Source organism: Mesotoga infera, assembly GCF_900157305.1.
Classification (GTDB): domain Bacteria; phylum Thermotogota; class Thermotogae; order Petrotogales; family Kosmotogaceae; genus Mesotoga; species Mesotoga infera.
Window position 1 is genome coordinate 400,734 of sequence record NZ_LS974202.1, and the last position, 57,671, is coordinate 458,404.

Sequence of the window (57,671 nt, forward strand, 5' to 3'; positions counted from 1 at the left end):
TTATCGAGAAAGAGGAGCTGAAGGGCGCCCATTCTGAGAGCGTTCAACACCGACACCGGTAAACGGCCGGGCTTGCTCAGGTACTTCGAAAGTTCGTAGTCTATTCTGATCCGCTTTCTCAGCGTCTCGAAAATCAGATTGGAACAGAAGGCACGATCCTTGAATGAAAGAGTGGAGATAGCCATCTCCACTTTTTTCGAAGAAATGTACCCGTTGCTGTCAAAAAAGGAAAGCACTTCGAGAGCTATCGAACGTGATGTCTGCATCAATCCCTGCTTCCATAAGCCCCTGCGATCAGAAGCATTCTCAACAGCTGGAGAATGGCGGTCGCAGTGGAGGCTACATAAGTCATGGCAGCCGCTCCCAGAACCGAGCCTACGGCCTTCAGCTCAGTCGAAGGCATTCCCATGGAAGCCAGAAGCTTTTTAGCTCTGGAACTGGCGTTGAATTCTACCGGTAACGTTACTAGCGTGAAAAACACGAAAGCCGAAAAGACGAGTATCCCCACCCTTATAAGCAGCGGGGAGACAATCAGGAGACCGATGACAAAGAGAATCCAGGACAGACTCGATCCGAGCTGGGCCACCGGCACGACGGCGTTTCTCACAACCAGAGGGGCGTACTTCTCTTTATCCTGGATCGCGTGGCCTATTTCATGTGCGACAACACCCAGAGCGGCGATTGAGCTGCTGTCGTGAGTCGCCTGAGAGAGTCTCACCACTCTCTTTCTGGAGTCGTAATGATCGGTGAGGTTCCCCCTGACTCTCTCTATATGTATATCGTAAAGTCCCGCGTTGTCCAGCAATCTCCTGGCCAGCTGAGAACCGGTATAGCCGAAGGTCGACCTGACTTTCGAGTACTGAGAGAAGCGAGAACTCACCAGAAACTGGGCGTAAGCCGCTAGAATAATCGCCGGAATCAGTACTATGAACGTCGGATCCCAAAACATCCAATCACCTCCATATAAAATTATATATCCGTTGTATTTGACGGTCAAATGCCGATATCGTTTCGATGCTATACTCTTCTGAAGGGTCTAGAGGATGCCGCTGGATCGAGAGCGACTATTGTGTGGTGGGCGGTGAGCAATGGTGAGATGGCGGATCAAGTCCGGCATGACGGAAAGGAGGAAAGAACGCGAAAATGGTGACTGACGGGCTCCTGACGTCTGTCCCATTTTTCGCGAAGACCGAGATCCTGACTTGGAGCACGTCAGGATGACGTGAGCGGACTGTCATCCCGGGCTCCGACCCGGGATCCACTCCTTAGAAAACCGTGATTCTGAGTCAAGCTCAGAATGACGTCAAGTGGGTCCGGCATGATGGGAAGAAAGAAGGACTGTCATCCCGTAATGCTTTTATACGGGATCTCGTTCTTTTCGCTCCTAACGAAGAACCTGGACGCGCAGCGTCGGAACGTCGAACGGTTCTTTTGCTCTTTCCAAGAACGGGTGCATGCTCCGGACGAAGGACGGCTCTTTCTGCTCTTCCAATAGACTAAAGAGGAGGTATGAAAATGTTTTACGTAACCAAGGAGTTCATTTTCGATGCGGCTCATAACCTCGTGAGTTATCACGGCAAGTGTGAAAAACTACACGGGCATACATATAAAGTACAAATAACTGTGGTAGGAGAACCCGCCGAGGAGGGAATGGTGATTGATTTTCTAGAACTAAAGGCCATTGCCCGCTCGAAGGCCATCGATCTGCTCGATCACTCGTATATAAACGAGATCATATCCCAGCCAACGGCCGAGAATATCGCCAGATGGATCTTCGAAAGAGTGTCGCCCGAACTGGAAAGGGAGAACTGCCGGGTATATGAAGTCACCGTTTGGGAGACCCCGACGAGTTCTGCAAAATACAGGGTGGGAGAGATTTGATAACGGTCCCGACCGGCCGATATATCTCGACCGGTTCTTCGATCCACGCCATCGACCCTTCGGCCAAGATAGTTTCCTTCATCTTGCTGGCCTTTTCTTCGCTCTTTCTCAAAGAACCGGTCGACTTTCTCGTCTACGGAGCTCTCTGGACGGCGATCTATATTCTGTCGGCCGTTGCCCTAGGGGAGTACCTATCGACCCTTTGGGGCATCAGGTTTCTTCTCTTGCTGGTCTTAGTCTTTCAATCGTTCTTCACTCCCGGGAGGGTGCTGCTCGACCTGGGAGTTGTAAGGATTACCGTTGAAGGGCTGTTAAACGGTCTCACACAGTCGGGAAGATTGATTTTCGCGGTTCTCTTCGGTACAACGCTCTCACTCACCACCTCGCCGGTCGAGATTTCGACTGGTTTCGAAAGGATACTCAAAAGACTGGGGCTTGGTGAGTCCAGGGGCTCCAAAATCGGTCTGGCCGCCTCTCTCACGCTTACTTTCATTCCTCTGATATCTTTGCAGACCGAAAGGATCATAATGGCCCAGAAGGTTCGAGGTGTCGAGTTCGACAAAGGAGGCCTCTTCAAGAAGGTGAAGAACGCGCTCTCGGTCGTGATACCCGTGATAGTCACCTCGCTGAAAAAGGCGCAGGACACTGCAGCGGCCCTTCAGATACATTTCCGATCGTCCAATCGCACGGGGATTCACTTACGAGTATCGAGATGGAAATTGCCAGAAAACCTTCTGACAGCCACGGCCTTCATGGCCCTGCTGGGCGTTATCCTTCTGTGAAACCGAAAAGCTCTCCCAGCCTCGATGGATTTATCCTCGCCATAGCCCTGGAGGCGGCAAGTCTCAACCTGCCGTCGTTGGAGAGATCGATAATCACCGATTCTAGATCGCCGGCCAGATCCTCGAGCTTGAGAAAACCGCTTACTGAAGCTGCCAGCATTCTGACGGCCGCCTCTTCCTTCTTGTTTTTCAAGAGTCTAGAGATCAGGCCGCTGCAGTTGAAAAGTCTGAGCTTCTTGACTGCCCTTAAAGAGGCTTTTTTCAGTCGGGACGAAGTCGATCTTAGCGACTCCTCAACCACTGTTTCAATAGATTGATCCTTAAGATTGCCCAGCGCTTCCAGAGAGAGAGCCCTGACCCTATCGGAAGGATCTTCAAGTCCCTGATGAAGGATCTCAACCGAAGAGGGCTCCTGTAAACCCTTCAGGTACTGCGCCCCGTAGAACCGACATTCTTCGTCCTCAGAATTCATAAATCTCTCGGCCAATCCGAGAAGCTGTGAATCGTAGCCCTTTATCTTGCGGAAAACCTTCAACGAAGGCAGGGAGATATACTTGTCATCGGAATCGAGCAGTCTTTTCAGGGCCGGGACGGCTATCTCCTCCGGGAAGACCGATATAAGGTCGATTATACTCTCCTTTATCGAAGCCGAACGATACTTCGAAAGGCTTTCCAGAAGAGCGCTCATTGCCTGCGAATTCCGCTGGGTCATCCTCGAGGCGAAGGCCATCTTTTGGAGTTTTTTGGGTAGGGCAGAGAGCCTCTCCTCGTCGAGTTCCAGCTCGCCACGGTAGGCCGATAGTATAGTCTGAATCTCGTTGATGGGATCGTTCTCGAATTCCTTCAGAAGCTCTGTATCTCCCGATTCGAGGAGGGAAAGCACGAAGGTCTTCCTGACTTTTTTCGACGGGTCGGAAGCGACCCTTCGCGCCAGGTCTAGGTCTTCGTAACCGAACTCTATCAGTTCCTTGACTGCGGCGCTTCTCACTGTGTCGGAAGGGTCTTCAAGAGAGAGGAGTATCTTATCCTGTCCGATACCGCTCCTGGACATCGAGGTTATCACGCTTCTCCGCACTTCGGGCGAGGGATCCTCCAGAAAGGCTTCAAGGTCCTCGATGATTATCTCCCTGTCGGAGGCAGACTTTATCGCGCGTGCCCTGACGTATGATGAAGGCGAGCTCAGCATGTCTTTCAAGTTCATCTCGGTTCTGGAGATTATTTCCTCCTCTATCGCCTGAAGAAGTTTCCTTATATCTTTCGGCATCATAGAAAATCACCTTCCACTCTGAAAAGTAGTTCTCGACCATCTATCGTGAGCCTTATCGAATTGCCCTCGTTTGTAAAAAAGGCGCTCTCGTCGAACTCCATGACCTCGTTGTAGGAATTGCCCGATCTTCTCATGATCTTCTGCTTGCTTACGTAGTATCTTATCCTTCTTATCTTTCCATCGACCAAAGCGTCGAAAGACACGAAATCGGTAGAACAGGAGAAGTTGCCCGTTGCGAGTTTCAGATCTCTCTCGAGCATATCCAGAGTCCTGAAGATCGCCAGAGAGTCCCGGACTTCTTTCGAGATGCGAAACACGAAAGAATTGACGATACCGAAGACCTTCAGCATAGATATCAGCAGGAGAGCGGAGATCACAAGAGAGACCAAGAGCTCAACTAGAGAAATCCCCTTCTTCATACTCGATAAGCTCCAGAAGGTTCTCCAGACGATTCAGAACTCTGTCCCTTCCGAGTATGGATATAGTCTCGAAAAGGCCGGGTGTTACCAGTCTTCCGGTGACTCCACCCCTCAAGAGCTGGAACGTGTTTTTCTTTGAAGTTATCTTTTCCTCGGCAAGATCTCTGATAACCCTTTCGACTCCCTCAACCGACCAGTCGTCGGAGCTCTCGAATCTCCTTATGGCAGCGGCGATCAGATCCTTGCTCCAATCGTTCTCGAGGTATTTGACCACGTATTCTTCCTGGTAGTCTATCTCCTCGCTGAAAAAAGGTAGGGAGAAATCGTAGAGCTGCTCGATCGTGTTGATCTTCTCCCGACACATCGATATGACTTCCAGTGCGTAGAAGGGTTCGCTCTCGACGGAGGCGTAGTAGTCGAAGCGGCCCGTGTATTTAAGCCATAGCCCGAACTCTGCCAGAAGTCTTTCCGGTTCCATGAGACGCATATGTTTTCCATTTATCCACTCAAGCTTTTCGTAATCGAAGACGACGCCCTTATTGGATATGTCGGAGGGTACGAAATCCTTCACCTTTTCGTGGTAGTCGAAGATCTCCTGATCGACCGTCCAACCGAGAAGGGCCAGGTAATTCATAAGACCGACGCTGAGATAGCCTTCACTCCTGAAGTGATCCACACTCGTGTGGCCGTGTCTTTTGGAAAGAGGCGAGCGGTCACTGCCCAGGATCAGAGGAATGTGCATGAAGATGGGATGTTCCCAGCCCAGCGCCCTGTACATCATTATCTGGCGCGGCGTGTTCGTGAGATGATCTTCCCCTCTGAAGACATGAGTGATCTCCATGAGATGATCGTCGATGACCACGGCAAAATTGTAAGTCGGGTAGCCGTTCGACTTGATTATGACGAAGTCACCGAAGTTTTCATTCTCGAAGCTCATGTTGCCTTTAGAGAGATCAAAGAATTCAGTGATACCTTCGGGTATCTTGAATTTTATAGTGTAGGTCTCATCGGACGAGAGATCGGTCGGTTTTTCTTTAGAAGTTCTGAGTACATTTTCCGGATCGTCTTTGTGGTAAACGGCGTAGTAGGCCGATCCCTTCTCCACTAGTTCACGGGCGAACCTGTCGTATATGCCCAGTTCCACCCTTTCGCTCTGACGGTATGGACCGTACGGGCCGCCTATATCGGGACCCTCCGACCAGTCGAGTCCGCACCACTTCATAGAAGTAAGGATCTGATCCTCGAACTTTTTTTCCGAGCGCTCCGTATCGGTGTCCTCTATTCTCAAAACAAAGTTTCCAGATTGATTTTTCGCAAAAAGCCAGTTGAAAAGCGCCGTTCTCACTCCACCAACATGGAGATTGCCTGTCGGGCTAGGCGCAAACCTACACCTTACCATTTTCTGCCTCCTCCAAACACTTCAGCAATTGGGTCATGTCTTGTGCCTGTCTGATTTCTACGGTTCTGCGATTGTCCAGGTATCTGCCCTCAATCATAACCGGAAGTATCCTGTCTGTCCACCCACCGGTCCCTTTCATGAGTATAACAGGCTTTCCGTAAGAGTACGAGGAGAGTATCTCGAGCAAAGTGCCGGCCTCTCCGCCGATCGAGATCACAGCATCGGCCGATTTCGATATGATCAGCGACCTGAGGGCGAAATCCATGCCGGTTCTGATCTTTATCTGGTTGTAATCGTTTCCCTCGTCGTTTGACGGTAGAATGCCGAGCACTCTTCCGCCGTGTGAAGAGGCACTTTCGGAAACGAGTTCCATCACACCGTCCCTTCCACCAGTGATGATAACGTCTCCTCTTTCGGCCAGTATTTTTCCCACCTGATGACATATCTGAGAGAGCTCAAAGACGGGTGATCTGTCGGTTGGACCGGAATAGCCGATCACCGCGACCTGCAGCATCAATCATCACTCCCCAGATACTTCTCCACGACTGCACTGTCGGTCAGTACGACCGACGGATCTCCCGAGGAAATCACCTCTCCCTTGTACAGAACGTATAACCTATCGACTACACGGCTAATAGAGGTGACGTCGTGATCGGTCACGATAACTCCGATGCCTTTGTCCCTCAACTTCCTGATCATTTTCTGGATGTCTTTCACCGTCATGGGGTCTATTCCAACGAAGGGTTCGTCCAGCAGTATGAAGGAGGGTGAAAGGGTCAGCGTTCTGGCAAACTCTAGTCGTCTCTTTTCTCCGCCGGAGATCACCGAAGAGGGCTGGTCCTTTAGCGAGAGAATGTTGAACTCCTCAAGAAGCTTAATAGCGGTCTCCTCGTTGTTATCTCTCTCTCCTGTCAACTTCAAAACCATCTTGAGGTTCTCGATAACCGTCAAACCGCGAAATATAGAAGTTTCCTGTGGCAGATAGGCTATCCCTCTGCGCGCCCTTTCGTGTATCGGCAGGTGTGTAATCTTCTCCGCGTTGAGATAGATATCCCCGGAGTTGGGAATCACTATACCCAGTATCGACTTGAAGGCGGTGGTCTTTCCGGCGCCGTTGGGACCCAGAATTCCCACCACCTCAAGGGAAGATGCCTCTATCGAGACGTTATTCAAAACCTTCCTTCTTCCATAACGCTTCTCGAGATTGAGACATCTTAGGTATGAAACCTTGTTCACTTCTGGAATCCTTTCATGTATTCGATTATGGCGTCGGTGACATCGTAAGCCGGCGCGCCATAGACTACGACTTCGCTGGATATTACCATATCGATTCCTATAAATGTTGAGTAATCCCTTATTCTCTTGTTCACCTGTTCCATGATTACCTGAAGCTTCGCGTTGTAGGTGGTTTCTAGAGTCTGCTCGTACTGGCTTTTCTTCGTCAGTATCTCCTGCTGCTTAACGGCCAGCGACTCCTGGCTCGCTCCTGAAGCCACAAGATCCTGATACTCTTTGCTCAGACTGTCCAGCTGTGCCTGATAAAACTGCATATCCTTCTGGTAATCGGTGTTGAGCGTATTCCAGTCTTTCGTGGCCTCAAGGACTTTCTGCATGTCTGCGAAAGCGATCCTCGCGGGATCGGAAGGCCCTGCACCGCCTTCGGAAACGACAACGACTCCGACCACGGCGATTATAACTACCATAAAAACAACCTGCAGGGTTTTTTTCACAAAAACACCTCCTAAAATTTTTTATTTGAATCCAGAAGAATCGTAACCGGACCCTCGTTGATCAGTTCCACTTCCATGTGAGCTTGAAAGACTCCGGTCTCGACTCTCACAAAGTTAGACGCCAGTTTGAGAAAATCGTTGAAGAGGCCCTTCGCCTTTTCTGGGTCGGCCGCATCGGTGAATGACGGTCTCCGACCCTTTCTGGCATCTCCCATGACGGTGAACTGGGAAATGGCAAGCAGGGAGCCGCTCACATCGAGAAGTGAAAGATTCATTTTGTCGTTCGAATCTTCAAACACCCGTAGGTTTACTATCTTGTCCACTAACCACTCTACGTCACCTATCCCGTCTGAGGTTGCGATTCCGACCAGCGCAACCAATCCTTTATCTATACTACCGGTCGTTTGACCATCCACTCTAACGCTGGCCCTGATTACCCTCTGAATGACCGCTCTCACATCACTCCTCCAATCCTCTTGACGTTTTGCACGCCCTTCATTCCTCTCAAGTTTTCCATGACCGATGTCAATTGGGCCACGTCCTTCACCAGAATGTTCGCCATAAGGGTATCGTATCCCCACTTTCCCGTTTCCACCGAATACTTCTTGACCTTCGCGCTCTTGCTCTCGAGTCTCTCAAGAAACCTGTTAGCCATCGCTTTGTCGCTGCTGTCGAACTCGACCACTATCCACGCACTGAACTTTTCGCCTGTGATCATCGACCAGTGCGCTTCGACCAGTTTGTCCTGAGAGATCCCCTTCACGTTCCGGCAGCCGCGATTATGTATGGATATCCCCCTGCTGCTCATAACTGCGACAATATCGTCACCGGGAAGCGGAGTGCAGCACTTGGCGAAATAGACGGCTATTCCGGTCTCTCCGCCGACCACGACCTCGTTGCCTTTGGCCTGCTTCTGCTTAACGAGCTCGGTTTCTTCGGGAAGTACTTCGACCTCTTCTTTCGGAACCAGAGCGCTGAGAACTTCTCCCATGGTTATTGAACCATCTCCGAGTTTCGAAAAAAGGTCGTTTTCGTTGTGAGCGGCAAAACGTACCATGAGGTTCTTCACTTCTTCTCCTTCGAGGAGGTCGTCCATGGATACGGCAAGGCGTTTGCTTATCTTTCTAAAAATCTCCTTGCCCCTTTCTATAAGCTTGGCCGAGTATTCATTTTTGAAAAAACGCTTGATCTTCGCCTTCGTCGAGTTGGCTTTCACATATTTCAGCCAGTCAAGGCTTGGCCCTTCGCTGGCCTTGTTGACCATCACCTCGACACGGTCGCCTAGTTGAAGCTCGTAGTTGACCGGAACCAGTTTATCGTTGACTTTGGCGCCGGCGTAGTGATGGCCGATCTCAGTGTGAATGGCGTATGCGAAATCTATTGGAGTGGAGCCTTTGGGTAGATGTACCACCTCGCCTTTCGGGGTGAAGACATAAACCTCCTCCACCTCGAGCTCGCGTGAAATGGATTCCATGTCCTTGAAGCTTTCGATGAAATCCTTCTGCCAATCGACGAGCTGGCTGAACCAGGCCCTGTCTTTGACATCTATGCCTTCTTTGTAAATCCAGTGAGAGGCCACCCCGTATTCGGCTTCTTTGTGCATTCTTTCGCTTCTTATCTGTATCTCGAGGGGTTCTCCCCTGTGCGTTATAAGGGTAGTATGGAGAGATTTGTAGCCGTTCGACTTCGGGGCGGCGATGTAGTCCTTGAACCTTCCGGGCATAGGAGGCCAGAGCGAATGAACAACTCCCAGTACCTTGTAGCAGTTGACTTCGTCGCCTGTAATGATCCTCAGGGCTATGAGATCGAAGATCTCGTCGAAGGGTCTATCTTTCTTTATCATCTTCTGCCATATACTATATAGATGCTTTACGCGGCCCTCTATAATGGCGGCTATCCTGTTCTTTCTGAGTTCCCGGAGTACGATGTTTTTGTATTCGTCCATTATATCCTGGCGTTCTTTAAGCTTTTTATTGACCTTCATCTTGAGCTCTCTGAACTCTTCGGGATACTCGTATTTGAAGGAGAGATCTTCGAGTTCGGCCTGTATTTTGTGGATACCTATCCTGTGCGCGATTGGTGCGTAGATCTGGATCGTTTCGCGGGCCTTGTCTTCCCTCTTTTCGGGACTTTTCACGAACTCTAGCGTCCTCATGTTGTGCAGTCTATCGGCGAGCTTCACGATGATAATCCTCGGGTCCTTGGAGAGGGCCAGTAGCATCTTTCTGAGCGTTTCGACCTTCATTCTAGACTTTACTATCTTCGAGTCAAGCTTTTCGTTCAGCTTCAAATTGCTTATCTTGGTAACGCCATCGACTATAAGCGAGACGGTCTCCCCGAACTTCTCGGTTATCTCGCTGAGGGGCACGTTGCAATCTTCGACTATATCGTGTAGAAAACCGGCGACGATAGTGTCTGTGTCTGCGGAAAGCTGCGCCAGAATCTTCGAAACTTCGACGGGATGGCTTATGAAGGGCTCCCCAGAATCGCGCATCTGTTCCTGATGGTGAAAGCGAGCAAACTCGTAGGCGTCCAGAATTCTCTCTTTGTCACGTCTCTTGAGGCGGTATTGAAGTATGCTTTCCAGTTCGCCCAGCAGTATCTGGGCATCTAACTCTGTTCTTGCCACCATCTCACCTTCTATCTAGTTATTCTAGCATGAAGCCCCGGTCCGTTGCAGTAGAAAGGAGCCGTGGTGGGTTGTGGGTTGTTGGCGAAAAAATCACGAGAAAGAGTGTCGAGAGTATGCTTGGCTCACGAGAACCGGGGTGCGCGGCGTCGAAGAACCGCTCTTCCCGATCTTAGTGCTGAATAGCCTGTAAAAAGCTTATAATCACCTAGATACACCATTTAGCGGGTCAGGCAGATATGATAAACTTGTGGTTGAGGACAGATACAGGGGTGGTTTCTTTGCCTCTGAACTGGATAGATGTTCAGAACCTGGATTTTTATCATCTTTTGTTTCTGGAGAGACACCATTTGATGTGGTTCGCGAAAAGCCATTCGAAAGATAAGGTTCTGGCGATCGCCCTCAAAGCCCATCCGGAGGTCCTGTGGTATTTCAAGAGACTGCTTCCCGAAGCGGCCGAGGTTTTCGAGAATATGGCGGGTTCGGTGAGTCCCGACCTCTCGGGCGAGGAGATACGCCGGGCCGAGATCGAAGTGATGCGTTCGATAAACGACTGGATGGTCTATGTGGTCGATCCGGCTATCTACGACCGCCTGGAGTTCACCAGATGGGACGACAGTGAGCTGACCGACTTCGTAGATTTTTCCGGTAGGCGCGTCGTGGATATAGGCGCCGGTACGGGAAGGCTTTCCTTTGTGGCCGCCTCCAGGGGAGCTACCGTATACGCAGTCGAACCGGTCAGAACACTGAGAGACTATCTCAAGAGGAAGGCCGAAACGATTGGCTACAAAAGGTTCTATGTGGTTGACGGCTTGATTGAAGAAATACCCTTTGAAGATGATTTCGCCGATATAGTTATATCAGGCCATGTCTTCGGCGATTTTCCAGACCGTGAGTACGGCGAGATGGTCAGGGTGGTTAGGAACGGGGGCGATATCGTCCTCTTTCCGGGAAACAACGACACAGACAACGAGATTCATGACTTTCTAGCGGGAAAGGGTTTCGGCTGGGGAAGGTTCGAAGAACCGGGCACGGGTTTCGTTAGGAAGTACCGTCTGAAAGTCGAAAAGCGATCACTCTAGAGGGACAGCTCTTTTTTAATTCGAAGCGCATTAGTGGAGATGGGCTTGTTATTGTTTCAGGTTTATCTCATCAATTTTCTTTCGAGGTCGGAAAGTTCACCGGTAATATTTATTATGCTCTTTCAAAGAGTGAGATCACGCTCAACAAAGCTGGACGGCTCTTACCGCTCTCTCAAAAAGTCGTTGACTGGCCCGTTTCAGGAATGATATCATTGTTTTGTTAGTTAGGCATAAGTAATCAATCCGGGAGTTGCTCTATTGTGACCAGCGTGAAAGAAAAGCTTATAACTATCGTCGAAAGATTTTCCACGCTTATGGCCGAGCGCGAAGAAAGGGCGTTAAACAACGAAGGATCATCCAGGCTCACAGTACGGCAGATGTATTATCTGAACATCATTGCCAAGATGGATCGTCCCACTATCAGCCAGATGGCCGAACGTCTCAGCGTAACAAAGCCTACCGTGACGACCACGGTGAGGAAATTCATTGAGGAAGGCTACCTGAAAAGAATCCAATCCGAGGGAGACAGGAGAATTTTCTGGCTGGAGTTGACAAACAGGGGACGAAAGGTGATCCAGACTTACTACAAAATACACAAAGATTTTTCACACAAAATCTGCGAGGTTCTCGATACAAGGGAAGCGCAGGAGTTGATCAAAATCCTCGAAAAGATATTGAGGAAGATAGATTCGTAAACACTTTCAAACGAGGTACAAAATGCTTAAGACGTTAGTGATAGCAGCGACGCTGATTACAATGGGGTTCTATCTGGTCATAGCTTCGAAAAAGGGGGTTGACGAGACCTTCTGGTTGAACCACGACGGAATCGATAGAAAGACAATAGTTCACCTTCCCCCGAAAGTCGAAGACGACTCAAAACTGCCCCTGGTCTTCGTGTTTCACGGACTGTTAGGCAACGCCAACTACACCAAGAATACTTACGGAATAACCGAGATATCCGACAGAGAGGGTTTCATAGCGGCCTATCCCGAAGGTACCGGCCCGCTGAAAAGCGTTTTTCTGAGCTGGAACGGCGACTTTTGCTGTTCATACGCAAAGGAAAACGAAATAGACGACGCGCGATACATAGTCGAACTTTTGAAGGAACTCAAACGAAATTATCCAGTCGATGAGAACAGAGTGTATCTGGTGGGTCTGTCCAACGGAGGCATGTTGACCTATAAACTGGTGTCCGAGTACCCCGAGCTATTCGCGGCAGCGGCCATCGTTTCATCTTCGCCGGCAGGCGGAGCGAGCGAGGACGAAGTTTGCAGAATCGAGCCGCCGCCGAAACCGGTGCCGATGATCATCTTCCATGGGATGCTCGATCCGATAATACCTTATCATGGAGGTTACTCGTCCGCTTCGGAAGAGACTATCTTCTTTCCCTCCATACCGGAATCTATAGACCTGTGGATCGCCGGCATGAACGCCGTCGAACTGGAAGAGACGAGTCTGGAGGGCGGAAAAGTATTGCTAAAAAAGTACGGGAGACCGGGAGAGGACTTCGAGATCCACTTCTACACCATCGTGGATGGAGATCACACCTGGCCGGGAAGAGAGAAGGGGTTGGACGCCCTTCAAAGCAGCTCTAAATCGAGTGTCAAAGCGAGCGAACTCATATGGGATTTCTTTCGTGATCGCCGGCTGGAGTGATCGCTTTTCGACTTTCAGGTAGATAGCCGGATCGACCACATAGACCATCCAGTCGTTTATCGAACGCATCACTTCGATCTCGGCCCGGCGTATCTCCTCGCCCGAGAGGTCGGGACTCACCGAACCCGCCATATTCTCGAAAACCTCGGCCGCTTCGGGAAGCAGTCTCTTGAAATACCACAGGACCTCCGGATGGGTTTTGAGGGCGATCGCCAGAACCTTATCTTTCGAATGGCTTTTCGCGAACCACATCAAATGGTGTCTCTCCAGAAACAAAAGATGATAAAAATCCAGGTTCTGAACATCTATCCAGTTCAGAGACAAAGAAACCACCCCTGTATCTGTCCTCAACCACAAGTTTATCATATCTATCTGACACTACTAAATGGTGTTTCTGGCTACTTATAACCTTTATAGAAGCATCACGAGATGAGGAGAAATGTGTTATGATGTAGGTGGAGTTACTCCACCCGGGTGGAGTTACCACACCCGATTGTTCAAAGCGAGGCGAGCTTATGTTTTTCTCCATCAGCCCGAAGACAAAACGGAGCGAACTTTTTGACCGTGAAAGAGAAATGAATGAATTGAAAAGGGCCACAGATAATGATCGACTGATCGTGCTCGACGGCCTAAGACGCACTGGAAAAACTTCACTTCTAAAGGTCTTTTTGAATGATACCGAAAACTTCAAAGCCTTTATCGACTGCCGCCATTTCGTCAGAGGCAATGTTATCGATTCCGTTGAATTCAATAATGCCCTGATCGACTCTATCGAAAAGGAAACAAAGACTGGAAAGTTCAGGAAACTTCTGGAATCGATCTCTTCAATGACAATACGAGACGTGCAGTTGAGTTTCGAAAAGAGCCGTAGACAAAGGAACCTCGCTTCAGTGCTCAAGAAACTCGATACAACTCTAGAAAGAAAAAGCGTAAAATTTATCGTGGCGCTGGATGAAGCACAGAACCTGAGATTTTACGGCAAAGGCGGCAGGGATTTCCTCAACTTGCTCGCCTATACTTTCGATAATCTCAAGAACATTATCTTCATTCTTACAGGCTCGGAAGTGGGCTTGCTCTTTGACTTTCTCAAACTAGAAGACCCCGATGAACCCCTCTACGCACGCTACATCACTGAAATCACTCTTAAAAGGTTCTCTCGCGAAGAATCCATGCAATTCCTGATAGCCGGACTGGATGAGATCGGGGTCAACTTCAACAAAAGCGATCTTGAAAAAGTAATAACAACTCTCGATGGCGTAGTCGGCTACCTCGCAATTTTTGGATATGAAGTCTACAAGAACGGACCTGATTTCGAGACGGCTCTCGAAAGGGCCGGAGTTATGGCGAAAGGGCTGGTTAAAAAGGAAATCGACAGTTTGCTCGCCAGATCAATAAATTACGGCTATGCCCTGAAAGCGGTAGCGTTCGGTATGGAGAGGTATTCTCAAATAAAAAAATACATAGAAGCGAACTTCGGGCCTATTCACGACTCCACACTCAGCAATATTTTGAACGGACTCGTGAAGCAAAGTTTTCTGGAGATTTCCTTCTCAAAATCGATGAAGAGCTACTCTATACCCGATCCGATAACTAGCAGCTTCTGCGCTTCGATGAATCTGAAACAATAACAGGCCCATCTCCACTAATGCGCTTCGAATTAAAAAAGAGCTGTCCCTTGAGAGAGCCCGATTGGGGTCGGATAGAAAACGGCCGCTACCGGCGGCCGTGTAGGTTTATAACAAAAAGCCCGATTACTCAGAGAGGGTAATGACATCTCACGAAGTGTCCGGGTTTGTGCTCGCTCAGCTCGGGAGCCTGACTGGCGCATTTTTGATCGGCGTGGGGGCACCTGTTGTGAAACCTGCACCCGGAGGGCGGATTTATCGAGCTGGGGATCTCGCCTTTCAGCAACCTTTTTTCGCGTTGAAATTTTGGATCGGGTATCGGGTTGGAAGCCATCAGGAGATCGGTATAAGGATGCGATGGGTGGTTGAAAACGGTGTTTTTCTCGCCCATTTCGACGACTTCTCCCACATACATGACTGCTACCCTGTCGGCTATGTAATCGACCAGCGAGAGATTATGGGTTATGAACATATAAGTCAGGCCTTCCTGCGACCTTATGTCCTTCAACATCTTCAAAACCATCGCTTGCACGGAGACGTCCAGCGCCGAGGTGGGCTCATCCAGAACTATGAATTTCGGCTTCAGGACGATCGCCCTGGCGAAGGCTATTCGCTGGCGCTGTCCGCCGGAAAACTCGTGTGGATAGCGGAACATGTGTTCGTCTCTTAGGCCGACTTCCTTCAGCACGGCCGAGATCTTGTCCTTTATTTCGCTTTCCGTGATCTTGAAGTGTATCTTCATTCCCTCTCCTATGATGTTCTTTATGAGCTTTCTTGGATGCAAAGAATTGTATGGGTCCTGGAAGACTATCTGCATCTTTCTCCTTACATCCAGAAGATCCTTGCCCTTCAATTTGAGGATTTCCGAACCGTCGAAGAAGATTTTTCCCGAAGTCGGTTCTATAAGCCTCAAGACGCTTCTTGCAAGCGTGGTCTTTCCCGAGCCGGACTCGCCGACGACAGCGAATGTCGAGCCCCGGGGGATTTCCATCGTGACGTCATCCACGGCCCTCACAAAGAGTTTCTTCGAGAATATCGACTTTTTCACCGGGAAGTAGGTCTTCAGATTTTCTATCTTTATGAGAGTGTCAGGCATTTTCTTTCACCTCGCCTTTGTTGCCGTAGAGGTAACAGGCCACGAAATGTCCCGGTTCCACCTGAAGTAGTGGAGGTCTGTTTTCTTTGCAGATCTCCATAACGCGGGGACACCTTGGATGGAACCTGCAGCCGGAAGGCGGATCCACCAGATCGGGCACGGTCCCCTTTATCGCCTTGAGCTCGTCGGTTCTCCCCACTCTCGGCACCGCCAACAGTAGCCCCCCTGTGTAGGGATGGAGCGGCCTCTCGAAGAGCTCGAAAGTCGAGGCGTATTCGACGGAGTTGCCGGCGTACATAACCATGACTTTGTCGCAGAATTCTGCGACGACGCCCATGTCGTGGGTGATGAGCATCACGGCGTTTCCCATCTTCCTGGCCAGCTCGTCGAGGAGTTCCAGTATCTGCGCCTGTATCGTAACGTCCAGCGCCGAGGTTGGCTCGTCTGCAATGAGCAGCTTGGGATGAGTGGCCAGGCCCATTCCTATCATTACTCTCTGAGACATACCACCGCTCAGCTCGTGGGGATAGCTGTTCATTACCCTTTCAGGATCAAGGCCGACGAGTTTGAGTATCTCCCTGACTTCGGGATACGTTTTCTTTATGGGCATTTTCTTCGATTTCGCTATGGCCTCTCCGATCTGGTATCCAACTTTCATTACCGGGTTGAGCGACGATCTGGGTTCCTGGAAGATCATCGACATCTCTATGCCTCTCACACCGTTCATTTCTTCTTCGGAGAGTTCGAGGAGCGACTTGCCGTTGAAGATCACTTTGCCGGCCTGTATCTCGCCGGGCTGTTCGATCAACCTCATCACCGCCAGCGATGTGACGGACTTTCCGCAGCCGGTTTCGCCGACCACACCGAGACGTTCTCCGGAATCCATCCACAGCTCCACACCGTCGAGCGCCTTTATGACTCCCCTGTAAGTGTAGAAAGAGACTTTCAGTCCGGACACATCGAGCAGTTTACCTCTCAGTTCCATACGGTCACCTCCTCAACCTGGGATCCAGCATGTCTCTGATTCCGTCTCCCAGGAGGTTGAAACCGAGAACGACGAAGGCTATGAATATGCCCGGAAAGGTCGAGATCCACCACTGGTCGATCAAAAAGTTTCGGCCGTCGGAAACCATAGCTCCCCACTCCGGTGTGGGTGGCTGCACTCCCAGTCCCAAAAAACCCAGACTCGCGGCGGTAAGTATTATCGTTCCCATCCTGAGTGTCAGCTGAACGAGAACCGGCGAAATGCACATGGGAAGCACATGGAGGAACATTATGCGCAGGTTGCCCCCACCGGCGGCCTTTATAGCCTCGATGTACGGTTGCGACTTGACTTTTATCGCCTCGGCTCTCGACAGCCTCGCGTACGTGGTCCAGGAAACAATGGATATCGCTATGATCGTGTTGGTGAGGTTAGGCCCCAGCATGGCGGCGAAAGCCATTGCCAGCACGAGACTTGGGAAGGCCAGGAACATGTCGGTAATCCTCATGAGTACCTCGTCAACGATACCCCCGAAATATCCGGCCGTCACTCCGATGATTATACCGATCGAACCGCTTATTACCGAAACTAGAAATATGATCCAGAGAGCCGTCCTCGACCCTGAGATGACTCTGCTGAAAATGTCCCTCCCGAACTGATCCGTACCGAAGAGATGTTGCCAGCTTGGGGATTGGAGCTTTATCGAAAGGTTCTGTTCAATTGGATCGTACGGTGCTATTAGCGGGGCGAAGGCTGCAATCAGCAGGAATATCACTATTATTACCGACCCTATCATCGTCAGGCGGCTTCTTCTCCAGAGAAAAGCCGTGTGCTTCAGGTCGTCCATGAAGGGGCGGGATACTTTGGCTGTCTTTTCCATTCAGATCACATCCTCATCCTTGGATCGAGAAGAGCGTAAAGAATATCCACTATCAGGTTAGCCAGTGAATAGATGAATGCTATATACAGCGTTCCACCCATGACTGCTGGATAGTCTAGGAAGAGCATTCCGGTCGTTATGTATCTACCCAGCCCAGGCCAGGAGAAGACCGTTTCGGTCAAGACCGCTCCCTCCAGAAGGCCTCCGAAGACCAGCCCTATTATGGTTATGGTGGGTATCATGGAGTTTCTGAGGGCGTGGCGGTAGATAACGACGTTTCTATTCAAGCCTTTGGACTTGGCCGTCCTTATGAAATCCTGCTTCAGTACGTCCAGCATGCTCGCCCTGGTTATTCTCGCGATAGATGCCGTAGCGTTGTAGCCGAGGACGAAGGCGGGAAGGAGAATGTGGAGCAACGCTTCTTTGAAAGTGTCCCATTGACCGGCGAGGGCCGAGTCGAGAAGGTACATTCCGGTCACCCTGGGAGGCGGATATGTGAAGAAACCGAGTCGACCGCCCCCGGGAAGCCACCCAAGCTTGAAGTAGAAAACCAGCAACAGGAGCAGTCCTATCCAGAAGACCGGCATTGATACTCCGAGTATAGAGAAGATCCTCGAAAACTGATCTATCGCTTTGTTTCGATGAACGGCCGAAAGAACTCCCAGCGTTATTCCCAGAAAGATCGAGATTATTATCGCAACGATGGCGAGCTCCATCGTAGCTGGGAAATAGTTCATGATGTCTTTCATGACAGGGTTACTGGTTTTCAAAGACACTCCGAAGTTTCCCTGCAATGCACCGGCGATGAAATTTCCGAACCGTATGATCAGAGGTTGGTCGTATCCGAGTTTGGCCTTCAGTCTATCTACGGCTTCTGGAGGGGCGTTGCCACCGAGGATAGCTCCCACAGGATCGGCAGGTATTACATTGGCTATGAAGAAGACGATACAGGCAACCCCAAATAGAACTATGATCATCAAGAATAGTCTTCTCAGTAAGAATTGTCCGAAGTTCACAGAATTACCCCCAATAGAGATTTCAGATTTTTATGAAGGATAACGCCCCGCTCAGAGAGCGGGGCGGGGGATATTTACTTAGAAACCTTGGTGAAGTCGAACAGCATTCCGTAACCGAACGCCGCTTCTTCGAAATTCTTGACTTCCTTGCGGATACCCCAGAATTCGACTGTCTGGTAGAGCATGGCGAACGGCCCGTTGTGGAACCAGTATTCGGTCAGGTCCTTGTAAATCTGTTCACGCTTGTCCGGATTTGGCTCTATCTGACCCCACTCGCAAAGGGTGGCAGCATAGTCGTCGTACCAGGCGTTTCTCCAGGCAAGTTGATTGGCCCTGTAATTGGCGTGGGACATGGCCAGATTGTCCGGGTCGGGATAGTCGTTGCCCCAGCCGGCGATGATCATCTGGTGACCCTGCGCACGGTATTTAGCATACATCTGGGAAGATTGAACGATTACCAGATTCGCCTTAATGCCGACTTTGGCAAGATCGGCCTGGATTTTCTCGGCCTCGGCCTTTCTGGTATCGGTGTTGCTCGTGATCAGCTCGACTTCGAACCCATCGGGATATCCGGCTTCGGCAAGGAGTGCCTTGGCCTTTTCTATGTCCTGGTAGAAGGGATTCTTTTCGACATAGCCGAAATATCCCTTGTTTATGAAGCCCTGGACAAGAATCGCGTTATCGAGCATTATGTCCTTTACGATCTCCTCGTAGTTGATAGAGTACCTGACGGCCTCTCTTACCTTCGGGTCCTTGAGGGGTCCCCAGCTGGCGTTCATGGCCAGATACTCGTTCGAGTGACCCGGAACCTTGACCTCGACCACGTTGGGATTCTTCTTGGCCTCGGCGAGAAGCTGCGGTGTGAGATCCCAGGCTACATCGATGTCGCCTCTCTCCAGGAAGAGTCTCTGGTTGGAAGCCTCTGGTACGTCTCTTATCATTATTCTCTTTAGAGGCGGCTGGGGGCCGTAGTAATTGGGGTTGGCCTCGAGAAGAATAACGTTGTTTCTCTCCCACTGCACCAGAACGTATGGACCGGCGCCTGCGGAATGGTCGGCGAGCCAGGCCGTACCGAGATCGCCATTGACTTCATTGGCGAGAACCACTTTTTTGTTGACGATCCCGGTGAACATGTTCGAGAGTATGCCGAGGGTTATATTTTCGGCGTACGGAGCGTTCAGAGTTATCGCTATGGTGTTTTCGTCGATCTGCTTGATCTTCTCGTCAACGTTATCTTTGTTGATTCCGAAAATGTCTACGAGGAACCATGCCGAGACAGATTCGAGTAGTATGGGCCTCTTCAAAGAGAAGAGAACATCTTCGGCAGTGAGGGGATCACCGTTGGAAAACTTGACTCCTTGTCTTATGTGGAAGATGTAGGTGAGTCCATCTTCGGAGATTTCCCAGCTCTCGGCTATGTCCGGAACTGGGACTATCACGCCGTCGATGGCTTTGAGATTGACCAGTTGAGCGTAGCAGGCGGCGACGATCTTGTTGGGAAGTACCTCATAGGCGACTGCCGGATCCATGGTTATGAAGATACCGGTGTTGGCGCCTATCACCAGAGTATCTTTCGGTGTCGCGGCAAATCCAGTGACTGCAACAATGAGTACCGTTAAGAAAACTAGCATGAAGCTTCGCTTCATTCTTGCACCTCCTTTTTTCCCACGAAATAAGGGTGACAACATAAAAAGAATATTAAAATAAGATTGGGTATTGTCTATCTCTTTCCTGTCTGAAACCCACCGGCTCTACATTCTTCAGAAGCAGGTGAGAATCGAGATCGTGGTACATGAAGGCCCCCGTACCGGCCGCAAAGTGGACGCTCTGGGAGACGCCGATCCCCGATTCGCTCATGCAGCCTATCATCAGTCCGATTCCCGCACTGTTGCACATTTCCACTATCGCCAGGGCATCGGAGATACCCGATTTCATAAGTTTTATATTTACGAAATCCACCGCGCCTTCCTTTATTAGACGCATTACATCGAACTTCGTTCGCGCGCTTTCATCGGCGCCGACCGGGTACATCGAGCCCTGTCTGACGATTTTGAGTCCATCGAAGTCCTCGGCCGGTACTGGTTGTTCGAATATGCCGACCGGAACACTGTTCCTGTACATCGCGTCGATGAATCGCAGAGCTTCTTTCGGCGTGTAGCCGGTGTTGGCGTCTATTATGTATTTAACGCCCTTTATTTCGTCGTTGACCGCCAGTACCCTTGCGATATCACTCTGAAGGTCTTCTCCGACTTTCATCTTTATAACTTTGTGACCGGCGTTGAAGATCTCCCTGGCATCATTGACGGTCTCTTCCAGGCTCCCTATGCTGACAGTCTTGTCGGTTTCCACGAAATCTTTCATCCCTCCAAGTATCTGATAGACGGGCGTGGAAATCAGCCTGGAGAAAGCGTGGAGCGTTGCGAACTGAACCGCGGCCTTCAGACTCGGGGCGCTTCTCGAATAGGCGTCGAGCTTCTTGAACACCCTGCGGTAATCTCTCACATCCAGTCCCTTTATCGCCTCAAGCATCTCCGAACTGAGCTGGAAGATGCTTTCGTTGCTCTCTCCGTTAACTCTGAACGAAGAGGACGCCTCACCCAGACCGATCGTACCGTCGGCGAGAACAAGCTCGACTTCTATATTAACTTTCGAACTGGATACGTTGTTTGCGATGTGAAAAGGTTTTACGAAGTCCCATTTCCTTTCGGTGAAACGAAGATCGCTTATTTTCATTTGCTCCTCCCGATTAAAGAAAGACTTTGACGAAAAACTATAACTATGATACTCCATAGACGGCACAGTCAAAACAGTAGAGAATTAATCTTATAATACCATCGCTTTTTTATATTCGTCTTACGATCTTGAACTTGCTCTTATCGGCCCTATAAAGAGAAACGACAAATTCCACGCAGACATCGCTTTTGGTGTAGGTGAAGCGCTTTCTCAGGATCGCGCAGTCGTTCACTTCCTGCTTGAGGAAGCGAGCCTCGTCTTTCTTCAACCTCGCAAGTTCCATCTCTTCCTCCGCGTAGGAGATGTTTATTTCGAATTCATTTCTGAGTATATCGTAGAGCGATTCCTTCTCCATATCGCGCTGGACGATGTTCAGCAGTCTTATATCGGCACCGACGTTCAGATAGGCTTCCTCGATCGCGTACGGCTCCTCTTCGAGAAACCTGACCCTCTTCAAATAAACCACGAGAGCTTCGGCCGGGATTTTGAAAAACTCCACAGCATCGACCGGAACTTTTACAAGACGGTTTTCGAGCACCATCGACCTGGTTTCGCACCCCCTTTTCTTGGCCTCATCGGTGAAACCGGTCAACGTCGCGAGTTGCTCCTCTCTCTTGGAGCCTGTGACAAAGGTCCCTTTGCCTTTGAGCCTCTCGATGAATCCCTCCCTTCTCAACTCGTCCATGGCTCTCCTGACCGTGAGACGGCTGAGCCCGTGTTTCTGGCAGAGCTCCTTCTCGGTGGGAAGTTTGTCACCCTTCTTGTACTTTCCCGACTGGAGGCCTTCCTTCAATTCGACGTACAGTTTGTAATAAAGTGGAACAGGCGTTTCCCCCATGATTTTCCCTCTCGTCATCTGTAGAAAAGTCTCCCTGGATGAATCAGACAGTCCTGCGCGAATTCGATGAATTCTTCTCCCGAACTTTTCCATTGATCGGGCTTGAGAGATCCCGACCTTATTTTCCTCGCGCTTTCTTTCACTCCCATGAGATCGTCGAGTCGATCGGAAATCTCGAACTTTTCATATTTTAGCAAATACTCCATGATACTTAACGTCAACAGGAAAAAATTGTCGCTTTTCGACGGGAAGAATTCGATACCGTCGCAGCTCGCATTGGCATATTTGCGGTAAAAGGGCATGAACTCCCTCCTTCTGACCTTCACGGACGGGAAGTCTTCCTTTATTTTCTCAGCCATGTCGAAACCGTCGATCCAGGGCGCTCCTATAACGAGGAATGGTTTGAAAGTTCCCCGACCTTCCGAGACGTTGGTTCCTTCGAAGAAGCAGGTGCCTGCGTATCCGAGAAGAGAGTCGAAGGTCGGTATATTTGGCGAGGGAACGTTCCACACGAGCGAGGTCTCATCGAAAGTCTCGCCCTTCCAGCCTTCTGCCGGTACCACACGAAGATCCAGGTCGAGCCTATTCAGCTTTTTTAAGTATATGGCCAGCTCTCCAGAAGTGAGCCCGTACTGAAGCGGCAAGCGGTAACCGCCAACGAAAGTTTGAAGATCGTTATCTATTCTTGAGCCGAAAACGCCCCTGCCCAGAGGGTTGACCCGGTCTAGCACCATGTACCGCTTCCCGCTTTCAGCGGCCGATTCCATCGTGAAGGCAAGAGTATAGATGAAAGTGTAATAACGGAGACCGACGTCCTGGATATCGTAAACGAGTATGTCCAGGCCGTCGAGATCCTCGGCCCGCGGTTTGCGCTTGCTGCCGTAGAGACTCACCACCGGCACGTTGTACCTTGGATGGATACTATCATCGTACACGACCCCGTCGGCTATTCCACCCAACCCGTGTTCGGGAGTGAAGATCTTACGTACCTTCAACCCACTTTTGAACATCATATCTATACCGCAGCGAAGAGAGTTGTCGATGAACGAGTAGTTAGTTACTAGACCTATCGACATATCTTTCAGGTCGGCGAAATCGCGTCTCGAAAGTACATCTATGCCCTGTAATACCAAGAAGCTCACCTCCAAACGAAATATCTCAAGTACAATAATGCCATATTGTCATGCCATTTAGTATCTTTCTATCGTCTCCTAATTATTAATCCAGTTAAAAAGGCCGATCTCTTCATCGGCCTTTTTTCTGTCTTACGGGTGGCAGTATCGGGCTTTTTTATTTATCGCTTTCATAGATTTCCTCGGGGACAATACTTCCCAGGAGCGTATCGCTAAGTTGGGCGAACGGACCGTCGTATTTGGGAGGGGCGATTTGATCCTGTGGATAAATGTACGGCTGCGGATACCAGGCGTAGTCCGAAACCACGGCTCTGCGAAGAATTATATCGTTCTTTGATACATCTATCACGAGCAGGTCGGTGGCAATTGCGACGGGTCCTTCATACAACAAACGAATGTTTTCAATCGCAGGGCCGACGGTATCTTCGTTGGCCTGAAAGTGCGTGGTTACACCGAGCCTCGGGTTAGTTTGACTGAGTATATAGCCGAAGGCTTTCTGCGAGGTGTGTGAATTCCTTTGCACGGCCAATGCGAATCCCACGGCTCTTTCCCAGCCGGGGTCGCCCGGATTCAATCCCGAGTTCTTACTGGCCCACACTTCGGGTGGCACAACCATCTCATGGATCAGAACATCGACACCCTTCGCCTGTTCGATCATATAGTAATTGGGTATCGTGTCGCCAGAGAAGATCATCGAAAGACCGTTCCATTCGAGTTTATAGCTTATGCTTCCGTTTCTGTCGTGAACGGCGGGAAAATGTGTGATTTTCACGCCGTTCTCCTCGTAAGCAACTCCGCCAACCGTCATATACTGTAGTTCCTTAGCTATTATGTCGTAACCGTCGCGGCCGTCCTTAAGCCCGGTGCTCAAAAAACTGAAGGCTTCCACGTGCCATTTCATAAGTTTTTTTAGATTTTCGGCGAACGCCAGTTCAAAAGCACTGATCAACTGCCCTGGAGAACCACTATAGGTGGCATGTCCAAGAGCACAGGAAGCCATCGCCACGATCACTCATAAAACCAAAGATCTCATAATTTTTCCCCGAATCGATCCTGCCATCACCCATCCTCCTTCACATGCTGATCATACTGACTCGAGTCTTTCGTAACTCCACGGAACTGTCAGTAAACACGATAGATACAAATACTCAGATGCGAGTGAATTGAACTAATGGAATATATAACAGTCGTATGTTCGATGTCTCCGAAAACCGACTGTGAAATTTCGATCACTGTTTTGCACTAGCGGGAGTATAATACTACTCAGCGCGTGTGACAGGATACAAACCGGGGGTGATCGGGATGCAGTTACCGCTCTTCATAACGGTGAATCTGATCAACGTATTCACCCTTTTGATGTTTCTGTCGAGGGTGAAATGGCCAAAAGTTGAGATCCTCTTCGGGACGGCGACGATCATCCTGGCTATTCCAGCGGCGATTATCGGCGTCCTCAATCTTTCTGGATCGTCAAATTTCTTTCTCTGGTTCCCCGCTATCCTTTATGCCCTTTGGGCTATGTTCGCGCTGGTTGTGGATTATCTTTTGAAGATAGAATTCAGGAATCCGGCTAAGCCATCCATACTGGTACCTTTCCTGATTCTTTTCTACTTTTCCATCAGTGGAATGGCCGCAGGATTTTACAGGATAAATCTGTACCTGTGGCTCGTTTCGGGAGCAACCTCCCTCCTCAACCTTTACGGAGCTTACTACGCCGGCAAACATGGCAAAGGTTGACCTACTCATTGCGCTCCTTATAAAAATTACCATCTGACGGCACTTTTCTTCACCACCTTGGCCGAACTGCTTTTCACAAATTACATAGACCCTTACGGTTTTACGAATACACTGGGGCACATTTTCAGACTCATCTCCTACTTCGTGATACTTGAAGGGATAGTCGTGCGATCCTTCACCGAGCCTCTGTATACGCTCTATAAAAACATGAATACTACGGTGGAGGAACTCACCAGCATCATGAGTGAAACCACTGAGATCAAGAATCCTTACGCCGCCGGTCGCCAGAAAAGGGTAGCGGCTCTCTCGGAAGAGACCGCCAAAAAGATGCACCTTACAAGACGCAGTATAAAAGAGCCGGAAATGCTAATAAATCTTTTTTAGTCGAAAGTGCGCTAATTTATTCTATCGCTCTTATCGATTCTGTTATGCTGAGAGAGGTCACCTTTCTGGACGAGGCAAGCGTCGTCAATACTCCGGCTGCAAGCGTTCCGACAACTGCCAGAACAATCCCGACCCAGGGTATCGACCAGTTCAGATGGCCGATCTCTGTTTTCAGGAGCGAGTACACTGCGTAAGAGAGAATCACTCCGAGAACGACAGACAAGATGGCGCTTATGAGCCCGAAGATCAACCCTTCGTATGTCAGCATCGCCTTGAGCTGTTTTCCGGTCATACCGACCGCCCTGAGTATTCCGAACTCTCTCCGGCGCAATATGATCGTTGTGTTTATGGTGTTGGTTATGCCGCAGATGCCTATGAAGCCGACTATTGCGATCAATCCATAGACCAGCGTCGAAAGAGTCCTGATAGCGTTTTCCGTCTCTTTCCTGTACTGGCTGTAGGACAGGAAGGTCGAGTTTCTGTACCTTTTAGCGGTCTCCTCCACCACCGGCTCGATGGTTTCAGGATTAGCTCCCCTGCGCAGATATATGTCCACATAAGAGTAATGATCTATGTAGTCCATCATCGTTAGGTGGACGTCGTTGCCTTCAGGCCTCAACCTGTCGATTATCTCTTCGCTGCACGCCAGAAGGATTCCGCCCTCAACCGTGAAGGCTACAGAAGGCAGCTCCTGAACCACCGCGCCGACGATGAACTCGCTGTTTACAGGCAGCTGGACCATCGATTTTGTGAGGTAATAAGTCCTGAGCAACACTCTATCCCCTGCCTTTATATTGTGCCTGTTGCTGTTCTCGACATCTATGACAACCAGAGGTTCGGAAGTCATCCGTGCGAGATCAATCAATCCTGAGATCACTTTCGATTTCATCAGTTCTATCCCCGCCCTATTGTAAGCGAGAAGGGCCATGTACTTTCCAGACTGATCGACCATGGTGACTCGCATTCCAGCCTGAGGATCAGGAACGGTCACGTAGGTCTTGCTTTCCATCTCAGGGTCCTCGTATTCGCTGAGCAGCCGTCCGGTAAGGAACTTCGCCGCGGCTACCGTCTCGACACCTTCTATTGACTGCAGATCTTCGATCGTTTTTCCGTTGGGGCCACCATCGTACATGCCCGTGACGCGTATCGAGAAGTCTGACTTCACAACGCCCCGGGCCAGTCTCTCGGTGTCGAAGTTCCCCGCAAAATACGAGAAAGCTATAAAGAGAGTCGCGGCGATCGTCATCGAGACAACGGAGATGGCCGTGGTACGGAGGTTTCTTATCATGTTCCTCTTTGCCAGTTTCAGGGAGATCTTTTCTCCGTACGCGGACTCACCTGCAGCGAACTTTCTGATTTTGCATCCAGTCGACTCGACTCCGTACTGTCTCATAGCCTCGACGGGAGATATTTTGCCGGCGCGAAACGCGGGAATCAGCGATGAAAAAACCACAGACAGAAATCCCAGAACAGCTCCGACCACAAGCGAGAGCGGAGTGATCGAAACCGCGAAGCCATCGAGGCCAGTCAGCCGAAAGCCGGCATACAGAGCCACGGCGAAGGAAAGCAGGACGCCTGCTGCCAGACCAATCGGGATGCCGAAAACGCTTACGAGTATCGACTCTCGAAGGACGACTTTTCGTATCTGGGCAGCAGTCGCACCGGCAGCCCTGAGAAGCCCAAATTCGCGGATTCTCTCCAGCACCGATATGTGAACCGTGTTGTAAATGGAGACCATCGAAGCGACGGCAACGAGAAGCCCAAGAACTACCGCGGGCCAGTTAACAGGAGAGAGAGTCTCGAGGTGATAGATCAGAGAGCCGTTGTATCTGACCCTGTCCTTTAGTTCGAGGTCGGAAGCCACTTTCTGGGCCGCGATTCTTAGCGTCTTGTTTTCCGCGTCGACAGTGAAATAGACATTCTTCACCACTTCAGATTTCGAAGCTATCGTGGAAAACTCCTGAGCCGAGACGCTCACGAAAGCCCTCGACAGGGAGCTCTCCTGTATTGCCGTCGAAATGATCCCGACGACTTCAAAAATCCTTTCATTGCCGTTTATGTTCAGTGATACTCTCTGACCTGTTTTTGAAGAGATTCCCAGAAGCTGGGCTGCAAATGTGTCGATGGCGATCTCACCCAACTTCTCAGGTAGCCGGCCGTTAGTTACTCTCTTTCCCCTCAGGCGCAGGGTAAGCCCGTCGGCCTCTTCGATCAGCAGCGAAGCCTTTTCTTCGGGAAAGTCTATGAAACCGGCTATCTTCTGGATTCCAACGTCTTCGGTAAGCACATGGGCGCTCATATCCAGGATCTCGGAGTCGGTTGCCTTCTCAACTTTGCCGTGGTATGCGCCTACAGAGTCCTCGAGGGCACGGATTTCGGAAGATTCTATACTTTTGAAGGTTATCATGATAGCCGTTATGAAAGCGACTGCCAGCGCCACTCCGAGAAGGGTGTAGAAAGTTCTTCTGAGTCTTCTGGAGAGGTACTTTCCACTCAATTCGGTGTAGCGTTTCATCACTTCTTCCCTCCAAGAGCGGAGGAGAATACGCTTCCCACATCTCTGTTGGAGTAATCGGCCACTATCTCTCCGTCTTCCAGGGCGACTATTCTATCGGCCCTCTCGGCGATGTCCTCCTCATGGGTCACTATCACCAGCGTCTGATGAAACTTCCTCGCACTGATCTTCAACAGGTCCATCACCTCCTGGCTCGTTTTGCTGTCGAGATTGCCGGTAGGCTCGTCTGCGAAGACGATCGCGGGTTTGGTAATAAGAGCGCGGGCTATCGCCACTCTCTGCTGCTGACCGCCTGACAGAGCCGAAGGCAGGTGGTCCGTCCTGTCCTCGAGTTTCATCAGTCCGAGAAGTTCGTTGAGGTAGGGTTGATCGACCTTCCTTTCATCGAGTATGAGAGGAAGCTCGATATTCTCTCTTGCGGTCAGGACGGGGACGAGGTTGAAGAACTGGAAGACAAAGCCGATCCGTCTCCTTCTAAAGATAGATAACTGTGTGTCCGACATCCCGTACAGGTTCTTCCCGTCTATATGCACGCTACCGGCCGTGGGACGGTCTAGCCCCGCGAGAAGATGAAGAAGCGTGCTCTTTCCCGAGCCGCTGGGACCTACGATGGCGACGAACTCGCCCTCCTCTATGGAGAAGTCGGCCCCTTTCAATGCGGTTACGGCGCTGGCGTTCGATCCATACACTTTTCTCAATCCCGTTGCTCTTAGTACTTCCATGGTATGCCTCCTTAATTGTTGCTTCCACTGAGAATATAAGGAGTCTGTCTTATGACCGGATGAAGAAGAAGCTTAAGGAATCGCAAGATCGAGAACTCATCCTTTCTCTCTTATCGGTAGTTCTATCGCAAAGATCGATCCCTTTTCGTTTGATGATTTGAGCTTTATATCGCCGTCGTGTCTCTCGATAATTGCCTTCGCAAGAGCGAGGCCAAGGCCTGTACCCTTTCTCGATCCGACAGCCGGACCACCCCGGTAGAAACTCTGAAAGATTTTAGGTGCATCCCCTGCGGCAATCCCGGGACCTTCGTCCGTGACTGTAAGACAGACGTAGGCCTCGCTCCTGGATATGTCTATCGACACCGTGCCTCCGTCGGGGGAGTAGTTGACAGCGTTCCTGACGAGATTGTCCAGGGCCTGTGAAAGCCACCTCTCATCGCAGAAGACCATGGCTGTAGATTCGGCCCCGACGGAGATCTTCAGGCCTCTGCTTTTGGCTATCTCCGAGTATCTTCTCGCCACATCCTTTGCCAGTTCTGCCAGATCGGCCTTCTTGAAGCTGAACCTTATCGCTCCCGATTCAATCCTCGCGATATTCAGAACGTCGCCGATCAACCATTCCATTCTCTCGATATCTTCTCCGCTTCTCTCGAGGAACTCGTCCATCCGTTCTCTTTCCATTTCCCTTCCTTCGATAAGCAGCTCGTTCATCGTTTTCAGAGAGGCCAGCGGAGTCTTGAGTTCGTGTGATATAAAGGAGATGAAGCCACGCATTTTGTCACGTTCAAAATTAACGCTTTCCATAGTCTTCTCGAGCCTTCTGGTGAGCGCGTAGAGCTGCGCCGAGAGGATTGCGGCGTCGCCTTCTCCATCGTAGATCGATTCACTGTCGTACCTGCCGCTCATCAGGGCGTCCAGTCTCAGAGATGTTTCTTTGAGAAAGTCCGATTGCTTCTTTGCGACAAGAATCAATAGCGAAAACCAGAAAATTACCAGCGTTATGGTGGAGAGTGAAGTTATGATGATGACCTTCGATCGAAAGGCTCCGTCGGAGAACTCGAAACTATCGGGCGGTTCTTCGGTGTAGCCGAAAGGTTTTAATAACTCCAGCGCCGCTTCGTAGTCTTCCGATCCTTCTTCAGAGAGTATCTTCGGAACGTCCCCGTGCGTAATAACGCCCAGCGAAACCATCCTCCCGATCATCGATACTTCCCGCTCGTAAAGATGGCGTCTGTGATCTTCCAGAGAAAGACAAAGAGTAACTATCGCGATCAGCACTATCGATAGTGAGAGAGCGATGCCGGTCAGGGCAATCACTCTGTTTTGCCTTTCTCTGAACAGGGATCTGAACATCTACTTCTCTCCGTTCCATCTGTAACCGACACCCCTCAGTGTTTCGATCAGCTTTGGCTTTGAGGGATCTTCTTCGACTTTCTCCCTGAGTTTCCTTATATGAACCGACAGTGTGTTGTCTTCGATGAATTCTCCGTCGATACTCCAGACCTTCTCGAGAAGCTGATCTCTAGTCAGAACCGTGCCGCTGTTTTCAATCAGGCTTCGAAGTATTCTGAACTCGGTGGGGGTGAGGAAGATCTCCTTGCCGGACCTATAGACCCTGATCTTTGCCGTGTCGAGCTTCACAGGACCGGACTCAAGCAGATCGCTTCCCTCGTCGGAGTGAGTTTTCTTGATTCTCCTGGCGTTGGCCTTGATTCTGGAGATTAGCTCTCTGAGCCTGAAAGGCTTTGTCACGTAGTCGTCTCCACCGCTTTCCAGACCCATGACCACATTCACTTCCTCGTCCCTGGCGGTCAGGAAGATCACCGGCATGTCCGACAGCTCGCGGATCTTCCTGCACAGTTCGAAACCATTTCCGTCAGGGAGCATGATGTCTAGCAGCGCAAGATCGAAATGTCCGTTTTCCATCAATTCCAGGGCTCTTGAGACGTTTCCGGCTACGGTTGCGGACCATCCTTCCTGCTCTAGAGCGTAGCGTATGCCGTTTGAAAGGTTTTCGTCGTCCTCGACGAGTAGTATGCTCAACAAACGTGTCACCTCCAGATGGCTATGGCTGGCCTTTGTAGACCTGATGATTCTATTATATATGTTTAAATTCTACAACATGGACAGAATCGTCATAGTCGGCGAGCCGCAAGAGTGCAAAAACTCCTGTTAGATGGAATTGATTGATATCACAAATATCATTTCCCGTGGCAAGCTCCCGCTAGTAACCGTCCTTGCTTGTTCGCATCGCGAACCGGCAATATTCTTGCGCGGCTGTCCATCATGATACAATGTTCTCCGTGAAACATATGCAACAAATCGATAACTGGGGGGTGAGATAAAGTGATTTTCAAAGAAATTACCGATTACAGGGAATTGATCGAGATATCGGCTCTGGCCTTTTCCTTCGAGAAGATAGATCAAAACGAACTTGAAGAACTCTATGAGCAGCTGGTCGAAGGGGGTCGCCTGTTTTATGGAACCTACGACGGAGAGACTCTGGTGGCCGGATGTGTTGTTTATCCCTACAGAATGCGATTGAGGGAAAGCGTAGTTACGATGGGCGGCATCGCTCTCGTCTGTTCTAGGCAGGACTACAGGGGCAAAGGTGGCGTCAGGCTGCTTCTGTCTGGCACTCTGGAGTCCATGAGAAATCTCGGTTATCCTGTATCAGTTCTTTATCCCTTCCAGAGAGGCTTCTACAGGAAATACGGCTGGGAAGTCTTCGACAGGTGGCAGTTGATCAAATTCTCGCCTTCCAGCATAAGGGATTTCGATTCGGGCGACATCGAAGCCCGGGATATGGCCTTCCCCGATGAAGAATCGATGGAGTTTTACCGGCGCTACGCTTCCTCCAAATACAATTGTGTCTTGAGGAGCGAAGCCGACTGGCGGGACAGACTATCGCCAGTATGGTCTTCCCAGGTCGCCAAAAGAGTGGTCAGATTCACCAGAAAAAGTGAAGTCGTTGGGTTGATGGATTACTCGATCAACCAGGACCGTAAAGAAGGAGGTTACTTTCATTCCATACTTACCTTCGCGTGTGAGGAGGAGAAAGTCAGACAGGCCATGTTCTCGTATATAAAGAGCCTTTCCCATCAGGTCAACAGGGTTCATCTGTTCGGGCCTATGAATTGCGAGATTTGGCCGTACCTTTACGACAAACCCGACGAATGCCAGTTGAGAGAGGGGTCGATGATAAGAATAGTGGATATCATGAAACTCGACGGCTTGAAGATCGACAGCCCGGACGTCAAGATCGCACTCAAGATAGAAGACGCACAGTGTCCGTGGAATGCTGGGGGCTTCATGCTGAAGATAGGGAATGGGGTGCTGAATCTGACCAGAATCCCAGAAGAAGAGGCGCGGCTTGAAGCGGGGATCGGAGCTATTTCGACTGTCATCGGCGGAAGAGAGTCGTTGAGGAGAATGGTGGAAATGAAGCTGATTAAGCCCCTTAGCGGTTATAACGGAGAGGACATAAAAAGATGCGATGTCTTCATGAACGAGCCTTTTTGAAAAAATGAAAGCTAAGCATGACTTGCGAGAGTATATGATTTTATCGGCTCACCGGGAGTATTGTGTTATCCTCTAAATTAAGACCCAAAAGGAGGTGGAAGAATGGAGCTTCATCCTTCAAGAGTGGTTTTCAACTTGAAGAGATCGCTGGAATACTATCTATCGCTACCCTTGCAATACGATCAAATAGAGGACAGCTGGCCACTCATAATGTTTCTCCACGGGGCCGGCGAGAGGGGAAACGATCTGTCGCTTGTGAAGAAACACGGCATTCCCAGAGTTGTGAACGAGATGGAGGACTTTCCATTCGTGACGGTGTCGCCGCAATGCCCGGAGAACGACTGGTGGTTGAACAGACTCGAAGACCTGAAGTACTTGATAGACACTATAGTCGAACAATACAGGATCGATGAGTCCAGGATCTATCTCACGGGCCTTTCGATGGGCGGATTCGGCACATGGCATATGGCGGTGGAATACCCGGAGACCTTCGCGGCGATCGCTCCGATTTGCGGGGGAGGGTTGGGCATACTGGGTTTCCCCGAACGTGTAGTTGAGATAAAACACATACCGGTCTGGGTCTTTCACGGCGAAAAGGACAATATCGTGCCGGTAGAGGAGAGCAGGGTGCTGGTGCGGGAGCTGAAATCGGCAGGTGGCAACGTCCAGCTGAAAATATATCCGGAAGCCGGACACGACGCCTGGACTGAAACGTATTCAAACCCTGAACTCTACGAATGGTTCATGAACAACAGAAGATCAGCTTGATTTAATCTTTATTGGAACGATAATCGACCGGTCGAAAGAAGAAGCCGAAGCTTTAAGGCGTCTCGATCTGAGGCCTGCATAAGAGCTTCTAATATTCTGGAGAGCCTTTCTGTATATGAAGAACGAGAACAGCCAAATGGCGCCAATCAGAGCCCATATCGCGATCAGCAGTGGAAGCAACCAGCCGAACCCTTCGAGTCTTTTGCTTGCATTCATAAAACCGAAAATCCCGTATATAGAGACCGGCGTAACCACGGCCAGCAAGACCGAAGCCCTTATGAAATTGTTCCTTATCCGGTTTATTTTAGGTCTTCCATCTCGCCTAAGGGCAAAACTCATAGAACCTCACCTCCGTACATCTTTCAAATTACACAACAATTATACACGCTTCACTTTGTCCGGTTTTACCAAAGAAGATATCTTTGTATAAAGATATGAACAACTTTCAGACAGCCTGAAGAGAACACTTGTTCAAAAGAGACCACAGATCTGGGCTGTGAATAAAAACCGCTAACGGTGATGGAGGTCAGAGATGACGGATAAAAGGTTAGAAAGGCAAGGTCTTGGTACACTCTCACCTCTGTCCTCTGACCTCAGGTTCCCAAAGACAGATTCGTGCTATCGGATGAAAAACTGCCCGCTTTTCTGACTCTTTCTGCAACTCTTTTCGACGGATAGCGTGTTTTGTGGCACGTAGTTGCATAATAATCGCTGAAAAGTAATTTGGCAGGGAGTGTTGTTATGAAAAGAGGTTTTTCACTCGTTGAGCTGTTGATAGTTCTCTCTGTTGTGGTTTCGTTGATCGGAGTTGCAACTCCTCTTGCGCTGAATGCAGTAAAAAAGGCCAGAGCCGCTGCCGTCGCTTCGGATTTTAAGGCTCTCTCAAAATCCCTCAAAACTTCGATCTATCTCGACGAAAGTCTTCCGGCCTCTATCGATAGGCTTGGAAGAAACACGGACAGGGCTTACGGAGTCGCCTGGAGTAAAAATGGGAGCGACTACGAATTCGTTATATTCACCGATAGAGAAGTTGACACAAAAGCTCTCGCTGCGATTCTGCCAGATAGTGGAAAGGGATTTCCTTCTGGCCGGTATGAGTTCCTAGCTGGCGGGTTATCGAATACGGATCTATCCAGCGCTTATTACCGTTTCTCTAGCGATGGAAGTTCTATAAGCGCGAGCGGGGCTTTAGTAGATTATAACTTTTCTTTACTCGAGGGTCTTCCCTTCATATCTTCCCCCCCACCCCACGGGACATGGACTATAGTCGAAGGCGGTCTTTCCTCCCAGACCGGAAAGGGCAAGAGAAACAAGGGAATTCTCGAAAGCGATGAAAGCATGAGAGACTATGAAATAGATGTAGTTCTTCAGTATATAGACCCCGATGTCGATTCAAAAGACGCGAGGGGGTACAAGGTTCTTTTCCGCGCACAGGGAAACAATGCCAACAGCGCTGCCGGTTACTATCTGGATTTCGCCCCGGTTCGTCCAAGATTGGTATTACAGGAATTAAAAAACGGTTACGCAGGGAACGATATAGCCTACGTGGAATTGAAAGAACTCGCCGGATCGAACTGGAAGACTACTTTGAACAATACGGTTCATACCCTGAAGATAGTAGCAAAGGGCTCACAGTTCAAAGTATATTTCAATGGAGTTCATGCCCTTTCCGCCAGCGACTCCACATTTGAAAGCGGAAGAGTCGGACTGGAGACTTATGGAAACGTAAAGGTCATATTCAAGAGCGTTACCATCAGATCTCTATAGAAACCGATGGACCAACCGGATCGATTCCTGTGAAAAAAATTCTGCATAACGATGGTAAAGTATAGGATTACTCTTCTAGGAGAAGTATGGACTCTAGTGCGAGCAAATTAAGAACTTTTATAAACTTGATTAGAAAGGAAAGATCACAGAACAATTCCATAGTCCAAAAAGCTTTGGAGACGAATCTACGCAGGATGTACTATCTAGCCCTGGTAGTTATTCCAATGCATATCGCGTATGTGGTCATGTTCTGGATTACTGAACCTTCCTCTGGCGAAGAAGCTGTTTGGCGAACGGGTATAATAGTAGTCCATTCGATTCATCTGATCGTCAGTCTCGCTTTAGCGATAATTATTTCCAGAGCCAAAAGGCAAAACCATTTATCGAATAAGGCTGTCTTTATTCAGTACGCTTTTATCGTTTCGCTTTCAGCCATGGCGATCTCTCTGGTGACCATCGACCAGCACGTGACTACCAACATAACACCTTTTCTTGTTCTCTGTTTGGGATTGGCAGTTATCTTTCTTTTAAGACCGACGTCAGCTTTCATAATCTTTTCAGTTGTTCTAACGGCTTACCTGCTTTTGATCGGTATTGTCCAGAAGGAACCCGCCATACTTTTGACCAACAGAGTGAACGGTATCACCTTCGTCGTATTCGGAATGTACCTTTCACTAATTTTATGGAATACAACCCGAAAGAATCTCTTCCAGGAAGAGGAGATCAAAAGGCAGCAGAAAGAACTCGAAGAAAAAAACGCAGAACTCCAGCGACTAGCATTTTTCGATACTCTCACCGGTCTTTACAACAGGAGAAAATGGTTTGAATTTGCCGAGGAAGAGAGCCGATTGATCTGTAGATACAATATCAGGAGCAGTGTGGTGCTCATGGATATTGATCACTTCAAAAAAATAAATGACGACTATGGCCATCCTATAGGGGACAAGATTCTGAAGGAAATCGCGGACCTGTTGAAAAAAAACCTCCGTGCCGTGGATAAACTTTGCCGCTGGGGCGGAGAGGAGTTTATTTTTTTGCTTCCCAATACATCCGTCGAAGAGGCTAGAAAAGTTGCCGAAAAACTCCGAACTTTGATCGAGCAGGCCGAGTTTTCAATCGATGGAGAAAGCATAAGAGTAAAAGCGAGTTTCGGGATTGCATCTATAAAATGTGAGGAAAACCCCATAGATAGAGCTTATGAACGCGTTGACAGGGCTCTATATATGGCCAAGCAAGGTGGTCGGAACATAGTCGTGTCCGAAACATGAGCCGATTATTCGACTTGCGGAGATTCTTGGTACATCGCAATCGGTTACAACTTTCTGCCAAGACTATAAGCTTCTTCAAGGGCCCGTTCTCTAATTTCTATGGGATTTTCACTGCATAACCCGAACTTGCAGGCGAACTCCATGGAGAGAAACTCACAGATCTCTCTAAAACTCTTTTCAACTATCTCGGCACCGGAGTTGGGATCCTCTCCACCATAAGTCATAAGAAGGACCATTCTCTTCCCTTTGAATGATTTTTCAAAGTCCATCGCGTAAAGTCTGTCGACAAAGGTTTTCAACTGCGCTGTCATGTTCCACCAGTAGATAGGAGTAGCGAGCACTATGACATCCGCGGCCTCTACTTCTCTATAAAGCTGCTGCATGTCGTCGCTTATGACACACACTTTCGGACCGGTCTTGCAATTGTCGCAGGCCATGCAGGGCTTTATGCTCTTCTCGTGTAGAATCGCGGTATACTCTTCAACACCGCTGTGATTCTCCCTGACTCCCTCCAGAAATCTTTTCAGAACCACAGAGGTGTTTCCCTTGATTCTCGGACTTGCAAGAACTGAAAATACTCTCACTTACATCACTGCCCCTTCTTGATGAATTCTTCGACACTTTCTACCAGTGGCGCTATGCTCTTCCTGTTTACCCAGTTCACCGGCGTGGAGTACGATGCCAGCATGCCTTTCTCGTCGTTCGTGAGGGAGGCTTTTCTCTTCTTTCTGATGAGCTTCTTCCTGAGAAGATACATCAGAAACCTGTCAACTAGATTCAGTCTTTTGTAATCGAAGGCTCCCCTGAAGTGATAATACTCCACTTTTTCCTTCATTTCATCGGCAAAGTTGTTGTTTTTCACCTCTTCGATAACTTCGGGATGGGCAGGAGAAGCACCCACCGAGAAAACGATGACCTTTTTATCCCTGAGCATGTCGAAATTCCTCTTGATCACCGACAAACCGATTATACCCACCGCATAAAGCGCACCACCGAAGACAACTACGTCGTAGTTTCCGAGTCTTTTCATATCGAACGAAGAGATGTCGAAAATATCCGCCCCGGTATCTTCGGCAATCCATCTGGCATATTTTTCGCAGCTCCCGTATTTTGATTTGTATAGCACAACCACTCTCGACAAAGCGATTCCCCCATAAAACAAGATTCTTCAAAGAATTGTACCATCAGTTGAATATCGTGTATCTCCAAGAAGAAAAGGCCCCGTTAAGGGCCTTCACCATTTTATTTCAAATCTATCAGAAGTAAACGTCGAAACCCATCAATACGGGCAGAGGCCAGAAGTACAGAGAGTAATTGAGCCTGTCTGTCATCTTAGTAATGTCGATGATGCTCAGAGCTGGCGATATCTGGGGCATGGAGAATTTCCCTTTGGAAAACGAGTACGTCGAAGAGCCTCGCAATCCAACCGCTACCATGAACTTCCTTCCGAAGAAGGGGAACGACAGATTCTCGATGCCCGTGAAAAGCCTTCCGCTTATTCCAAGTTCAAAACTCGCTCCCCCTGGATCGGAGCTATAGGAGACCGTCGGACCGGCATAAAGCATCATCTGTGTGAAATCCAGCGGACCGACACTCCAGGGGTCGGTTAATTTGAACCCTATGTGGTAATATCCTCTGGCCGAGAAGGTTTGCAGGATGAAGGGAAAATACGCTATCGACCCTCCCATATTGTTGGTGTTGAAAGTATAGCCGAAAGTCGAAACGGCTAGAGCTACGAGAATCAGTAGAAGCAACGCTTTCTTCATTTTTTCACCTCCCGGCCTTAGTATAACATTTCTCTCCTTTCCCGAGCCAGAAACCTTGAAACCTCTTTCCGGTCGCTAAAGTTAGAAACCGTCCTCTTGCCTGGAAAAGTGAAAAAAACGAGTTGTCTCTCAGTCTAGATCTTGCGTTTCAACTTGAGGATCGTAATAGACAGTCCCAGAGCGAGCATCGAGGCGTATATGGTGATGGTTTCGCTCCGGGTCAAATCGTCTGACTCTTCGGGAATTTGTGCAGCTTCTTCCCTCGCCCTGCCTCCGATATTGAAATCGGGCATCTCCGCCGGGGGTTGCATGTTTGGCCTCCCCTCGGCCATGCCACCAGCATCGGCAGGCATTCCTTGAGGAGCTTGCATATCGGGGGGTTGCATATTCTGCACTCTTTCCTCCCTCGCGGCCCCGAACCTCATAGCGTCGGGATTTTGAAAGTTACGGTTCTGAACGACGATGTTTGCCATCTGACTTTCCATTTTCAGAAGTATCCATTCCCTCATTTGAGCGGTAATTTCATGGCCTTTTACCACTGTGATTTCTTCTTCCGTAGAACCGACTGACCCAGTACCCGTCGCCTCGCCAGTCTCACTCGACGCGGTGCTCTCCCATTCTTTTATCAACTGGACGAGCGTTTCCTCGGGAAGCATCTCGAGAGGATCGATATTCTCTGCATTCCTGTTGTTCCTCAAGGGCATCGCGTTAACCGGAGCATTCAAGCCCTCGTTGTCGGCCACGGGAATTCTTGAGAAAGAAATGTTCGCCGTATCAGATCCATCGCTTTTGGAGGGAAGCTCCCCGCTAAGTTGCTTTAAGATCGCTTCTACTCTTACACTGTTGTAGTCGATCAGTCCTGAGCTCCGACCGTCAGTAGAATTGAAGGAGGCCAGGAATTGCTCGTACGAATACAAAGCCGTGGGGTCGTTCTTGACGTACGGATCGATCATCGCAGCGACTTCTTCGACCCGGCTATTGAAGAGTTCATCGTTCAGATAGCCGTCTATTATCCGCCGAAGATATTCATGGTATCTTTCCAGGTACTCTTCATTTGCCAGCAGCCTGTTCACTATCGGAAGTGAAGCCATATTGACGGCCGGAGAATCTATGTAGAAAGTGTCGCCGCTTCCTCTGGCCCCGCCGAATCCCCCGAATCCCCCGAAGGCCATATTGAAGTCCCAGGGTATCATCACGAATCGGCCGTTGTTGTCATAAAGATAGTAGTTGTGGCTCATTCCTCCCAGTATCGAGTCCATGCTCCCGGCGGCCATACAAAGAGCGTAATACTTGAGAAAGGAGTCTATGTCCAGTACTTTTTCAAGCTCCTCGTAGGTACCTTCCTGCAAAACCTTCAACATCTCCACAATTGAGCTTCTGTCGCTAGTTTTCTCGTTGGTTTGAAGGGCAAGACCGGGGTAGCTTTGCGGATCGTCGTCTATGTAAACCAGGTTGGCACCGGTGCCTTCCGGTTTGTAAAGGTCTCCGTAACCGTAAGCAAAGTGATCGCGCACGAAGTTTTCATCAATGTTTTCGACTCCCAGATAAAGCCCGAAGTACTGGCCGTTTATATACAACGCGACGTAAGTCGTCCTCGGAGTTTCTAGACCAAGCATTTCCGAAATCTCGTACGTCAGGTACTCTCTCATGAACGAGGGGTCGGAGAAACCGTTGTTGAGGTTTATCTTGGTTATTCCGAAAAGGTTCTGACCCTTGATATAGTGGTTGAAGTCGAGCTTGAAGCTGTAACGGTTAGAAGTGGAGTTTCTTGCCTGTGCAAGCGAGGAGTTGCCTTTGGGTCTGATCCCGACGTTTTTTATGCGATAGCCGTTGTAAACTACGTTACACATGATGTATTCTTCCATACGCGCCTGATCGAACATATTCTGAAGCTCGGCCTCGTCAACCTCTATATATACATCTATAACTCTGTGGTGAGGGAAAAGAACGGCGTCCGTCGGATTTCTGACAGTCTGCGGATCTCCCTCGAAGGCACCGAAAAAGATCACTGTCAGTAAGCCAAACAATATCAATCCCGACACCTTTAAGAACTTTCTCATACCATCGCCCCGCTAAGCAGCGTAATCACCGTTGTAACTTATAAGAACGGCGTTCGATACGCTGTCGATTGATTTGAGTTCATTGATGAAATCAATTTCCCCGTTTTTGATGCGCAATTCCACAGAAAGTTCGATATTTTCCCCCGTGACCGTTTTCGATTTAATGTTGTACCTTTTGACCTTGTCCTTCAGCTTTTCAAGTATCGCCTTCTCGGCTTCTGAATTTAAGTAGTCCAGCAGAAGTATGTAGGGCGATGTCTGTGACTTGAAGTTGGCGAAAACAAGAAGGATTATGCCGATGATCACCGAGCCCATAACCGCGAGCAGATAAAAAGAGGCGCCCGTGACTATCCCCACGGCAATAGCCCAGAACATGAAGACTATGTCCATCGGGTCTTTAATAGCGGTTCTGAACCTCACGATACTTAGAGCGCCCACCATTCCCAGCGAAAGCACGATGTTGGTCGTCACGGCCATTATTACCAGGGAGGTAACCATGGCTATCATGACCAGCGATACGTTGAAACTCTTGGTGTACATTATTCCCTGGAAGGTCCTCTTATATACCTGAAAGATGAAAATACCGATGAGAAAGGTTATGAGCAGTGTTATCGCCGTATCGGCAGCCGATATCTGCGATGCCGAGAAGTTTTCCAGAAAACTGTTTTTGAATATGTCTTTGAATGTCTCCATGCCTATCCTCCTATTAATACAAATAGTTGTATTTTCTGCCTATTACATATTTGGATGCGCTGCTCCTGAACCTTCCAATACTCTGAACGATGTTTTTTATGTGAGAGGGAAAGAATCCGTCGTACTTGATCTCGAGTATCATGAGATCGCTCCCGGAGCATGTGAAGGAACCGTTCCTGTCGAAGATATCTAGATTGTTGTTGCCCGTCGATAGATTCCTGTCAAAGGTAATTCTCAGGTTGGCCGCTCTGAGACAGTAAGCCTCGCGATTGTAGCGAACCAGTACTTTTGGTTTCAAAGTTCTGGTCTTTATTCCTTCGTAGAAATCTATGAACTCGTACGGTCTTTCCTCCAATAAGAAGGAAGCCCGGCCTTTCATTATCTCTTCGTATTCGTCTCTGTAAATGATACGGCTGACCTTATGAGTCAGGTCTCCGTTTCTGGTCTTCTTTTCCAGCTTGATAACGCTATCGCTGAAGTTGTATATCCGTATCCTGTATTTAGTTCTGTTGTTTGTTCCACTGATTTTCTCGCGGTATGCCGAGTTGTAGATGTCGTCGAAATACAGACTGATTATTTCGTAGTCGCCTTTACCGTTGCCGTTTCGATCGACCTCCATGATGTGCCCGATCTTGCTCTTGATAGAGAGATAATCGAAATAGTTTATATGATACTTGAGTTCGTGCCTTCCCCTGATCTCTTCCATTTGGTTCCTCCATTTTCATTGTCGATCGATTTTAAGTAGCCTGTGTCACAGAATTATCACAGCTGCTCTGTGATCGATTTGTGACATAGCGATACTAGAATAAAGTTATACCGGACAGGGAGGTCGTATGTTGAAAATCCTCTTCGCCGACGATGAAAGAAATATGCGGATACTGGTGTCCGATTTTCTCGAAATGGAAGGCTATAAGGTACTTCTGGCGGTTGATGGCGAGGAAGCTCTCCAGAAGTTTTATGAAAACCCCGATCTATCTCTCATCATTCTGGATATAATGATGCCGCGTATGAGTGGTATAGAAGTTCTCGAAGAAATCAGGGAGAGATGCCATATTCCAGTCATAATGCTCACCGCGAAATCTGCCGAAACCGACGAATTGGAAGGCTTCCAGTGTGGAGCAGACGAATACATATCCAAGCCCTTCAGTCCTAGAATACTCGTGGCCAGAGTGAATACGCTACTCAGGAGGAGTTATCCGATGCAGAAGGAAACGAAGATCGGAGTTCTTCATGTAAAACCTTCCAGTATGGAAGTTTACGTCAACGACAGGAGAATTGTCCTAAGTCGCACCGAGTTCAACCTTCTCAGCTGTTTTGTCGCCAACAGTGGAATAACGCTCACAAGGGACCAGCTCCTAGACAGCGTATGGGGATACGATTACCAGGGTACCGATAGAACAGTCGATACTCACATAAACAGATTGAGATCGAAGTTGCAGGAAGCGAGCGAGTACATAGAAACTATCAGGGGGTACGGTTACAGGTTCGGGGTTCGCCAATGAGCTCAATTCGCAGGAAGCTCTTCTTACAGATTCTTGCAGTTATACTCTTTATCATTTCGACATTGTGGCTCGCAAATACCTTCATGCTTGAACCGTACTATATGAAAACGAAAAAGGATCAGTTGATCAAAGCCAGGAATAGTATCAATTCCTTCGGAGTCTCGGATTATCAGGAAAAAGTCGATTTTCTTGTCGATATGGGCAACGAGCTCAACGCCATGATTCTCATTTTTGATGGTTCGGGCGAGCCGGTCTATACGACGCACATTATTCCACAGGAGCCCGGTGGTTTAATACCCGGGATAGACACCAGAAGGATACCTCCATCCAGGAAACCTCTCGAAACGGTTTACAGCGAAAAAATAGATTCTGGCACTGAAATCGAGCTTACTATAGACAGAATGGGAGAACAGGGGTTTCTAAGCCTGAAATCCAGGCTCGATAACGGCTTCACCCTTCATATGAGTATCCCTGTGTCCTCCATCGAGAGCAGCGTCTCGATCGTAAACGGCTTTCTTCTCGTAGTTGGACTGTTTTCCTCGGCGCTGGCTCTGGTTATAGCCTTCATCATTTCAAGAAGGTTCACGGGTTCCATCCTTCACATGAACAGAATCACCAGAAAGATGAAGGATCTGGATTTCTCCGAAAAGTGTGAAATCAAATCTAAAGACGAGTTTGGACAGCTTGCCAGTAGTATAGACGATCTTTCGGAATCCCTCGATATGACGCTGAAAAAACTCAGCCAGAAGAACGAGGCACTCAAAAAGGAGATAGAACACAAAAAAGTAGTTGAAGAAATGAGAAAGCAGTTCATAACCAACGTCTCTCATGAATTAAAGACACCCCTGTCGCTTATTCAGGGCTATGCCGAAGGATTGGAACTAAACATAGCCTCAAGCGACGAAAAGCGGAACTTCTACTGTGGAGTGATCAAGGAAGAGACGGCGAAAATGGGCAGGCTCGTGAAGGACCTACTCGATCTCTCGATGATGGAAACGGGCAATTTAACACTCTATAAGAGCGAATTCTGCATCGATGAGCTGATAAAAAGGTTGATGGGAAAGTTCGAAAAGGTCTTTCTAAAAAAAGGAATCGAGCCGAAGTATGCAGAGGGTGAAAGAACGTTTGTCTATGCCGATTCTTTCAGGACGGAGCAGATACTAACCAACTACCTGAACAACGCCATTTACCATGTCGATGAAAGAAAGGAAATTTTTGTTAGAAAAGACATTCAAGAGAATTTGGTGATTGTGCGGGTGTTCAACTCAGGCCAGAACATACCCCAGGAAGAAGGCGAGAAGATCTGGACCAGTTTTTATAGAGCCGACAATGCCAGAACAAGGGAAGAGGAGAGGTACGGCATAGGGCTTTCGATAGTCAAGGCCATCTGCGATCTGGATGGCAAAAGTTGTGGGTTTGTGAACCTTCCAGATGGTGTGGAGTTTTTCTTCGAGTTGGAAAGGGTAAAAAACCCGGATTAGTTCAATCCGAAAAAATTAAAGATAGCGAACACTGCAGCCGACACACAGCCTGCGATAAGCGGAGTTTGCAGCCAGCCCAGCAAGATCCTCCGGATCAGGCGGCCGTCGAAGTTTCTCGAACCTCGGGCCAATCCCACACCTACAACGGCCCCGACTATGGCCTGAGATACTGAGACCGGAACTCCTATATAAGCGTAAATGAGAACGGTGAGGCTCTGCGCCAGAATAGCCACGACAGAGGAAAAGGCTTCCAGGGAGACTATCCTCTTGCCCACCGTGTACATGACTTTCTTGCTGAAGATTATCGCGCCCGCAGCGATGCTCAACCCTCCTATTAGTGCGGCTTCGTCGACCGATATGCTTCCAACGAAAGTACCGGTAATATTAGCCACGTTGTTGGCTCCCAGAGCAAAGGAACCGAGAATTCCAATCAAGATGGCGAGAACCTTGAGCGTTATATCCTGAACCACTATTGATCTTATCCTGCGAAAGAACCTAGCTACAATACCGTAAAGCACGTATCCGAGCAGGGCTGCGCCCAGAGGAGTGGTTATCCAGCAAATAAAGATCTTCATAACCACGAACCAGTCGATGTTTCCATTGAGAAGACCGATACCCATGATCGCGCCCACTACGGCCTGAGAGGAGGAAACAGGCAGACCGAATTGATTCAGGATTATCACAGACAAACCCGCAGCGGCCGACACGATCGCCGCCGTAACGAGAGTCTGGCTGCTCAAACTCGCAAGAGTTTCCAGTCCGTTCCTGCCGCCGATCATCGCCCCGGCGATTATCGAAAAACTCGCGGTTATCGCCGCGAACCTGTAATTAAGGAGCCCGTTGGTAACAGTTGTTCCGTATATGTTGGCTGCGTCGTTTCTTCCGAGGGCCCAGCCGAAGAAAACCGCAGGCAAAAAGGTTAAAATCAACTCTATCCCTTCATCCAAAGTAATGAATAGTATTATAGCACCACGCTAATAATTATGGGAAATCCTTTAATAGAACAAAAAACGCTCCAGAAACCCGCCGTTAGCGTGAGTACTTCTGCGTGAATCATTCGGTCCGCCTTTTTGCCGTGACCACCGGATCAGGCTTCATGAAACGTCTATGCTAATAATTCCAGTTTCCGGCGTTATTTATAGAGGATTATTAAAACCGCTATTACACTAAAAAACAGAGCGAGAAGCAAAAAAACAGTCGATGTATCCACAACTCTCCCTCCAGTATTCTGTAAAACAATTGTACAACTTTACAAACCGAATTCAGAGGCTCTCTTCTGCAGGGTAGCTCCGAATAGAGGCATCTATTGTAGAATCAAAATGAAAGGACGGTGGTATTATGTACAACCGCTTGGAGGATTCAACAAGAATAATCATAGGAATAATAGGAGGAATAATCTACGCGGTCGGCGTTGGATTGATAATATTCAGTTTCGCCAGTTTCTTTCTAGCGCCGGCAATCGGAATGGTCTTCACAAGTATGTTCACTCTTGTGATCCTCGGAATTGTCGCCTCCTCTATAGGGAGAGCCCTGGTCGGAATGGCCAGAACGAGGAAATACAGCGGACCTCTGGATGACCAGAGATCTCTGCGAAGAGAGGTTCAAGAAGATATGACTTACAACTACACCTTTGTATCCGATAGAGAAGCAAAAACCGAGAGAAAGAAGTCTCAGAGTTACTCCAGATGTCCCGAATGCGATGCGGAGAACGACGACAGAGCCTCTACCTGTCAGAACTGTGGAGCTTCTCTGGTGGGTTATAAAAAGTGCTCGCTCTGTTATAAACTGAACGAAATGGACAAAAGGTTCTGCTCCAACTGCGGCCACGATTTCAATCTCGATTAATATTGTTGCGCGGAAGAGCCGTCCTTCGTCAGTCGTCTCGGAGCATGGACCCGTCCTTGAAGAGAGTGAAAGAGCAGTTCCTCGTTCCGACGCTCAGCGTCCAGGTTCCGTTCTTCGAACCGGAGGTGAGAGGTAAGAGGCGGGAGGTGTGAAAAGCGTGAAGGTCTTGATCTTCTTACCTCTAACCTCATACCTCTCATCTCGGCTCCTGCTCCTGCCTTCCCGTCATGCCGACACGCTTGACGTCATTCTGAGCTTGACTCAGAATCTGCTCTTTCAACGGTAAGGAACGAGATCCCGTATAGGAACACTACGGGATGACAGAATGGGGGCACTACGGGATGACAGTATAGGATCATCACGGGATGACCCTGAATAGGATCCCTGAATAGGAACATTTCAGGGCAGGCTCATCAGGGCAGGCTCTCTCTTCCAGTTATGCCGGACCCCGATCCGGCATCCTGCTCTTACCCTCATTATCCACAACCCATTAATCACCGCTCATCACGGCTTTTAAGAGGGTTATCGTGTAAATTTTCCTTGAGATCATCCTGAGAACAAAAAAAGGATTCCTGACTGGCGCCAGGAATCGAAGGGGGAATTGCTACGAAACGAGGAGTTGTCCGGATTGCGGCTAACTTAATCTCCTTTTTATCGGGTCCCTATCATATTTGTATGTCAAAAGTTAACCAGCAACCTTGCAGATATATTATACTATTAATTCTTGAAAAGTCAAATATCTTCATTTATGTAAATTAATGTGTAAATTGTATATGCAATACTGCTCAATCATTTTCTTTCCATATCTCAAAATCGACCAATGAAGCATTGATCCAAGTTCGCAATTTATTCCATTTCCGCTCGAGATGATATAATTAAATTTAGGATCGTTACACAAGTCGGATGTTGATATGTTAACAGATTTCCGTTCTCCATAATTTTTTTCGGGGGTGTTCGATGAGAGTACTGGTTACAGGTGCCAGGATGTGGTATGCGCTCAACAGCATACGGCTTTTGGCCAGACAGGGTCATGAGGTCTTCGCTGCCGACAGCGGCAAGGTCAGCGGTGGTCTGTATTCGAGATATTTGAAAGGTAAATTCATATATCCTCCCGTTAGCGAGAAGAGCGACGAATTCATAGAGTGTCTTCTCAAAAAAATAGAAGAATTGAAGATAGACGTACTTTTCCCCACCTTCGAAGAAGGCTTCGTTATAAGCAGATTCATGTACAGGTTCGAGGGGCGTGTCAGGGTTATCGTGCCCAGGCATGATCATATACAGGTTTTGCACGATAAGTGGACAATGACTCAACTGGCCTCCTCTCTCTCGATCCCTGTCCCCGTTACAACACTTCTAAAGGACTTCGATACTGCCAGGATGAACTTCCCGCTTATCGTGAAGCCACGCGACCAGAGGTCGGCCGAAGGGATCGTAAAAGTCCAAACGCTTTCTCAATTGAAAAAGCTTTCCGCCACTCTGGACGGCACAAAAACGCTGGCCCAGGAATGGAAAACTCCCCACCAGATATGCACGACAGGGCTGGCTTTCAACGGCAAATTGAAGGGAAACGTTATCTATCACAACATAAGGGAGTATCCGGAGTCCGGCGGGGTTGGAACCTGCAGAGTATCGATGAAATGCGAAAAAGTGGAGTCGTACGTTTCCAGGATAGTGGAAGCCCTGGGATACTCGGGATTCATTTCGATGGATTTCCTCTACGACCGGAACGAAGATGAGTACTATCTCGTCGATGTCAACCCCAGAATGAGTCCTGGGCTTCTGGTTGCGCACACCTCGGGGATTGATTTCGTCAGAGGTTATATGGACATGGTCGATGGCGGCGATATAAAAAGCTTCGGCGGGGTTGTTCCGGGCAGGGGAACGTACACTACTGCCATGGAGATCGGCTGGTACTTCAGCACTCTGTTCAAGGGAAAGTTCAGGAACCTGAAGGGTTTCTTCAAGAGCAGAAAAGGGTTGAAGGACGACACCTGGGACATAAGGGACCCCATCCCCTTTTTCATCGTACTCTTTGCGATGGCTTATACGGCTGTCTTCGGTCCGTTTATGGGAGGACAGACTAAAGGTTTCTCGCTTGGCGCAACTTACGATTCCGAGAAGTTCTCAGTAGAAAAGGCCGAATCCGAGAAAAACAGAGAAGTCGGTTAATTATAAGTCGGTTGTTTAATAAAAAGCGCTGTCCTTTCAAGGACAGCGAAGCGGTCTGAGGGTTAACTCATGTATAATTATACCATATCCGACAGTATCGATGTCAAGCTTTATCAAGTTGTCAAGTAGAGTCTCATAGAGAAAAACGCCCCGAAATATCTTTCGCACAGGGATGGAATACATTAGATGTAATAGCCAAACTTATAAATCGATTAAAGGTCCAAACAATCGATCAAGTTTCACAGAAGCCGGTATGCAGTCCTTCCGGAACTTTCAGCGATACAGGTTCTTCCACCGGCCCTGCAAAGTCGTCACTTGTTTCTGGTACGCACGAAGAGAAGAGTATTGGCAGTTCTCTACGGAGCGTTTTCTATAAAATTTTATAGATTGAAATCCTGTGTATTTGGGAGGAAATATATGGAATGGTTCAGGGAAGAATACTCGGTGAGCGATAAAACGGAAAAAGTTCAGCGGAAAGTCGTGAATGACTATATAATCAACCGATCCTACTGGGGAAAAGGAAGAACCTGCGAACAGATGAATAGGGCCATGAACAACTCAATTTGTTTCAGTCTTTTCAAGCGAGAGGAACAGATAGGATTCGCAAGGGTTATAACCGACTATGCGCTCATCTTTTACCTGGCCGATGTCTTCGTTCTCGAGGAGCATAGAAGAAAGGGATTGGGCAGGTGGCTTATCGAATGTGTTCTCGATTACCCACCGATCAAAAATATCAAGGGAATGCTTAACACTAAAGATGCACACAGTCTTTACGAAAAGTATGGGTTCAAAATACTGGATGACCCTCGAAGCACAATGATTAGAAGACCGTGAAAGAGACAATGTCTAGAAGTAAATCTCATTAGATAATTACTAGTATCGTGGAGATTTATTATGCTAATATTGCTATAATATAATAAAATACATGCCGTACAAAAGTTTAGATATATCAATACATTCACATGCTTATTTACGTTCTCCGTTCACTTTCGGATACTGAGCGATAAGGGTGGGAGGGTGTTTTATGCGCTTAAGATTTCTCTTTATCGTTCTGTTTTTGTTATCTGGAGCTGTTAGTTTAATAGCTTTGCAGAATTATGTAGATCCCGCAGGTTATCCGGCTCCCTGGCCGGATAATCCGAGCCTCCCACTCGCTTCTTACGAGTTCAACAGTCTTAACGACCTTATAGATTACTACCCCACCAATTACTGGAATGTAGCCGGCGGTATTCTATCGCTTACCGGTTCTGGCGAGCGCAGAGCGATACTGGATGGTGATGAAGGCTGGGACGATTACGTTGTGAGGAGCTTTGGCAGAATCACCGGCGGGATTCAGTCCGGCGGTTCCGGTTATGCGATATATGTCAGGGTTACAGGTACTGCCAGGAACATAAACGCCTACGCTTTTCAGGTCGATCCAGGACTCGGAAATAGATTTGCATTGAGAAAGGTCACAGATGGTAGAGAGTCCGGTGTTCTGGTCTGGGGAGCCCCGGCCGCAGATTTCGACTGGTTGGAATGGCATGAAGTAACCATAGTGGCAAGGGAAAATTCATTCACTATGTATGTCGATGGAATTGAGGTTTTAAGATACACCGACAATGACAACCCTTTCATGAACGGTAGAGTCGGTCTCAGGTCCTGGGGACCAACACAGGTCGAATTTGACTATGTTCGAGTGAATGAAAGCGGTTCGGCAACTAGCGAGTGGATCCCGTACACTTATTCGAGAGGACCGATCTACGATGCTTCAGGCAACAGCGACAACTCCAATGGTGGAACCAGTCCCAGGCAGGAAGGAGATTTTGTCAGTTCTCAGAATTTGCCTTCGATACAGTTCTTCGCCGACTGCGACAATCTCATGTTCAGAATGGTGCTTGCCAGTAACCCTCTACAACTAACCGGTTCAGGGGCTCCCTATAAATCTTCTACATGGAATATACTAATAGATATTGACGGCGACGGTTATAGAGACTTCGCAATTGAACTCGACGGAACCGATCAAGGAGTTGCACCTGACGATATCAAGGTGTTTTATAGTACTGGCAAGAATCAGCTTTTGCCCGACAGTGATCTTATATGGAAACAGGATAGTGCAAAACACTTGACCAGCCCGACTAATGCCGATGGTGAACCTGGTAGACCAGCAGACTGGGACCGCGACCCCTCGCCTTTGGTACGGGATTTTGGAAGAACCAGAGTTATCGAGTACGTTGATCCCTCGCTAGGTACTGTTTATCTTCTGGATATCCAGGTGCCACTGGCAGCTCTAGACGCTACTTCCAGAGGCGGCCCGAAACTCACTACCGACGATATCTTTCAGCTTGCGTTCACTACCAGCTCGAACACAAACAATCCAATACAGAAGGATCTCGCCTTTCAAGGGACTTATAGTATGGCTCTTAACAAGCCTATCCCCTTTGGAGACCTTGTGAATTCATGTGGACATATTTCGCAGATTCCTCTGACATCGAGTATCAGCGTTTCCGGTTGCGGTCCTTCCATGATCGAGGCTTTTGTGCTCGACTCGCATACCGCCGTCTCAGGAGTAATACGTTCGACGGTAACAAGCGTTAAGTTCTACTATTATTTTGACTATAACGGTAATGGAGTTGCCGACGACGGGTTCGAGTGGGTCTTGATCGGAGACGCAACGGCCGTGGACCAGTTCAACCCCTGGAGGTTCCAGTGGAATAATTCTCAGGTGCCTCAGGGAGACTACATAATTAAGGCAGTAGTGAGAGACAATCAAGGCAACACAATGGACTCCTATGTGCAGTACAATAGCGGCGAACTCAGAAAAGTAGCACTCTTGGAAAATACTTGTAGCAGTATCTCGCTGACAGTCTCCGGAAAAGCCTTTGAAGACCGAGGAGACAATGGTGGGCCTTTTGTTTCGGGTGTCGATCTGCCAAAGACTAACGTTAGGGTGAGAATTTACAGAGAGGCCGACGGTAACGATGTGATCAGTAACGGCGACGTGTTTGTCGCAGAGACTAATACCGATGCCAATGGCAACTACTCTTTCGGACCTTTGCCTCAATATAGATACTACGTCGTTGTGGATTCGAAGAGCGTCGCTCCGACAGCACTCAATCCCGGATTTCCACCTGCGACTCCCTGGGCCGAACAGACCTTCAAACGCGAGTTCGTGAACGGCGCTTACTACGATGTTCAGGCCTTCGGCGGCATAAACCCGGAGGTCTCAGATAATTTCGCGACCGGAAGCACCGCGGTCAGCGCCAGTAACTTCCAGCATCTCTCGGTAGTGGATCTCTCTGATGGCACACAGACAGTAACGGGAATCGATCATGGCTTCTCGTTCAACGTGATTGTCAACACAAACGATACGGGAGATAACGGCTTCAGAGTTGCCGGCAATCAGGGAACGCTGCGGCAGTTTGTGCTGAACTCAAATTCAATTGCCGGAGCCAATGCGGCGAGATTCGTCATGCAGACCTCTCAAAATTCATCTTCAGGTAGCAATAGTTGGTGGACAATACAGCCTATGTCAGCCTTACCGGACATTACCGACATCCAGACAACTATTGACGGTACTGTATACACTGTGCAGGGGAACATCATAAACAGTAACGGCTCAAACTTTGGGGGCGGTCTTGCCGGAGTCGATAAAATTGCCATACCCCCACTCAACGGCAAAGAGATCGAGATAGACTCTAACGGTCTAGAGTATGTCCTGAGAACTTCGGCAACCGCGCAAGGCTTCTCGTTGAAGAACATCGCTTTCTTTAACGGTGGTGGCACTATCGGCGACGTTACCGCCCCGGTAGTCATCAACGGCCAGAACTTCAATCTTGATAATATTGTGAGCGGGGCAAGAGCCGATGGATCTAGACCTGAAGATAGCAGTCTAAACAGAAGATACGGTCTGGTTATCAACGCGAGCGGAACTCTAAAAGACTCGTATATCGCTTACAACGGCTCCGGTCTTCTGCTGACTGGAAATACCATAGATGTAAACAGGATAATTGTACTGGACAACGGCATCGGTCCTTCGGGAACCGACGGAAATGGCGTTTCGATAGTCTCTCCGGCGATTTCAGTTACTTTAAGGAACTCTATCGTAGAATCGAATGGCGGAAGCCACGCCGGCGTGACTCACGGAAACGGTGTCTATACACAGGGAGACAAACTGACGCTTCTGGAGAATACAACGATCGTCGATTCAACCGCTTCGGCCATATCGCTCAACGAATCTGTGGGAGCAGTTATAAGAAAGTCAATCGTCAACGGCTCTCTTAGCGGCCCCGGTATAAGAGTTAGCAGCGATTCAAGTTACGGCGACTTTTCGCTAAACTCTTTTGGTGATAATCGCGGTCTTGCGATTGATCTTCTCAGATCACCATCTTCAGACATAATTGAGGGTGTGAATCCCAACGACGGGCTTCTCAATGCAAACTATGGCAATATGGGAGTCGATCACCCTGTAATAGCTCTGGCAACGCGAAGCGGGAGCGCTCTGTCTATTCAGGGATTTGTCGGTCAGAACACTCCCAGCGCAGTCTTTGCCGGTTCTGTCGTTGAAATATACTCTGCAAGAGCAGGGGACGGAGACTCTTATTCGGGAGAGGACTACGGTGAAGGAATAAAGTATATCGGGTCACTCATAGTAGATTCTCAGGGAAACTTCGAGGGCAATGTCTCCCCTGTCTCCGAGGACACAAAGGTCATAACAGCTATAACCCGTTACGAAAGCTTCAGTAACGTTCTCGGCATTCCTGCTTACGCCACTTCCGAGTTCGGTCCGAATAAATCAGTTGGTTCGGGTCTGAAGATCAGCGGTTACGTCTATGAAGATCTCAATTTCAACAGGACCCGCGACTATGCCGAACCCGGTATTGCGGGAGTCAGGCTGAAGCTCTGGAAGTTTGATGGAAGCGGCTGGACTTTCCAGTCTTACACTCAGACGGACAATGAAGGTTTTTATAGCTTCGATGTTTCACAGGGAACTTACAGAGTTGTGGAAGACGCCCAGAATCTCTTCAATTCATCAACTGAAGGATCTGATCCTGTTGGATACATATCCACGACTCCGAACTGGGTTGAAGTGATAGTAGATACAGTAAACAAAACGGCCGATTTCGGTGATTTCAGAGGTTTTATTGTGAAAGGCTTTATCTTCGATGACTCCGGTGCAGGCGTCATCTCTCAGGCCAATAATGCTACAAGAGATCCGGGAGAGGCGCAAATACCGGGAGTGCTGGTTACACTGACAAACGGGTCGGATAAATATACAAGATACACAGACCAGGACGGTCTTTACAGATTCTTCGTCTCCGGAGATCCTGTCTATCCAATTGTAATAAGAGAGACGGATCTTCCGGCGTATACATCAACGGGCGACCATGATAGCGGCGGGTCTGCCCCTCTTGATGAGAGGAATACTATAACGATAAATTCAAATGTTGATTCTTTTGCCTTCTACAATTTCGCAGATGTGAAGAGATTGCTCATCGAAGGTATAAACACCGTTTCGGGACTTCCGGGAAATACCGTTAACCTCGATCATTCTCTGCTCGTTGCAACTTATGGTAGCGTTTCTCTGGAGACCATTTCATCTCAAGGCTTCGGTATAGCTGTTTATGAACTCGATTCGGCAGGGAATGTGCTGGGCCTGTGGGATAGTAATATCGCAAGGTCTCCGGCAAGGTATTATTTCAGATTGACAGTCAACATACCTACAGAAGCCATCAGCGGCACATTCGATACGATAATAGTCAGAGCAGTACAAGACTGGTCTAATTCTGTGGGAAGCGATCGTGCCGAGACTTACGATACAATTACCGTTGGAGCCGAGGGCCTGTCGCTACGCAAAGAGACCCGCAATTTCTCGATCTCGGGTGACTGGGGATTGTCATCTGAAGGAAAGCCCGGGGAGATAATCGAGTACCGGATCTCATTTGCCAACAATGGAACTCTTTCGATTCCTTCTGTTGTGATAACCGATCCTCTGGATAGAGATTTGCAGTTACTTCAGAGCAGTTATTCGATGGGCAGCTCTCACGGTAACGTGATTCTCTCTGTCGATGGCAGCGAGCGTCTGCTGGTCGCCGAAGACGGTGGCGACTTAAATCTCGATTGGGCCTTCTGCGAGGGGGGAGTTCTGACGGTTAATATCACAAAGATAATCGGTGCGTTGCAGCCAGGCTCCTCTGGCTGGCTGATATTCAAGACGAGACTTAGAAGATAATCGGGAGGGAATATAGATGAAGAAGTGTTTCCTTACTATCGTTTTTCTTTCAGCACTCTTTTTACTTGGATTTGCCAACGAGGAACCTATAAAGGTCAGCATCGAAAGTTATAAGGTCTGGGATTCTCAGAGCGCGACGGAGACATACGAAGAACTCGACGAAGTCTTTCCGGGTGATGAGATTCTTTATGTACTCACATATGAGAACTTATCGGAATCAACAATCGAAGGTCTCCAGATGATCGCGTTGATCCCCGAAGGCACTTTCTATATAAGGGGAAGCGCAACGGGAGAGAGGCGTGAACATCTGGACTGGGAGAGTCGCGAAGTTGAGCTCTACTTCAGTTTCGATGGAGGAGAGACTTTCGGAAAACCACCGCTATTCACTGAAGAAGTGAGAGGGGGGATGGCAGTAAGGAGATTAGTAAATCCTACGGCTTATACAAACATAATGTGGGTCTATGAAAGACAGTTTAAACCCTCAGATATATTGAAAGTGCTTTACAGAGTTAAGGTATCCAATTAAAACACACAGGAGGTGAGTCTATGAGTAAGAAACTTCTACTGGTGCTCCTTGCGGTCATGATAGCTGTTGCCGCGATTGCCGCACCACCTGCCGCCGGCACCAAAATCAAGAACCAGGCCGCGGCTACATATACCGATGGCAGGGGAGTAACCAGAACAATCCTATCGAACCAGGTAATAACCACGGTACTACCTGTCTATTCGGTACTCGTCACACCCGATCTGATAGAACAACCGGGTGCCGCCGGACAGACAATGCAGTTTCAGTTCAGGATCGACAATCTCGCAAACACAGTCGATACTTTCAACACGAGTGTGAATATCGATCCCGCATCGACATTTACTCCGCAAAATATCGAAGTCTTCTACGACGAAAACGGCAACGGTGTCGTTGACCCCGGTGAAGAACTTTGGAACAACACAATCCCGATATCATCGGGTGACTTCAGGTATGTCATAGTCAGGTACAGGGTGCCAAGCGCGGCTGCGGCCGGAACCACCGCCACGGTCTATCTTGATGTTGACTCGGTAAGCGATCCGGTAAATGCTTTCGATCACGACAACGCGGCGCGCACAACGGTCTATAACGATGCCGTGCTGACGCTCTTCAAATCTGCCACCCCGCAGGAAGTCAAGGCCGGCGACGAAGTCGTTTACACGATTTCCGGAGCTAACGTCGGTAACAAGGCAGCTTCAGACATAACCATAATCGACGTTCTGCCGGCAAGTCTTGAATATCTTGGCTTCCTTGACAAAGTTCCGGCAGGTATGACTGTCAATGTAACAGGCAATACAGTGACCCTGCATATCGCCAATCTCACTGCAGGCTCGGGTTTCCAGATTAGACTTAGAGTACAGGTGAAAGCGGATACACTTGCAGGTATCATCGAGAATGTGGCAACGATGACTTACAAAACGACTGCGCTCGAAACTGTGAGCAGGAGCTCCAACGTTTCTACTATCATGGTAGGTGGACCGGGCAATGAGACGACTAAGGTCTGGATCGGTCCCAAGGGTAATCCCGAAGCGGTAGATCCGAACGATATCACGATAAAGCCCGGTGTTGCCGGTACTCTAGTAGAGTTCACGAATACGGTGAAGAATGCCGGTCTCTCGACGGACATAATAAACATTACAGTCGCTGAGGTTTTTCCTGAGGGCCTGGATAATGTTGTCGCTATCTCCTTTTTCACCGAGAATCTTACTCCCCTACCGGATACCGACGACAACGGGATGCAGGACACCGGCCCGCTTGCACCGGGAGAGACCTTCGACATTACAGTCAAGATCTTCATACCCGCAGATATTGATGTTAGCGTCACCTCGATTACCGCTATCATGAAAGCAATCTCTTCGATATCTCCAGCCATTTTCGATAAGACCACAGACAAGGTCGAACCAATAACCTTCCCGTCCGTAGCTATCGGAAATATGTCTGGAACGGCCACCGATACTACCGTAGATAAGAACTCGGTAAACAAGAACGCCGATCCCGGCTCTTATGCATATTTCCCTCTGGACGTTGTAAATAACTCCGATGCTGCCGATACTTTCAGCCTCTCGGCCGATCTTCCGGCGGGCTATACGGTGAGGTTCTATATCGATACCAACGGAGACGGAGTTCTCGATCCAGATGAGATGATACCTATAACAAATACCGGTCAGGTATCTCCAAACAGTGGTATCAGAATCATAGCGAGAGTAACCGTTCCCGAAGGAGCCCTCTACACAGGAGTGGCAGTTCCCGTAACGTTCTATGCGACTTCTCTGACCAGACCCACAGTGGAAGATTCTCAAACAAACACGATCACCGTAAACGCCGTCAGGCACATTACGCTATTGCCATCCAGAAATGGATCGGCCGCTCCCGGACAGAATATCGACTACGAGCACACTCTGACAAACACGGGTAATGTGGCGGTGACCGTCAAGCTCTATCCAAGCTCGACCAGAGGCTGGAACTTCACTTTCCTTCAGGGCGGAAACCCGGTAAATCTAGATGCAACTTGGCCACTCGAGCCCGGCCAGAGTGTAACGGGTATATTCAGGCTTGAGGTCCCGAGTGACGAACCTCTCGGCGTGACTGATGTCGCCTATCTAAGGGCCGAGGTTCAGGAGGACACTAATGTTACGGCAACTGTTATAGATATCACGGTTGTTGTATCGGAAAAGGTCACTCTGGAGAAGGCCGTCAATAAGACCGATGCAAAGCCCGGCGAACAGCTCATCTACACTATAACCTACGCCGACGTCGGAACGGAACCAATCAATAATCTGATCATTTACGACACGATCCCGTTCTACACCTCTCTTGATCCTGTAATAGTAACCGACACGATCAACTTCACCGAACCGTCTCAGGTGAGTACCGATTACGGAGTAACGTGGGAGGACTGGGCAACGTTCGACAAAAACAATCTAGCCTCTGTAACCACCGTTAAGTGGATAATCGGAACACTGACTGCCGGTGGGTCAGGCACGGTTGTCTTCCCGGTGTTGATAGACGGTTATTGATCCAATTGCCATGGCCTTCGGGCCATGGTTCTTCATCTCTGTGATCTCCAAAGAGCTGTTCCGGAGATCACAGAGATGAGGACAGCGAGGTGATTAGGTGCGCGGCAAGATCGTAATGCTTCTTATATTAATCTTTGTGACAACCGCGGTTGTCCCGGCACCGGCTGCCGGTTCTAAAATAGAGAACTTTGCCTTTGCCAGATACAGAGATATCGATGGCAATCATATTACGATCTTCTCGGATAAGGTCGTCACTACGGTATTGCCCGTCTATGGTTTCACGATAAAGCCCGACGGGACATTCGAGAAACCCGGTCAGGAAAGAGATGGTTTCGAAGGAAGCACAGTTGATCTGAACTATGTAGTACAGAATTTCGGTAATAGCCCGACGACGATCTCGCTCTCAGCCTCTCAGATCTTTGAAGACGGCCCCTCGGGTGCCCCGGTGCTCAGAGTTATCGGCATTTATCTCGATGAAGGAGAAGAGGGTCTCTCGGGACAGGCAAAAACACCGGTAAATAGTGTCGACCTCGAAATCGATGGTTCAAAAAAGCTGATAGTAAGAGTTATCCTCGAAGAAACCGGTGATTTGACCGATAAAGGTTTTATCAACATAGTCGGAATAGACCCGACCGGCAACACCGATGACGACAACATAGCCCAGATAAAGGTAGAAGAGAAGGAGATTGTCGCCTCCACAAAATCCAGACTCCTGGAGACCGTTCTCCCGGGTAACTCGCAGTCCTTCTCGGTGAGCCTCACAAACAACTCGGAGTACGAACTGGACAGCCTAGTTCTCAAAGACTTCATAGACTACGGGGGCAATCTGGTTGACGGAGTTCTCGATTCCGCTTCTCTCTTTTCGAATTACGATTTCTCCGCCCGCTACTTCAACGGTTCGGATTGGTTGCCCGAGCCGCCACAGAACGATGAAGAGATAAAGGGCTTCGAGCTCACCTTCGGTCCGGTCAGTCCGGGGCAGTCTGTCGAAGTGTCTTTCGATATCTTCTTCCCAAAGAACGTTCCAGCAGGCAGGCGCTACAACACCGCCAGTGTTTCTTACTCGAGGCTTGGAAC

52 protein-coding genes (2 of these 52 cut by a window edge) are annotated in these 57,671 nt (G+C 48.9%); 21 read left to right on the plus strand and 31 right to left on the minus strand.

Annotated features, from left to right (window positions below; genetic code table 11):
• Positions 1 to 266, minus strand: the start of a protein-coding gene (locus MESINF_RS01930) for a transcription antitermination factor NusB (protein WP_169698279.1). Its footprint begins 745 nt before the window's first position; 266 of the gene's 1,011 nt are visible here — the first part of the coding sequence; the start codon lies at positions 264 to 266; its stop codon lies off the left edge, out of view.
• Positions 266 to 949 carry a zinc metallopeptidase gene (locus MESINF_RS01935; RefSeq protein ID WP_169698280.1) on the minus strand — a complete coding sequence of 228 codons (684 nt, stop codon included), beginning with the start codon at positions 947 to 949 and terminating at the stop codon, positions 266 to 268. The genes MESINF_RS01930 and MESINF_RS01935 overlap by 1 nt, the downstream gene beginning before the upstream one ends.
• A 566-nt stretch (positions 950 to 1,515) precedes the next feature.
• On the opposite strand from MESINF_RS01935, the gene queD reads away from it, so the two are divergent.
• On the plus strand, positions 1,516 to 1,881 hold the full coding sequence (gene queD, locus MESINF_RS01940; RefSeq protein ID WP_169698281.1) for a 6-carboxytetrahydropterin synthase QueD: 366 nt from the start codon (positions 1,516 to 1,518) through the stop codon (positions 1,879 to 1,881).
• The gene (locus tag MESINF_RS01945; RefSeq protein ID WP_169698282.1) at positions 1,878 to 2,663 is read left to right on the plus strand and encodes an energy-coupling factor transporter transmembrane component T family protein; all 786 of its coding nucleotides are present in this window, start codon (positions 1,878 to 1,880) and stop codon (positions 2,661 to 2,663) included. Before queD ends, MESINF_RS01945 begins: the two co-directional genes overlap by 4 nt.
• Here the strand turns inward: MESINF_RS01945 and MESINF_RS01950 are convergent.
• Genes MESINF_RS01950 through MESINF_RS01985 form a run of 8 tightly spaced genes read right to left on the minus strand, consistent with a single transcriptional unit; the run spans position 2,650 to position 10,107 of the window.
• The gene (locus MESINF_RS01950) at positions 2,650 to 3,930 is read right to left on the minus strand and encodes a HEAT repeat domain-containing protein (RefSeq protein ID WP_169698283.1); all 1,281 of its coding nucleotides are present in this window, start codon (positions 3,928 to 3,930) and stop codon (positions 2,650 to 2,652) included. The two genes, MESINF_RS01945 and MESINF_RS01950, sit on opposite strands and share 14 nt — an antisense overlap.
• Positions 3,927 to 4,349, minus strand: coding sequence for a PilW family protein (locus tag MESINF_RS01955; RefSeq protein ID WP_169698284.1), 423 nt, complete (start codon positions 4,347 to 4,349; stop codon positions 3,927 to 3,929). Before MESINF_RS01955 ends, MESINF_RS01950 begins: the two co-directional genes overlap by 4 nt.
• On the minus strand, positions 4,324 to 5,748 hold the full coding sequence (gene gltX / locus MESINF_RS01960; RefSeq protein ID WP_169698285.1) for a glutamate--tRNA ligase: 1,425 nt from the start codon (positions 5,746 to 5,748) through the stop codon (positions 4,324 to 4,326). The genes MESINF_RS01955 and gltX overlap by 26 nt, the downstream gene beginning before the upstream one ends.
• Positions 5,735 to 6,262 carry a TIGR00725 family protein gene (locus MESINF_RS01965; protein WP_169698286.1) on the minus strand — a complete coding sequence of 176 codons (528 nt, stop codon included), beginning with the start codon at positions 6,260 to 6,262 and terminating at the stop codon, positions 5,735 to 5,737. Before MESINF_RS01965 ends, gltX begins: the two co-directional genes overlap by 14 nt.
• On the minus strand, positions 6,262 to 6,984 hold the full coding sequence (lptB, locus tag MESINF_RS01970) for an LPS export ABC transporter ATP-binding protein (RefSeq protein WP_169698287.1): 723 nt from the start codon (positions 6,982 to 6,984) through the stop codon (positions 6,262 to 6,264). The genes MESINF_RS01965 and lptB overlap by 1 nt, the downstream gene beginning before the upstream one ends.
• On the minus strand, positions 6,981 to 7,478 hold the full coding sequence (locus MESINF_RS01975; protein ID WP_169698288.1) for an OmpH family outer membrane protein: 498 nt from the start codon (positions 7,476 to 7,478) through the stop codon (positions 6,981 to 6,983). Before MESINF_RS01975 ends, lptB begins: the two co-directional genes overlap by 4 nt.
• 11 nt (positions 7,479 to 7,489) lie before the next feature.
• Complete coding sequence (gene dtd, locus MESINF_RS01980; RefSeq protein ID WP_169698289.1) at positions 7,490 to 7,936, minus strand: D-aminoacyl-tRNA deacylase; 447 nt, start codon at positions 7,934 to 7,936, stop codon at positions 7,490 to 7,492.
• Positions 7,933 to 10,107: a RelA/SpoT family protein gene (locus tag MESINF_RS01985; RefSeq protein WP_197712696.1), complete on the minus strand. Its 2,175-nt coding sequence runs from the start codon at positions 10,105 to 10,107 to the stop codon at positions 7,933 to 7,935. Before MESINF_RS01985 ends, dtd begins: the two co-directional genes overlap by 4 nt.
• A gap of 281 nt (positions 10,108 to 10,388) precedes the next feature.
• Between MESINF_RS01985 and MESINF_RS01990 the strand changes: the two genes are divergently transcribed.
• The 4 genes from MESINF_RS01990 to MESINF_RS02005 all read left to right on the plus strand — a co-directional run bounded on the left by MESINF_RS01990 (position 10,389) and on the right by MESINF_RS02005 (position 14,473).
• Entirely contained in the window at positions 10,389 to 11,189 is an 801-nt protein-coding gene (locus tag MESINF_RS01990) for a class I SAM-dependent methyltransferase (RefSeq protein WP_169698291.1), read from the plus strand.
• Between the two features lie 260 nt (positions 11,190 to 11,449).
• Entirely contained in the window at positions 11,450 to 11,884 is a 435-nt protein-coding gene (locus tag MESINF_RS01995; RefSeq protein WP_169698292.1) for a MarR family winged helix-turn-helix transcriptional regulator, read from the plus strand.
• A gap of 22 nt (positions 11,885 to 11,906) precedes the next feature.
• Complete coding sequence (locus MESINF_RS02000) at positions 11,907 to 12,845, plus strand: extracellular catalytic domain type 1 short-chain-length polyhydroxyalkanoate depolymerase (RefSeq protein ID WP_169698293.1); 939 nt, start codon at positions 11,907 to 11,909, stop codon at positions 12,843 to 12,845.
• A 515-nt stretch (positions 12,846 to 13,360) separates the two neighbouring features.
• Positions 13,361 to 14,473 carry an AAA family ATPase gene (locus MESINF_RS02005; RefSeq protein ID WP_169698294.1) on the plus strand — a complete coding sequence of 371 codons (1,113 nt, stop codon included), beginning with the start codon at positions 13,361 to 13,363 and terminating at the stop codon, positions 14,471 to 14,473.
• A 127-nt stretch (positions 14,474 to 14,600) separates the two neighbouring features.
• Here MESINF_RS02005 and MESINF_RS02010 read toward each other — a convergent pair whose 3' ends face one another.
• The 9 genes from MESINF_RS02010 to MESINF_RS02050 form a co-directional block, all read right to left on the minus strand.
• The gene (locus MESINF_RS02010) at positions 14,601 to 15,566 is read right to left on the minus strand and encodes an ABC transporter ATP-binding protein (RefSeq protein WP_169698295.1); all 966 of its coding nucleotides are present in this window, start codon (positions 15,564 to 15,566) and stop codon (positions 14,601 to 14,603) included.
• The gene (locus tag MESINF_RS02015) at positions 15,559 to 16,551 is read right to left on the minus strand and encodes an ABC transporter ATP-binding protein (RefSeq protein ID WP_169698296.1); all 993 of its coding nucleotides are present in this window, start codon (positions 16,549 to 16,551) and stop codon (positions 15,559 to 15,561) included. Before MESINF_RS02015 ends, MESINF_RS02010 begins: the two co-directional genes overlap by 8 nt.
• A 4-nt stretch (positions 16,552 to 16,555) precedes the next feature.
• Positions 16,556 to 17,428: a nickel transporter permease gene (nikC, locus tag MESINF_RS02020; RefSeq protein ID WP_169698297.1), complete on the minus strand. Its 873-nt coding sequence runs from the start codon at positions 17,426 to 17,428 to the stop codon at positions 16,556 to 16,558.
• A gap of 5 nt (positions 17,429 to 17,433) precedes the next feature.
• Positions 17,434 to 18,444 carry an ABC transporter permease gene (locus MESINF_RS02025; RefSeq protein ID WP_169698298.1) on the minus strand — a complete coding sequence of 337 codons (1,011 nt, stop codon included), beginning with the start codon at positions 18,442 to 18,444 and terminating at the stop codon, positions 17,434 to 17,436.
• Positions 18,445 to 18,518: 74 nt separating this feature from the next.
• On the minus strand, positions 18,519 to 20,090 hold the full coding sequence (locus tag MESINF_RS02030) for an ABC transporter substrate-binding protein (protein ID WP_169698299.1): 1,572 nt from the start codon (positions 20,088 to 20,090) through the stop codon (positions 18,519 to 18,521).
• A gap of 52 nt (positions 20,091 to 20,142) precedes the next feature.
• Positions 20,143 to 21,177, minus strand: a complete 1,035-nt coding sequence (locus tag MESINF_RS02035; RefSeq protein ID WP_169698300.1) for an L-Ala-D/L-Glu epimerase — start codon at positions 21,175 to 21,177, stop codon at positions 20,143 to 20,145.
• 109 nt (positions 21,178 to 21,286) lie between these two features.
• Entirely contained in the window at positions 21,287 to 22,015 is a 729-nt protein-coding gene (locus MESINF_RS02040; RefSeq protein WP_169698301.1) for a GntR family transcriptional regulator, read from the minus strand.
• Positions 22,016 to 22,029: 14 nt separating this feature from the next.
• Positions 22,030 to 23,157 (minus strand): DUF1343 domain-containing protein, encoded by a 1,128-nt coding sequence (locus tag MESINF_RS02045; RefSeq protein ID WP_231936933.1) that lies wholly within the window; start codon positions 23,155 to 23,157, stop codon positions 22,030 to 22,032.
• A 148-nt stretch (positions 23,158 to 23,305) separates the two neighbouring features.
• A complete protein-coding gene (locus tag MESINF_RS02050; RefSeq protein ID WP_169698303.1) occupies positions 23,306 to 24,148 on the minus strand; it encodes an MBL fold metallo-hydrolase in 843 nt (280 codons plus the stop codon).
• Between the two features lie 302 nt (positions 24,149 to 24,450).
• Here MESINF_RS02050 and MESINF_RS02055 point away from each other — a divergent pair, with 302 nt between their 5' ends.
• Complete coding sequence (locus MESINF_RS02055) at positions 24,451 to 24,882, plus strand: hypothetical protein (RefSeq protein WP_169698304.1); 432 nt, start codon at positions 24,451 to 24,453, stop codon at positions 24,880 to 24,882.
• 57 nt (positions 24,883 to 24,939) lie between these two features.
• A complete protein-coding gene (locus MESINF_RS02060; RefSeq protein WP_169698305.1) occupies positions 24,940 to 25,266 on the plus strand; it encodes an MASE3 domain-containing protein in 327 nt (108 codons plus the stop codon).
• 16 nt (positions 25,267 to 25,282) lie between these two features.
• On the opposite strand, the gene MESINF_RS02065 is transcribed toward MESINF_RS02060, so the two are convergent.
• The 4 genes from MESINF_RS02065 to MESINF_RS02080 form a co-directional block, all read right to left on the minus strand.
• On the minus strand, positions 25,283 to 27,781 hold the full coding sequence (locus MESINF_RS02065) for an ABC transporter permease (protein WP_169698306.1): 2,499 nt from the start codon (positions 27,779 to 27,781) through the stop codon (positions 25,283 to 25,285).
• The gene (locus MESINF_RS02070) at positions 27,781 to 28,503 is read right to left on the minus strand and encodes an ABC transporter ATP-binding protein (RefSeq protein ID WP_169698307.1); all 723 of its coding nucleotides are present in this window, start codon (positions 28,501 to 28,503) and stop codon (positions 27,781 to 27,783) included. The genes MESINF_RS02065 and MESINF_RS02070 overlap by 1 nt, the downstream gene beginning before the upstream one ends.
• Before the next feature lie 96 nt (positions 28,504 to 28,599).
• Positions 28,600 to 29,856, minus strand: coding sequence for a sensor histidine kinase (locus MESINF_RS02075; protein WP_169698308.1), 1,257 nt, complete (start codon positions 29,854 to 29,856; stop codon positions 28,600 to 28,602).
• Positions 29,857 to 30,558 (minus strand): response regulator transcription factor, encoded by a 702-nt coding sequence (locus tag MESINF_RS02080; RefSeq protein WP_408631262.1) that lies wholly within the window; start codon positions 30,556 to 30,558, stop codon positions 29,857 to 29,859.
• Between the two features lie 291 nt (positions 30,559 to 30,849).
• Between MESINF_RS02080 and MESINF_RS02085 the strand changes: the two genes are divergently transcribed.
• Positions 30,850 to 32,025 (plus strand): GNAT family N-acetyltransferase, encoded by a 1,176-nt coding sequence (locus MESINF_RS02085; RefSeq protein ID WP_169698310.1) that lies wholly within the window; start codon positions 30,850 to 30,852, stop codon positions 32,023 to 32,025.
• Between the two features lie 102 nt (positions 32,026 to 32,127).
• Entirely contained in the window at positions 32,128 to 32,793 is a 666-nt protein-coding gene (locus MESINF_RS02090) for a carboxylesterase family protein (RefSeq protein ID WP_169698311.1), read from the plus strand.
• On the opposite strand, the gene MESINF_RS02095 is transcribed toward MESINF_RS02090, so the two are convergent.
• The gene (locus MESINF_RS02095; protein ID WP_169698312.1) at positions 32,785 to 33,132 is read right to left on the minus strand and encodes a hypothetical protein; all 348 of its coding nucleotides are present in this window, start codon (positions 33,130 to 33,132) and stop codon (positions 32,785 to 32,787) included. The genes MESINF_RS02090 and MESINF_RS02095 overlap by 9 nt on opposite strands.
• Positions 33,133 to 33,534: 402 nt before the next feature.
• Here MESINF_RS02095 and MESINF_RS02100 point away from each other — a divergent pair, with 402 nt between their 5' ends.
• The gene (locus MESINF_RS02100; protein WP_169698313.1) at positions 33,535 to 34,560 is read left to right on the plus strand and encodes a family 16 glycoside hydrolase; all 1,026 of its coding nucleotides are present in this window, start codon (positions 33,535 to 33,537) and stop codon (positions 34,558 to 34,560) included.
• Between the two features lie 194 nt (positions 34,561 to 34,754).
• Positions 34,755 to 35,828 (plus strand): GGDEF domain-containing protein, encoded by a 1,074-nt coding sequence (locus MESINF_RS02105; RefSeq protein WP_169698314.1) that lies wholly within the window; start codon positions 34,755 to 34,757, stop codon positions 35,826 to 35,828.
• A 44-nt stretch (positions 35,829 to 35,872) separates the two neighbouring features.
• On the opposite strand, the gene MESINF_RS02110 is transcribed toward MESINF_RS02105, so the two are convergent.
• The 6 genes from MESINF_RS02110 to MESINF_RS02135 all read right to left on the minus strand — a co-directional run bounded on the left by MESINF_RS02110 (position 35,873) and on the right by MESINF_RS02135 (position 41,053).
• Positions 35,873 to 36,412, minus strand: coding sequence for a flavodoxin family protein (locus MESINF_RS02110; RefSeq protein WP_169698315.1), 540 nt, complete (start codon positions 36,410 to 36,412; stop codon positions 35,873 to 35,875).
• A gap of 5 nt (positions 36,413 to 36,417) precedes the next feature.
• Positions 36,418 to 36,960, minus strand: coding sequence for a flavodoxin domain-containing protein (locus MESINF_RS02115; RefSeq protein ID WP_231936934.1), 543 nt, complete (start codon positions 36,958 to 36,960; stop codon positions 36,418 to 36,420).
• Between the two features lie 124 nt (positions 36,961 to 37,084).
• The gene (locus MESINF_RS02120; protein WP_169698317.1) at positions 37,085 to 37,594 is read right to left on the minus strand and encodes a hypothetical protein; all 510 of its coding nucleotides are present in this window, start codon (positions 37,592 to 37,594) and stop codon (positions 37,085 to 37,087) included.
• Positions 37,595 to 37,728: 134 nt separating this feature from the next.
• Positions 37,729 to 39,654 carry a CotH kinase family protein gene (locus tag MESINF_RS02125; protein ID WP_169698318.1) on the minus strand — a complete coding sequence of 642 codons (1,926 nt, stop codon included), beginning with the start codon at positions 39,652 to 39,654 and terminating at the stop codon, positions 37,729 to 37,731.
• A 12-nt stretch (positions 39,655 to 39,666) separates the two neighbouring features.
• Positions 39,667 to 40,347: a DUF4956 domain-containing protein gene (locus tag MESINF_RS02130; protein WP_169698319.1), complete on the minus strand. Its 681-nt coding sequence runs from the start codon at positions 40,345 to 40,347 to the stop codon at positions 39,667 to 39,669.
• Positions 40,348 to 40,360: 13 nt separating this feature from the next.
• Complete coding sequence (locus tag MESINF_RS02135; protein WP_169698320.1) at positions 40,361 to 41,053, minus strand: polyphosphate polymerase domain-containing protein; 693 nt, start codon at positions 41,051 to 41,053, stop codon at positions 40,361 to 40,363.
• A gap of 127 nt (positions 41,054 to 41,180) precedes the next feature.
• Here MESINF_RS02135 and MESINF_RS02140 point away from each other — a divergent pair, with 127 nt between their 5' ends.
• Both MESINF_RS02140 and MESINF_RS02145 read left to right on the plus strand, forming a co-directional pair.
• Positions 41,181 to 41,849: a response regulator transcription factor gene (locus tag MESINF_RS02140; RefSeq protein WP_169698321.1), complete on the plus strand. Its 669-nt coding sequence runs from the start codon at positions 41,181 to 41,183 to the stop codon at positions 41,847 to 41,849.
• Positions 41,846 to 43,330: a HAMP domain-containing sensor histidine kinase gene (locus tag MESINF_RS02145; protein ID WP_169698322.1), complete on the plus strand. Its 1,485-nt coding sequence runs from the start codon at positions 41,846 to 41,848 to the stop codon at positions 43,328 to 43,330. Before MESINF_RS02140 ends, MESINF_RS02145 begins: the two co-directional genes overlap by 4 nt.
• Here the strand turns inward: MESINF_RS02145 and MESINF_RS02150 are convergent.
• The gene (locus tag MESINF_RS02150) at positions 43,327 to 44,259 is read right to left on the minus strand and encodes an inorganic phosphate transporter (protein ID WP_169698323.1); all 933 of its coding nucleotides are present in this window, start codon (positions 44,257 to 44,259) and stop codon (positions 43,327 to 43,329) included. The two genes, MESINF_RS02145 and MESINF_RS02150, sit on opposite strands and share 4 nt — an antisense overlap.
• Positions 44,260 to 44,668: 409 nt before the next feature.
• Between MESINF_RS02150 and MESINF_RS02155 the strand changes: the two genes are divergently transcribed.
• The 7 genes from MESINF_RS02155 to MESINF_RS02185 all read left to right on the plus strand — a co-directional run.
• On the plus strand, positions 44,669 to 45,175 hold the full coding sequence (locus MESINF_RS02155; protein ID WP_169698324.1) for a zinc ribbon domain-containing protein: 507 nt from the start codon (positions 44,669 to 44,671) through the stop codon (positions 45,173 to 45,175).
• A gap of 957 nt (positions 45,176 to 46,132) precedes the next feature.
• The gene (locus tag MESINF_RS02160) at positions 46,133 to 47,344 is read left to right on the plus strand and encodes a carboxylate--amine ligase (RefSeq protein WP_169698325.1); all 1,212 of its coding nucleotides are present in this window, start codon (positions 46,133 to 46,135) and stop codon (positions 47,342 to 47,344) included.
• A gap of 417 nt (positions 47,345 to 47,761) precedes the next feature.
• Complete coding sequence (locus MESINF_RS02165) at positions 47,762 to 48,178, plus strand: GNAT family N-acetyltransferase (RefSeq protein ID WP_169698326.1); 417 nt, start codon at positions 47,762 to 47,764, stop codon at positions 48,176 to 48,178.
• 190 nt (positions 48,179 to 48,368) lie between these two features.
• Entirely contained in the window at positions 48,369 to 53,555 is a 5,187-nt protein-coding gene (locus MESINF_RS02170; protein ID WP_169698327.1) for an SdrD B-like domain-containing protein, read from the plus strand.
• Positions 53,556 to 53,571: 16 nt separating this feature from the next.
• A complete protein-coding gene (locus tag MESINF_RS02175; protein WP_169698328.1) occupies positions 53,572 to 54,081 on the plus strand; it encodes a hypothetical protein in 510 nt (169 codons plus the stop codon).
• Positions 54,082 to 54,101: 20 nt separating this feature from the next.
• A complete protein-coding gene (locus MESINF_RS02180) occupies positions 54,102 to 56,594 on the plus strand; it encodes a COG1361 family protein (RefSeq protein WP_169698329.1) in 2,493 nt (830 codons plus the stop codon).
• A gap of 97 nt (positions 56,595 to 56,691) precedes the next feature.
• Positions 56,692 to 57,671 carry the 5' portion of a DUF11 domain-containing protein gene (locus tag MESINF_RS02185; protein WP_169698330.1) on the plus strand. The gene runs 5,617 nt beyond the window's last position, so the window shows 980 of its 6,597 coding nt (coding positions 1–980); it begins with the start codon at positions 56,692 to 56,694; the stop codon falls past the right edge of the window.

What these genes read in the sequence shown, in the direction of transcription:
- MESINF_RS01935 (WP_169698280.1), bottom strand. Translation starts at nt 949, where the DNA reads ATGTTTTGGGATCCGACGTTCATAGTACTGATTCCGGCGATTATTCTA.
- queD (WP_169698281.1), top strand. Translation starts at nt 1,516, where the DNA reads ATGTTTTACGTAACCAAGGAGTTCATTTTCGATGCGGCTCATAACCTC.
- MESINF_RS01950 (WP_169698283.1), bottom strand. Translation starts at nt 3,930, where the DNA reads ATGATGCCGAAAGATATAAGGAAACTTCTTCAGGCGATAGAGGAGGAA.
- MESINF_RS01955 (WP_169698284.1), bottom strand. Translation starts at nt 4,349, where the DNA reads ATGAAGAAGGGGATTTCTCTAGTTGAGCTCTTGGTCTCTCTTGTGATC.
- gltX (WP_169698285.1), bottom strand. Translation starts at nt 5,748, where the DNA reads ATGGTAAGGTGTAGGTTTGCGCCTAGCCCGACAGGCAATCTCCATGTT.
- MESINF_RS01965 (WP_169698286.1), bottom strand. Translation starts at nt 6,262, where the DNA reads ATGCTGCAGGTCGCGGTGATCGGCTATTCCGGTCCAACCGACAGATCA.
- MESINF_RS02000 (WP_169698293.1), top strand. Translation starts at nt 11,907, where the DNA reads ATGCTTAAGACGTTAGTGATAGCAGCGACGCTGATTACAATGGGGTTC.
- MESINF_RS02005 (WP_169698294.1), top strand. Translation starts at nt 13,361, where the DNA reads ATGTTTTTCTCCATCAGCCCGAAGACAAAACGGAGCGAACTTTTTGAC.
- MESINF_RS02010 (WP_169698295.1), bottom strand. Translation starts at nt 15,566, where the DNA reads ATGCCTGACACTCTCATAAAGATAGAAAATCTGAAGACCTACTTCCCG.
- MESINF_RS02015 (WP_169698296.1), bottom strand. Translation starts at nt 16,551, where the DNA reads ATGGAACTGAGAGGTAAACTGCTCGATGTGTCCGGACTGAAAGTCTCT.
- nikC (WP_169698297.1), bottom strand. Translation starts at nt 17,428, where the DNA reads ATGGAAAAGACAGCCAAAGTATCCCGCCCCTTCATGGACGACCTGAAG.
- MESINF_RS02030 (WP_169698299.1), bottom strand. Translation starts at nt 20,090, where the DNA reads ATGAAGCGAAGCTTCATGCTAGTTTTCTTAACGGTACTCATTGTTGCA.
- MESINF_RS02035 (WP_169698300.1), bottom strand. Translation starts at nt 21,177, where the DNA reads ATGAAAATAAGCGATCTTCGTTTCACCGAAAGGAAATGGGACTTCGTA.
- MESINF_RS02040 (WP_169698301.1), bottom strand. Translation starts at nt 22,015, where the DNA reads ATGGGGGAAACGCCTGTTCCACTTTATTACAAACTGTACGTCGAATTG.
- MESINF_RS02050 (WP_169698303.1), bottom strand. Translation starts at nt 24,148, where the DNA reads ATGGCTTCCTGTGCTCTTGGACATGCCACCTATAGTGGTTCTCCAGGG.
- MESINF_RS02055 (WP_169698304.1), top strand. Translation starts at nt 24,451, where the DNA reads ATGCAGTTACCGCTCTTCATAACGGTGAATCTGATCAACGTATTCACC.
- MESINF_RS02065 (WP_169698306.1), bottom strand. Translation starts at nt 27,781, where the DNA reads ATGAAACGCTACACCGAATTGAGTGGAAAGTACCTCTCCAGAAGACTC.
- MESINF_RS02070 (WP_169698307.1), bottom strand. Translation starts at nt 28,503, where the DNA reads ATGGAAGTACTAAGAGCAACGGGATTGAGAAAAGTGTATGGATCGAAC.
- MESINF_RS02075 (WP_169698308.1), bottom strand. Translation starts at nt 29,856, where the DNA reads ATGTTCAGATCCCTGTTCAGAGAAAGGCAAAACAGAGTGATTGCCCTG.
- MESINF_RS02090 (WP_169698311.1), top strand. Translation starts at nt 32,128, where the DNA reads ATGGAGCTTCATCCTTCAAGAGTGGTTTTCAACTTGAAGAGATCGCTG.
- MESINF_RS02095 (WP_169698312.1), bottom strand. Translation starts at nt 33,132, where the DNA reads ATGAGTTTTGCCCTTAGGCGAGATGGAAGACCTAAAATAAACCGGATA.
- MESINF_RS02100 (WP_169698313.1), top strand. Translation starts at nt 33,535, where the DNA reads ATGAAAAGAGGTTTTTCACTCGTTGAGCTGTTGATAGTTCTCTCTGTT.
- MESINF_RS02105 (WP_169698314.1), top strand. Translation starts at nt 34,755, where the DNA reads ATGTACTATCTAGCCCTGGTAGTTATTCCAATGCATATCGCGTATGTG.
- MESINF_RS02120 (WP_169698317.1), bottom strand. Translation starts at nt 37,594, where the DNA reads ATGAAGAAAGCGTTGCTTCTACTGATTCTCGTAGCTCTAGCCGTTTCG.
- MESINF_RS02125 (WP_169698318.1), bottom strand. Translation starts at nt 39,654, where the DNA reads ATGAGAAAGTTCTTAAAGGTGTCGGGATTGATATTGTTTGGCTTACTG.
- MESINF_RS02130 (WP_169698319.1), bottom strand. Translation starts at nt 40,347, where the DNA reads ATGGAGACATTCAAAGACATATTCAAAAACAGTTTTCTGGAAAACTTC.
- MESINF_RS02135 (WP_169698320.1), bottom strand. Translation starts at nt 41,053, where the DNA reads ATGGAAGAGATCAGGGGAAGGCACGAACTCAAGTATCATATAAACTAT.
- MESINF_RS02140 (WP_169698321.1), top strand. Translation starts at nt 41,181, where the DNA reads ATGTTGAAAATCCTCTTCGCCGACGATGAAAGAAATATGCGGATACTG.
- MESINF_RS02145 (WP_169698322.1), top strand. Translation starts at nt 41,846, where the DNA reads ATGAGCTCAATTCGCAGGAAGCTCTTCTTACAGATTCTTGCAGTTATA.
- MESINF_RS02155 (WP_169698324.1), top strand. Translation starts at nt 44,669, where the DNA reads ATGTACAACCGCTTGGAGGATTCAACAAGAATAATCATAGGAATAATA.
- MESINF_RS02160 (WP_169698325.1), top strand. Translation starts at nt 46,133, where the DNA reads ATGAGAGTACTGGTTACAGGTGCCAGGATGTGGTATGCGCTCAACAGC.
- MESINF_RS02165 (WP_169698326.1), top strand. Translation starts at nt 47,762, where the DNA reads ATGGAATGGTTCAGGGAAGAATACTCGGTGAGCGATAAAACGGAAAAA.
- MESINF_RS02170 (WP_169698327.1), top strand. Translation starts at nt 48,369, where the DNA reads ATGCGCTTAAGATTTCTCTTTATCGTTCTGTTTTTGTTATCTGGAGCT.
- MESINF_RS02175 (WP_169698328.1), top strand. Translation starts at nt 53,572, where the DNA reads ATGAAGAAGTGTTTCCTTACTATCGTTTTTCTTTCAGCACTCTTTTTA.
- MESINF_RS02180 (WP_169698329.1), top strand. Translation starts at nt 54,102, where the DNA reads ATGAGTAAGAAACTTCTACTGGTGCTCCTTGCGGTCATGATAGCTGTT.